Raw genomic sequence first — 57,121 nt, 5'->3', positions numbered from 1 at the left:
GATATCTGCTTGATGGTTTTGATTTTGTGTTGATTGCTCTTGTACTGACTGAGGTACAAAGCGAATTTGGGCTGACGACGGTACAGGCGGCAAGCCTGATTTCGGCGGCTTTTATCTCTCGCTGGTTCGGCGGGTTATTGCTGGGCGCGATGGGCGATCGCTATGGGCGTCGTTTGGCGATGGTCAGCAGCATCATTCTGTTTTCGGTGGGAACCCTGGCCTGCGGGTTTGCGCCTGGTTACACTACCATGTTTATCGCCCGATTGGTGATTGGTATGGGCATGGCGGGCGAATATGGTTCCAGCGCGACCTATGTGATTGAAAGCTGGCCAAAACATTTACGCAATAAAGCCAGCGGATTTCTGATTTCCGGCTTCTCCGTTGGCGCGGTCGTCGCCGCGCAAGTGTACAGCCTGGTGGTGCCTGTCTGGGGCTGGCGTGCGCTGTTTTTCATTGGCATCTTGCCAATTATCTTCGCCCTCTGGCTGCGGAAAAACATTCCGGAAGCAGAGGACTGGAAAGAGAAACACGCGGGTAAAGCGCCGGTACGCACGATGGTCGACATTCTTTATCGGGGCGAACATCGCATCATCAATATCTTAATGACCTTCGCCGCCGCCGCTGCGCTGTGGTTCTGTTTTGCCGGTAATCTACAAAATGCTGCGATTGTGGCGGGGCTGGGACTATTGTGTGCGGCTATCTTTATCAGTTTTATGGTGCAGAGCAGCGGTAAACGCTGGCCCACTGGCGTAACGCTGATGCTGGTGGTGCTGTTTGCTTTCCTCTATTCCTGGCCGATTCAGGCGCTATTACCCACTTATCTGAAAACCGAGCTGGCCTACGATCCACATACGGTGGCGAATGTCCTTTTCTTTAGTGGATTCGGCGCGGCGGTTGGTTGCTGCGTAGGCGGTTTTCTTGGCGACTGGCTGGGAACGCGTAAAGCGTATGTCTGTAGCCTGCTGGCCTCGCAAATACTCATTATTCCAGTTTTTGCGATTGGCGGCGCAAACGTCTGGGTTCTGGGTCTGCTACTGTTTTTCCAACAGATGTTGGGGCAGGGGATTGCCGGGATTCTGCCGAAACTGATCGGCGGGTACTTCGATACCGATCAGCGTGCGGCGGGGCTGGGCTTTACTTATAACGTCGGCGCGCTCGGCGGCGCGCTGGCACCGATCCTGGGAGCGCTGATCGCTCAACGTCTGGATCTGGGCACTGCGCTGGCATCGCTCTCTTTCAGCCTAACGTTTGTCGTGATCCTGCTTATTGGTCTCGATATGCCGTCTCGCGTACAGCGTTGGCTACGTCCGGAAGCGTTACGCACTCACGATGCTATCGACGACAAGCCGTTCAGCGGAGCCGTACCGTTTGGCAGTAGTAAAGATGCCTTTGTAAAAACGAAAAGTTAATCCGCTTGCCCGGTTTTCAAACCGGGCAATATTTGTAAGGGAGTAGTATGTCGTTACTTGAACAACTGGATAAAAATATTGCCGCTTCTGGCGGTTTGATTGTCTCCTGCCAGCCCGTTCCTGGCAGTCCGCTGGATAAGCCGGAGATTGTAGCGGCAATGGCGTTGGCGGCGGAACAGGCGGGCGCGGTTGCGGTGCGTATTGAAGGCATAGACAACCTGCGTGTGACCCGCTCGCTCGTTTCGGTACCGATTATCGGCATTATCAAACGCGATCTGGACGAGTCTCCAGTACGCATTACCCCTTTTCTCGACGATGTAGATGCGCTGGCGCAGGCCGGCGCAAATATTATCGCCGTTGATGGAACCGCTCGACAACGGCCGGTAGCTGTTGAGGCGTTGTTGGCGCGCATTCATCACCACCATCTACTGGCGATGGCCGACTGCTCATCCGTGGACGATGGTCTCGCCTGCCAACGGTTGGGCGCGGACATTATCGGCACGACAATGTCCGGCTACACTACCCCCGATACGCCGGAGGAACCCGATCTGCCCTTAGTCAAAGCGTTGCATGACGCCGGATGCCGGGTGATAGCCGAAGGGCGCTATAACTCGCCAGCACTGGCGGCGAAGGCGATCCGTTATGGCGCATGGGCGGTGACGGTGGGGTCCGCCATTACCCGTCTGGAACATATCTGTGGATGGTATAACGACGCATTAAAAAAGGCGGCGTCATGACTACGTTAGCAATCGATATTGGCGGTACTAAACTTGCCGCCGCGCTCATCGACAAAAACTTGCGCATTAGCCAGCGTCGCGAGCTGCCGACCCCCGCGAGCAAAACGCCGGACGCGTTACGTGAAGCATTAAAGGCGCTGGTTGAACCGCTACGGGCAGAGGCGCGTCAGGTAGCGATAGCCTCTACCGGGATCATTCAGGAAGGGATGCTGCTGGCGCTAAACCCCCATAATCTGGGTGGCTTGCTACACTTTCCGTTAGTTCGGACACTGGAAACGATCGCTGGCCTGCCGACGCTGGCGGTGAACGATGCGCAGGCGGCGGCCTGGGCGGAGTATCACGCGCTCCCTGATGATATCCGCGATATGGTGTTTATCACCGTTTCAACAGGGGTTGGCGGCGGCGTTGTTTGCGACGGCAAGCTTCTTACCGGAAAAGGCGGTCTGGCCGGGCATCTGGGACACACTCTGGCGGACCCACACGGGCCCGTGTGCGGCTGTGGACGCGTTGGCTGCGTAGAGGCCATCGCCTCTGGACGAGGGATGGCCGCGGCGGCGCGGGATGATCTGGCGGGATGCGACGCCAAAACCCTATTTATTCGCGCTGGCGAAGGCCATCAGCAGGCGCGGCATCTGGTAAGCCAATCCGCGCAGGTAATGGCGCGACTGGTCGCCGATGTGAAAGCGACCACCGACTGCCAATGTGTGATCATTGGCGGCAGTGTAGGGTTAGCTGAGGGATACCTGGAGCAGGTTCGTGCGTTTTTGATGCAAGAACCTGCGCCTTATCACGTGGCGCTGAGCGCCGCTCGCTATCGGCATGACGCAGGATTATTGGGCGCTGCTCTGTTAGCTCAAGGAGACACATTATGATGATGGGTGAAGTACGGTCGTTGCCTTCTTGCGGGTTGCATCCGCGACTGCTGGATGCATTGACCCTCGCGCTGGCGGCAAGGCCGCAGGAGAAAGCGCCGGGGCACTATGAATTGCAGGGCGACAATATCTTTATGAATGTGATGCAGTTAACGACGCAAATGCCTGCAGAGAAGAAAGCGGAATTGCATGAGCAATACATTGATATTCAGCTACTGCTGACCGGCGCCGAGCGTATTGCGTTCGGGATGTCCGGCGCCGCTCGCCAGTGCGAGGAGATGCACGTTGAAGAGGATTACCAGCTTTGTAGTAAAATCGCCGACGAGCAGGCTATTACGCTGCAAGCGGGGATGTTTGCTGTGTTTATGCCGGGAGAACCGCATAAACCGGGATGTGCAGTTGGTGAGCCGGATGACATCAAGAAAGTGGTAGTGAAGGTACGCGCCAGTCTGCTGGCGGCCTAAATCTCTTGCCGGAAGTATCCTTCCGGCAAGGTAAACGCATCGATTCGGAACCCTCATGCATTCGCCGTTAGTGATTGCGCCCGGGGGCAGCGCGGCGATGAAGGTTAAAGCGGACAACGTGATAAGCGCTCCAGTGCTGACTTACGTCAACGAGTATGGCGCGCCTCTGCCGTTAGTTTCAGCGCCTGCACGTTAACTCTGTAAGGGACTGGCGTTGCCGCGGTGGATTTGGCGCAGATCGACAGCGCCGATTTTATCCCAGTGGCAGTTCTCATCCACTTGTAGTTTTCCGTGCATTGTGGATGAAATATAAACGCAGGCCCCTTTGCGGGGCTGCGTTGTGAAGGTGTCGGTTAGCGCTTAAACGTCACGGCTTCCGGCTGGGTCAGGTGCAGCGTTGTCTGGCTCGGCACCGTCTCGGCAATAACCCGCCCGTGGCGAATCGAGTAACGGGCAGGCGTCTGGCGGCGCACCGCGTCGAATCCATTCTCAGCCGGTAAGATAACCAGATTCGCGGAATTGCCGACGTTCAGGCCGTAGTCCGGTAAATGCAGAGTTTTCGCGCTGTGGGTGGTGATCAAATTCAGCCCATCATTGATTTGTCCGTATCCCATCAACTGGCAAACGTGTAACCCCATGTGTAGCACCTGCAGCATATTGGCGGTACCCAGCGGATACCACGGATCGAATACGTCATCATGACCAAAGCAGACATTAATGCCCGTCTCCAGCATCTCTTTCACGCGGGTTACGCCGCGGCGCTTGGGATAGGTATCAAACCGCCCTTGCAAGTGGATATTCACCAGCGGGTTAGCAATGAAGTTAATCCCCGACATTTTCAATAGGCGGAACAGGCGTGAAGCGTAGGCGCCGTTATAGGAGTGCATTGCGGTGGTATGACTGGCAGTGACGCGCGCGCCCATGCCATCGCGATGCGCCAGCGCCGCGACCGTTTCGACAAAGCGAGACTGCTCATCATCAATTTCGTCGCAGTGCACATCGATCAGTCTGTCGTATTTCTGCGCCAGGGCGAAGGTTTTGTGCAGCGATTCAACGCCATATTCCCGCGTGAACTCAAAGTGCGGGATTGCGCCAATAACGTCAGCGCCCAAACGTACGGCTTCCTCTAACAGCGCTTCACCGTTGGGATAAGAAAGAATACCTTCTTGCGGGAAGGCGACGATTTGCAGGTCTACCCATGGCGCAACCTCCTGCTTCACTTCCAGCATCGCTTTCAGTGCCGTCAGCGCCGGGTCAGAAACGTCAACGTGAGTACGGACATACTGGATGCCGTTGGCCATCTGCCACTTGAGGGTTTGCATCGCACGTGACTTCACGTCTTCGTGGGTGAGCATCGCTTTACGTTCGGCCCAGCGCTCAATCCCTTCAAACAGCGTCCCCGACTGATTCCAGTTCGGTTCGCCTGCGGTTTGCGTGGTGTCCAGGTGAATATGTGGCTCAACAAACGGCGGGATGACCAGCCCACCTTCGGCATCCAGCGCTTCGCCTTGCGCCAACGAGGCCGCTTCCTGCGGTTCAATACGGCTAAAGCGACCGTTTTCAATCGTGAGCTGCCACAATCCTTCGCGCCCCTGCAGACGCGCCTGACGGATGGTAAGGGAATTATTCTGCATGGCCGATCTCCGGGGATTTCGCAAAGCTGCGATTGCAAAGTGGATTCAACAAGATATAGCTGAAGACGCCGCCGAGTACGGCGTTGACGGGCACAATACCTGGAACATAATGTCCGGCGGCGATGCCCAGCGCGACGGAAAGAATAGCAATCCAGTTAACAGGAATAAAGCGCGCGGTGTTGAAGTCGGCATAGCGGCGGCGGTTTAACAGGTAGTCGGCAATAATCACCCCGCCAATCGGTGGGATGGCAGATGAGAGGAACGTCAGCCAGCCGACAAAATTATTGTAAAGCCACAGCGCGCACACGGTACCGATAATACCGTTAGCCACCGACAGCGTGCGGCTGGAAAGGCCGGTAATATTGGCGAAGCCCAGGCCCGATGCGTACAGCGCGTTGTCGTTGGTGGTCCAGATATTCAGGCCGAGCACCACAATCGCGGGCAGCAACAGCCCCTGCGCGATCATCACGTCAGAGATATCCGCCTGACCGACGGCGGCAGCGCCTGCCGCGCCAAAGATAAACATCAGCGAGTTACCGAGGAAAAAAGCGACCATCGCAATCAGTACGGCGCTTTTGGCACGACGCCCGAAGCGGACGAAGTCGGCGGTCAATGTACCGGCGCTGACAAATGATCCCACCACCAGCGCCAGCGCGCTGGAAAAATCCAGCGGTGTCTGCGGCATTATCGTTTTTAAATGCTCCAGCCCACCCACGCCGCTGACCGCCAGCCAGACGGAGTAGCTACCCAGAATAACGATCGCGGGTACGGCAATGATAGACAAAATGGTCAACGCCGAGATGCCGAAAAAGATGGTCAGGGTCATCAGCAGACCCGAAACGGCAATCAGGATATTGGCATCAATGCCCGTCGCTTTACTGACCGGAATAGCGAACATCGCTACGCCAACGCCAAACCAGCCTACCTGTGTGCCGCCAAGCAGCAAGGAGGGAAGCCATGAGCCTTTAACGCCAAAGGAGTAACGTGCAAGGAGGTGGGTGGAGAGTCCGGTTTTTGCGCCGATGTAGCCAAGAAATGCAGTGTAGATACCGAGGAGGAGATTACCGAAGAGAACTGCGAGGAAGAAATCATGATAGGAAAGGCCGGTGCCGAGCGTCCCTCCGGTCCACATACTGGCGGAAAAAAACGTTAAACCCAACATGACAAACGTCAGTGGAATCACGCCTTTCCGCGCCGCCTGGGGAACTGGCCCCTGGCTATAATTGTTGTCCTGCGACACAACGCCTCCTTGAAATTTGGCCAAAAAATCCGCCGCATAATATACATTTTTTTGATGAATGCAAACGTTTACGTACGGATTTACATATAGCATCGTGAAGAGGCGATATTTGAGTTATCGGGGATAATATCTGGCGGTCTCTGGCATTATGATTTGCGCGTCTCCAACAGGTTTTGTGAGCGCACAAGTTCATCAGCCAGCAGCGTTACGTAAAGTCTCTTTTTCATAAAAGCGGCGGGCATCGTTATCTTTCACCGACAGCAGACGCACATAAGCTGACCAGGGAAGAGGGAATGTTTTGGCGAGCAGTATGCTATTAGATTCCGCAGACAGTGTCTGCGGAATTTCAATATGTTGAAAGCAAAGATAAAATGTACGAATTTGCCATAGGTTTCTGGTGGAAAAACCGCGCTTATAGCGCTGGCTTAAATCCACCGCCAATCGTTCGATAAGCTGAGTACCATAGGCCGCTCGCGCTTCTCCTCCCTGTTCAAATTCGACAATGCGTCGGCCAATTTCCTAATAGGTGGCGGTCATGATGGTATTGATACTGCGTACGGTCTCAGTACGGGCCGTATCGACCAGACGAATAATGCCGTCATGAATTTGCTGATATTCATCAGACTGTGGCGATAAAGTTGGATTCGTCATGTCATCCCTTACGTGATAGTTTTAATGTGAAATTAGAACGCTATCAATACGCCTCAGGCGTAAACGGATCAATCCGTGAACGGATTTTACATGGTATTACATCTCGATTTACGAGCGGGTTTCCAGAACCGGCAGGAGAGATATTGAGGAGAAGAATATCTCTCCTGCCACCAGCACAAGGCATCAACCGGGGAGCCGGAAGGGTTACACTTCAAGGTAGTTCATAATCCCGTCAGCCGCTTTACGGCCTTCGGCAATTGCCGTCACCACCAGATCGGAACCGCGCACGATGTCGCCACCGGCGAAGATTTTCGGGTTGCTGGTCTGGAAAGCATTATCGCTGCGTTCCGGCGCGATAATTCGTCCTTGCGAGTCCAGTTCCACGCTGTGTTTCGCCAGCCATTCCATGCTGTGTGGACGAAAACCAAACGCCATCACCACCGCATCAGCCGGAACCACATGCTCGGAGCCGGCGACGATCTCCGCCCGTCGACGGCCTTTGGCGTCCGGTTCGCCCATTTCAGTACGCACCATTTTTACGCCGCTTACTTTGCCGTTGGCATTGACTTCAATGCCCAGCGGCTGCACGTTAAACTGGAACTCGACACCTTCCTCGCGCGCGTTTTTCACTTCGCGTCTGGAACCAGGCATGTTCTCCTCATCACGACGATAAGCACAGGTCACGTGCGTGGCGCCCTGACGAATGGAGGTACGCACGCAGTCCATTGCGGTATCGCCGCCGCCCAGCACCACCACGCGTTTGCCTTCCATGCTGACATATGGCTCGTTACTGGTTTCGCCAAACCCCATGATCTGCTTCGTATTGGCGATAAGGAACGGCAGAGCGTCGAAAACCCCGTCCGCATTTTCATTTTCCAGCCCGCCGCGCATCGACTGATAGGTACCGACGCCAAGGAACACTGCGTCGTACTCTTTCAACAGCTCGTCAAGTTCGACGTCGCGGCCCACTTCAACATTGAGTTTGAACTCAATGCCCATGCCGGTGAAGATTTCACGGCGGCGGGTCATCACCTCTTTTTCCAGTTTGAAAGCTGGAATACCGAAGGTCAGCAGGCCGCCGATTTCCGGATGGCGGTCAAAGACCACCGCCTTCACGCCGTTGCGGGTCAGCACGTCGGCGCACGCCAGCCCTGCCGGGCCTGCGCCGATAATCGCTACCCGTTTGTCAGTCTGGCGCACGCCGGTCATATCCGGGCGCCAGCCCATCTCAAACGCTTTATCATTGATATAACGTTCGATGTTGCCGATGGTCACCGCGCCAAACTCATCGTGCAGCGTACAAGAACCTTCGCACAGACGGTCCTGCGGGCAGACACGGCCGCACACTTCCGGCAGAGTGTTAGTCTGGTGCGATAGCTCAGCCGCCTCAAAAATACGCCCTTCGTTAGCCAGTTTCAGCCAGTTTGGGATGTAGTTATGTACCGGGCATTTCCACTCGCAGTATGGGTTACCACAGGATAAACAGCGATCCGCCTGGGCTTTCGCCTGGCCTTCAGAAAACGGTTCGTAGATTTCAACAAACTCGATCTTACGGATCTTCAGCGGTTTCTTCGGCGGATCAACGCGCTGCAGGTCGATAAATTGATAAACATTCTGGCTCATTTCAATTCCTTACTGCGCCTGCACGCGCAATTCTGCCGCACTACGACTACGGTGGCCCAACAGGGCTTTGACATCGCTGGACTTGGGTTTAACTAACGCGAATTGGGTTGAGAAGCTTGACCACCTGGACAGGATCTCTTCGCCGCGTTGCGAACCAGTATGTTGCACGTGCTCGGTGATCAGGCCGCGCAGATGCTCTTCGTGGATAGCCAGCGAATCGACGTCCAGTACTTCCACCAGTTCCGGGTTCACGCGTTTACGGAATTCGCCGTCTTCGTCCAGCACGTAGGCGAAGCCGCCGGTCATTCCCGCGCCGAAGTTAACGCCGGTTTTACCCAGCACGCAGACGATGCCGCCGGTCATGTATTCACAGCCGTTGTCGCCGATGCCCTCTACCACGGTAATCGCCCCGGAGTTACGCACGCCGAAACGTTCGCCCGCGCGGCCCGCCGCGTACAGACGGCCACCGGTCGCCCCATACAGGCAGGTGTTGCCGATAATGCTGGCTTTATGACTGAGGAAGGCGGAGCCTACCGGTGGTCTGATGGCGATCAAACCGCCCGCCATACCTTTACCGACATAGTCATTGGCATCGCCGGTCAGATATAGCTCCACGCCGCCCGCGTTCCACACGCCGAAGCTCTGGCCTGCAGTACCGCTGAAGTGCGCTTTAATCGGATCGGAAGCCAGCCCCTGATCGCCGTGGGTCTGCGCGATATAGCCGGAAAGCGACGCCCCAACGGAACGATCGGTGTTGCGAATATCGAACCAGAAGGTTTTGCTCTGGCGTGCATCAACAAACGGTTTTGCCTGCTGCAACAGTTGCGCATTCAGCACGCCGTTATCAAACGGCGGGTTATTCTCGGTGCAGTACAGCGCTTTGCCAGGATGCGGCTGCGCGGTTTCCAGCAGGCGAGACAGCGCCAGCTTCTGCTGTTTAGCGGTGAAGCCCTCCAACTCTTTAAGCAGGTCGGTGCGGCCAATCAAATCCACCAGGCGGGTCACGCCCAGTTCGGCCATCAGCTCGCGCACTTCGCGGGCGATAAATTCAAAGTAGTTGGTCACTTTGAACGGCAGACCGTGATAGTGGTTCTTACGCAGTTTTTCATCCTGCGTCGCCACGCCGGTTGCGCAGTTGTTCAGATGACAAATACGCAGGTATTTACAGCCCAGCGCCACCATCGGGCCGGTGCCGAAGCCGAAACTTTCCGCACCGAGAATCGCCGCTTTAATGATGTCTACGCCAGTTTTCAGGCCGCCATCGACCTGCAGACGAATCTTGTGACGCAAGCCATTGGCGACCAGCGCCTGCTGGGTTTCAACAAGTCCGAGTTCCCACGGACAGCCCGCATATTTCACGGAAGAGAGCGGGCTGGCACCGGTGCCGCCGTCGTAGCCGGCGATGGTGATCAGATCCGCATAGGCTTTCGCCACGCCGGTAGCGATAGTGCCGACGCCCGGCTCGGACACCAGCTTCACCGAGATCATCGCTTTCGGGTTGACCTGTTTGAGGTCGAAAATGAGCTGCGCTAAATCCTCGATAGAGTAGATATCGTGATGCGGCGGCGGGGAGATCAGCGTCACGCCCGGTACTGAATAGCGCAGTTTGGCGATATATGGCGTCACTTTATCCCCCGGCAACTGACCGCCTTCGCCTGGCTTCGCGCCCTGCGCGACTTTAATCTGAATCACATCGGCATTCACGAGGTAGGCCGGCGTCACGCCAAAGCGACCGGAGGCCACCTGTTTGATACGCGACACTTTATTGGTGCCGTAGCGCGCCGGATCTTCACCGCCTTCACCGGAGTTGGAGTTGCCACCGAGGCTGTTCATCGCTTCCGCCAGCGCTTCGTGCGCTTCCGGACTTAATGCGCCGATAGACATGGCTGCGGTATCAAAGCGTTTAAACAGCTCACTGGCGGGCTCAACCTCGTCGATAGCGATCGCCTCGCCGTCTGGATGTATCGCCAGCAGATCGCGCAGCGTTGCCGCCGGGCGGTTGTTGACCAGCTCGGCATATTCTTTGTAATCGCTGTATTCGCCGCTCTGTACCGCCTGTTGCAGGGTGCGCACCACGTCCGGGTTATAGGCGTGATATTCGCCGCCGTGGACGTACTTCAGCAGGCCGCCAGGGCTAATGGGTTTGCGCGCCAGCCAGGCGCGTTTAGAGAGATTCAGCAGATCCTGTTGGAAGTCATCGAAGCTCGCGCCGCCGATACGGCTGACCACGCCCTGGAAACACAGGTTTACCACATCATCGTGCAGCCCGACCGCTTCAAACAGTTTGGAGCAGCGGTAAGAGGCAATGGTCGAAATGCCCATTTTGGACATGATCTTGTACAGCCCTTTGTTGATGCCGTTACGGTAGTTCTGCATCACGGTACGGTAGTTTTTGGCGATGGCCTGGGTATCAATCAGACGCCCCAGCGTTTCGTAGGCCAGATACGGATAGATGGCCGTCGCGCCAAAGCCCAGCAGCACCGCAAAGTGGTGCGGATCGCGGGCGCTTCCGGTTTCTACGATGATGTTGGCGTCGCAGCGCAGGCTTTGTTCTACCAGACGCGTCTGCACCGCGCCCACCGCCATCGGCGCGGGTACCGGCAGGCGATTCTTACCGATATTGCGATCCGAGAGGACCAGCAGCACGGTGCCATTACGCACCATCTGTTCCGCTTTATCGCACAGTGCTTTGACCGTCGCATCCAGCGAGGTTTCGGTGACATCAAAGGTAATGTCAAGCCAGTCGGCGCGGTAGTGATGCTCGGTCATGGTGGTGAGCTGTTTGAAATCGGAGTACAGCAGGATCGGCGATTTAAAACTCAGGCGATGGGCCTGACCTTCCGCTTCGCAGAAGACGTTCATTTCGCGACCGATGCTGGTGGCGAGCGACATGACGTGCGCTTCACGCAGCGGGTCGATAGGCGGGTTAGTGACCTGCGCGAACTGTTGGCGGAAGTAGTCGTAAATAATACGCGGCTGGCTGGAGAGCACGGCAAAGGGGGTATCGTCGCCCATTGAGCCAACTGCTTCCTGGCCGTTTTCACCTAACACGCGGATAACCGAATCCAGCTCTTCGGCGCTGTAGTTAAACTGTTTCTGATAGCTGGCAAGCAGGTCGTCGTCCAGTTCGCGGCTACCGACTTCTTCATCCGGCAGATCTTCAAATGGCACCAGACGGCGGACATTCTTTTCCATCCACGCTTTATACGGATGGCGACTTTTTAGATCGTCATCAGTTTCCGCGGAATGCAGGATACGTCCCCCGCGGGTGTCGATCACCATCAGCTCGCCGGGACCGACGCGACCTTTCTCGACCACTTCATCCGGCTGATAGTCCCAGATACCAACTTCCGAGGCGCAGGTGATCAGCTTGTCTTTGGTGATGACATAGCGTGCCGGGCGTAGGCCGTTACGGTCGAGGTTACAAGCGGCGAAGCGCCCGTCGGACATCACGATGCCTGCCGGGCCGTCCCACGGCTCCATGTGCATGGAGTTAAAGTCGAAGAAGGCGCGCAGATCCGGGTCCATATCCGGGTTGTTCTGCCAGGCGGGCGGCACCAACAGGCGCATGGCGCGGATGATGTCCATCCCGCCTGCCAGCAGCAGTTCCAGCATATTGTCCAGCGAGCTGGAATCCGAACCGGTTTCGTTAACAAACGGCGCGGCGGACTGTAAATCTGGGATCAGCGGCGTCTGGAATTTATAGGTACGGGCGCGCGCCCACTGGCGGTTGCCGGTAATGGTGTTAATCTCGCCGTTGTGCGCCAGGTAGCGGAACGGCTGCGCCAGCGGCCAGCGCGGCACGGTGTTAGTGGAAAAGCGCTGGTGGAACAGGCAGATAGCCGATTCCAGACGCAGATCCGCGAGATCCAGGTAGAAGCGCGGCAGATCCGCCGGCATACACAGACCTTTATAAATGTTGACCAGGTTCGACAGGCTGCACACGTAGAAATCTTTGTCGTCCTGCAAGCGCTTTTCAATGCGGCGGCGGGCGATAAACAGACGGCGTTCCATATCGCGCGGACGCCAGCCCGCCGGAGCGTTGACAAAAATCTGCTCAATACGCGGCAGGGAGGAGAGGGCGATTTCACCGAGCACGCCTTCATTGGTTGGTACATCGCGCCAGCCGACAATCGACAGGGTTTCCTGTTGTAATTCTTCTTCGACAATATGGCGTGACGCGGCGGCCAGTTCAGGATCTTTATTCAAAAAGATCATCCCGACGGCGTAGTTTTTGGCTAAGCGCCAGCCGCGCTCTTCGGCCACGATGCGAAAGAAACGGTCAGGTTTTTGTAATAGCAAGCCGCAACCGTCGCCGGTTTTACCGTCGGCAAGGATCGCGCCACGGTGCTGCATGCGGGCCAGCGCGTGTATGGCGGTACGCACTACCTTGTGGCTAGGTTCGCCTTCTATGTGGGCGATCAGGCCGAAACCACAGTTATCCTTCTCAAGGGATTTATCGTACAACATATCAGTGAACCTCCCCAGGCTCTACGGGACGCTCTCCCAACCGATGGCGCGCGGGCACAGCAAGAGCATGGCGACGGGGCTGGCGCATCATACGCTTACCTCGCATTCGCCCTCTTTATGTCCTTTTCGCATTGGTAAATACGGTTAAGAGGGAATCTCAATTACTGCATAAATATGATGAGCAGACGGCTCATCCAGAAAGCTTCCAGCGGATTCCCAACTTATCGGGAATCCACACCCAGGTCAAATGGCAAACTGATTTATGCAAAAGTGTGCTGTTGTACAGATAACTTTTTGAATGCATTGAAATTAAAAGGTTTTTATAGAAAGGCGGCCAAAGCGAAGCGGCAGAAATCCTGTGATCTGTCTCACTATAAGAGCCGCTTGTCAGGTCCTGTCTGACCTTGTTTTTCCAAAAATCTTAGCATTTTATGCTGATTTAAGTATAAGCGGCATTTAATGCTACTGTTTTTATCGACGAACCTTCAGACGTTGAAAAAAGAGGGGAATATCAGAAAAAATCATCAGCAGTTTTATGAATGAAATATCGTTTATTTTGCTTGATTATGCAATAAGTAAACGCCTTCCGGGGCGATTGATCCAGGTCATCGCCAAAGGAGGCTAAAAATGGCAGGCTTTGGCCTCTTTTTAAGAGGCGGTCTATCAGATTATGCAGTTACAGAAATTAGTCAATATGTTTGGTGGGGATCTTTTACGTCGGTATGGGCAAAAGGTTCATAAGCTGACGCTTCATGGCGGTTTTAGCTGCCCTAATCGCGACGGCACCATCGGGCGCGGCGGCTGCACCTTCTGTAATGTCGCCTCTTTTGCCGATGAGGCGCAGCAGCATCATTCGATTGCCGAGCAGCTTGCGCATCAGGCGCATCTGGTGAACCGCGCTAAACGCTATCTGGCCTATTTCCAGGCCTACACCAGCACCTTTGCAGAAGTGCAGGTGCTACGTTCCATGTATCAACAGGCCGTCAGTCAGGCCAGCATCGTCGGATTATGCGTCGGTACGCGTCCGGATTGCGTACCGCAGGCGGTAGTAGATTTATTGTGTGAATATAAAGATCAAGGCTATGAGGTGTGGCTGGAACTGGGACTGCAAACCGCGCACGATAAAACGCTGCGCCGTATTAATCGCGGGCATGACTTCGCCTGCTATCAGCGTACCACCCGGATTGCCCGTGAGAGCGGGTTGAAAGTGTGCGCGCATCTGATTGTGGGGCTGCCGGGCGAGGGGCAAAGTGAATGCCTGCAAACGCTGACTCGCGTTGTGGAAACGGGCGTGGACGGCATTAAACTGCACCCGCTGCATATCGTCAAAGGCAGTATTATGGCGAAAGCCTGGGAGTCGGGGAGGCTGAACGGCATTGCGCTGGACGATTACACGCTAACGGCAGGGGAGATGATTCGTCATACGCCGCCGGAGGTGATTTATCACCGGATTTCCGCCAGCGCGCGCCGTCCGACGCTGCTCGCCCCTCTGTGGTGCGAGAATCGCTGGACGGGGATGGTTGAGTTGGACAAATACCTGAATGAGCATGGCGTACAGGGATCTGCGCTGGCCCGTCCCTGGATACCTCCCATAGCGTAGCGTGATGAGGGGCGCTACGCATATTTCGCACAATATTCAACGCGGTTCTCATAATTGGGTATTATGTGCGAAGTTGTGGTGAAGGAATCCTCTATGAAGCAAATTCGTATGCTGGCGCAATACTATGTCGACCTGATGATGAAACTGGGTCTGGTGCGCTTTTCCATGCTCCTGGCGTTGGCGTTGGTGGTGCTGGCGATTGTCGTGCAGATGGCAGTGACCATGGTGCTGCATGGTCAGGTCGAAAGTATCGACGTCATTCGTTCTATCTTTTTTGGCCTGTTAATTACGCCCTGGGCGGTCTATTTCTTATCGGTTGTTGTTGAACAACTGGAAGAGTCAAGGCAGCGACTGTCGCGTCTGGTGCAAAAGCTGGAGGAGATGCGCGAGCGCGATCTCAAGCTTAACGTACAGTTGAAGGACAATATTGCCCAGCTTAATCAGGAAATTGCCGATCGCGAAAAAGCGGAAGCGGAGCTACATGAGACATTTGAACAGCTAAAAGTAGAAATTAAAGAGCGTGAAGAGGCGCAAATCCAGCTAGAACAGCAATCCTCTTTTTTGCGCTCATTTCTGGACGCCTCGCCGGATTTGGTTTTTTATCGTAATGAGGATAAAGAATTTTCCGGCTGTAACCGCGCAATGGAATTGCTAACCGGCAAGAGTGAAAAACAGTTGGTGCATTTGAAGCCGGAAGATGTGTACTCTCCCGAAGCGGCGGAGAAAGTCATTGAAACCGATGAAAAAGTATTCCGCCATAACGTCTCTCTGACCTACGAACAGTGGCTGGATTACCCGGACGGCCGGAAAGCCTGCTTTGAAATTCGTAAAGTGCCTTATTATGACCGTGTCGGTAAACGTCATGGCCTGATGGGATTTGGCCGTGATATTACCGAGCGTAAGCGTTATCAGGACGCGCTTGAACGCGCCAGCCGCGACAAGACCACGTTTATCTCTACGATCAGCCATGAACTGCGTACCCCGCTTAACGGCATCGTCGGTTTAAGCCGCATCCTGCTGGATACCGATCTCACCGCCGAACAGGAAAAATACCTTAAGACGATCCATGTCTCCGCCGTGACGTTAGGCAATATTTTCAATGATATCATTGACATGGATAAGATGGAACGGCGTAAGGTTCAGCTTGATAACCAACCGGTTGATTTCACCAGCTTTATGGCCGATCTGGAAAACCTTTCCGGTTTGCAGGCGCAGCAAAAAGGTCTACGTTTTGTGCTTGAGCCGACGTTGCCGCTGCCGCACAAAGTCATTACCGACGGAACGCGTCTGCGCCAGATTCTGTGGAATTTGATCAGCAATGCGGTGAAGTTTACTCAGCAGGGCCAGGTTACGGTGCGGGCGCGCTATGATGAAGGCGACATGCTGCACTTTGAAGTAGAAGATTCCGGGATCGGCATTCCGCAGGATGAGCAGGATAAAATTTTCGCCATGTATTATCAGGTGAAAGACAGTCATGGCGGTAAACCGGCGACGGGTACTGGTATCGGGCTGGCGGTCTCCCGTCGGCTGGCGAAAAATATGGGGGGCGATATTACCGTTTCCAGTTTGCCGGGCAAAGGATCGACCTTTACGCTAACGGTTCATGCGCCAGCGGTGGCGGAAGAGGTGGAGGACGCCTTTGATGAAGACGACATGCCGCTGCCCGCGCTGCATGTTCTGCTGGTCGAAGATATTGAACTGAACGTGATCGTGGCGCGTTCGGTACTGGAAAAACTGGGTAACAGCGTGGATGTCGCGATGACCGGCAAGGCGGCGCTGGAGATGTTCGTGCCGGGCGAATACGACCTGGTCTTACTGGATATTCAGCTACCGGATATGACGGGTCTGGATATCGCCAGAGAACTAACCCGTCGCCACACGCGGGAAGATTTACCGCCGCTGGTGGCGCTCACGGCTAACGTTCTGAAAGATAAAAAAGAGTATCTGGACGCCGGTATGGACGATGTGCTGAGTAAGCCGCTGTCGGTGCCGGCCTTAACTGCGATGATTAAAAAATTCTGGGATGCCACCGATAAAGAGGAGAGTACCGTGACGCCTGAAGAGAGCGATAAAGCGCAAGCGCTGCTGGATATCCCGATGCTGGAACAGTACATCGAGCTGGTCGGGCCTAAATTGATCACCGACGGTCTCGCAGTGTTTGAAAAAATGATGCCTGGCTATTTAAGCGTGCTGGAGTCCAATCTGACGGCGCGTGACAAAAAAGGCGTCGTTGAGGAAGGGCATAAGATTAAAGGCGCCGCCGGTTCGGTAGGGCTGCGTCATCTGCAGCAGCTTGGCCAGCAAATCCAGTCGCCGGATCTTCCCGCCTGGGAAGATAACGTCGCAGAATGGATTGAAGAGATGAAGCAGGAGTGGCAGCACGACGTCGCGGTGCTGAAAGCCTGGGTGGCAAACGCGGAAAAAAAATGACCCCGGTTTGACCGGGGTGCGCGAATACTGCGCCAACACCAGGGAAATCGTGGCTGCGCCGTGCTTATTATGATGATGTAAAAGGCGCAGTCCTATTTTCAGGCCGCACGCAGTTAAGATAGCAAATCCTAAATGATTTGTTACATGAATCATTTAAATGTGTGAAGCGTAGCATTTTAATCAAAATTATTAATGGGCTTGAGTCGGTTGCAGGAGGATGTTCACCATGAAAAAAATTGGCGTAGTGCTCAGCGGATGCGGCGTCTATGACGGCGCCGAAATTCATGAGGCCGTTCTGACGTTGTTGGCCATTGCCCGCAGCGGCGCGCAGGCTGTCTGCTTCGCGCCGGATAAACCACAAGCGGATGTCATTAATCACCTGACCGGCGAAGCGATGGCGGAAACGCGTAATGTCCTGATTGAGGCGGCGCGTATTACGCGGGGCGAGATTCGTCCCCTGTCCCAGGCTCAGCCAGAGGAACTGGATGCGCTCATTGTGCCTGGTGGTTTCGGCGCGGCGAAGAACCTGAGTAATTTCGCCAGCCGGGGGAGCGAATGCCGTGTGGATAGCGATTTAGCCGCGCTGGCGAAGGCCATGCACCAGACCGGCAAGCCGCTGGGATTCATCTGTATCGCGCCCGCAATGTTGCCGAAAATCTTTGACTTCCCGTTACGTCTGACGATAGGGACGGATATTGATACCGCTGAAGTACTTGAAGAGATGGGCGCCGAACACGTACCTTGCCCGGTTGATGATATCGTTGTGGACGAGGATAACAAGGTCGTGACCACCCCTGCCTATATGTTGGCACAGGATATCGCCCAGGCGGCAAGCGGCATTGATAAATTAGTGTCGCGCGTGCTGGTTCTGGCGGAATGAGCAAACGACGCATCGCGCCGTTAACGTTTTTGCGCCGTCTACTTTTACGTACTCTTGTTGCGCTCGCCGTCTTTTGGGGCGGCGGTATTGCTCTGTTTAGCGTGGTTCCGGTGCCTTTTTCGGCGGTGATGGCGGAACGGCAGATTAGCGCCTGGCTGAGCGGAGAGTTCGGGTATGTGGTGCGTTCTGACTGGGTCAGCATGGCAGATATCTCGCCGTGGATGGGGCTGGCGGTAATTGCGGCGGAAGACCAGAAGTTCCCTGAGCATTGGGGCTTTGATGTTCCGGCGATTGAAAAAGCGCTGGCGCATAATGAGCGGAATGAGAGTCGTATTCGTGGCGCCTCCACGCTTTCGCAGCAAACGGCGAAAAATCTCTTTTTATGGGATGGACGAAGTTGGGTGCGCAAAGGTCTGGAGGCCGGGCTGACTCTGGGCATTGAAACCGTCTGGAGCAAAAAGCGCATCCTCACGGTTTATCTGAATATCGCGGAGTTTGGCGATGGTATTTTCGGCGTGGAGGCTGCGGCCTGGCGATATTTCAATAAGCCCGCCAGCCGCTTAAGTATGCCCGAAGCCGCGTTGCTGGCGGCCGTATTGCCAAATCCGTTACGCTATAAGGCGAATGCGCCTTCCGGCTATGTGCGTAGTCGACAGGCGTGGATATTGCGCCAGATGCGCCAACTGGGCGGGGAAGCTTTTATGACGCGCAACCAGCTTAATTGATTTTGCCGGATGGCGACGTGAACGTCTTATCCGGCCTGCGATCCGTGTCGTCCAGGCCTGATAAGCACAGGCCATTAAGCTTCGCGCGAAGTGAGCGCCAGCCCTTTCTTGTCTTTTGGCTGCGCGTTCCTCTCCAGGGCAACGACCAGCGCAGGCTGGGCAATAAACCGCTGCCACACTCTCTCCAGTTTGCGTTCACAGCACCATATTGACCAGGTCGCCAGCGGGATAAAGGTACTTTCACCCAGATTGTCACAGACCACCGGCACTACTTCTGACTCGCTGATTCGCTGGCACAGGACGTTTTGCGGCTTCAGCGACATTGTCACAATATGATTATCAAACAGGTAACGTTTCAGTTTCTTCAGTAGCTGGCGCAGGACGGCGACATCCTCTTCATAACGGCATTGCGCAGCGAACTCGGTCAGGGTGATAGATGGCGCGCCGTTGAAATCGGTAATCATGTCGTAGACATAGCCAGTACCGCAATCGGTTTCCACCGTGCCGTAATAACGGGGGATAGCGCTCCAGTCTGTCAGGTAGCGGGACAGACGCGCATAGTAGCTCAGTTCACGCCGAATCTCTTTATCGCCGCCGTGCTCACGGTTGTAAATAACCTTTATGCAGCGCCGGGCATTATCCGGGTGCATATAGCATTTACGATGTCGACCGGCGCCCAGCGGAGTCTGTTCGGATAAGGGGATCATGGCGAGTCCTGGAAAATTTTATTCACATAAATTTAGTATGGACAAAGAATTTAAATAAAACCTAAACGAAATTTTTTAAGGTTTTCTTAATGTTTTTATGCATAGGTAAAACGCACGAAATGTACAAATCTTACGAAAGGGTGGGACTGCGGGACAATTGGCAGGCGTAACATGCCCGGCTTTGGGTTGGCTGTCATCAAATACCGGGACGGCGTGGGGGAAATATGGAATAGAGGGGGAGGCTTAGTCTTCGTCAAAGCCGGAATTGAACAGAGCGATAACCGCCGCCAACGCTTCAACTTCTTGCGGGCCGGTGGCTTCAATTTCTATCTGGCGTCCTTTGGCTGAATCGAGCATTAACAGCGCGATGACGCTGTTCGCTTCCGCTTCGGTGCCTTCGTCATTGCGTAATAGCACCTCGGCGTCAAAACCCTGCATCAGTTCGAAAAGCTTCATGGCAGGCCGGGCATGCATGCCCAGCTTATTGGTAATTTCAACAGTTTGCTTTACGGTCATGTTTTGCGTTTTTCCAGCGTGCGATGGCGAGACTGGACGTTTTTACCGCGCGAGCGGAAGTAGTCTGCCAGCTGTTCTGCAATATACACCGAACGGTGTTTCCCGCCGGTACAACCGATAGCGACGGTAAGGTAGCTGCGGTTGTTGGTCTCCAGCATCGGTAACCATAGCTCAAGATAGCTGCGAGTTTGATAGATAAAATTGTGAACTTCTGTGTGCCGGTCAAGAAATGCGGCTACCGGCTTATCAAGCCCGGTCATGGGGCGCAGTTTTGGGTCCCAGTGCGGGTTGGGCAGGAAGCGAACATCGAACACATAGTCCGCATCGATCGGGATACCATGTTTAAAGCCGAAGGACTCAAATACCATCGTCAGTTCGCGCTCGCGTTTGCCCAACAGCCGGGTACGCAGCATCTCCGCCAGCTCATGAACGGACATTTCCGAAGTGTCGACGATTAGATCCGCACGAGAACGTAATGGCTCCAGCAGGTCGCTCTCTTTATCGATCGCACTCTCTAAAGAAAGGTTTTTGCTGGAAAGCGGATGCAGACGTCGCGTGTCGCTGTAGCGGCGAATCAAGGTATTGCGGTCGGCGTCAAGAAACAGCAATTGCGGCGAGAAAGCGTCAGGCAGATTATTCATCGCCTGTTCAAAAATCTCAGGTGATTCAGGCATATTGCGCACATCAATGCTGACGGCGGCGGAAATCTGGCGATCGGCCAGTGTTCGCGCCAGATCGGGCAACAGCACGACGGGAAGGTTATCCACGCAGTAAAAACCCATATCTTCCAGCGCGCGTAGAGCGACAGATTTACCTGATCCGGAACGCCCGCTGACGATCATCAGTACCATGTACCGTTTCTCCTCACAACGACAGAAAGAAATGCCATTGAGTTGTTATGCCTCATTCTGCTCACCTTCGGTGTCAGTAATGATTTGATACAGCTCTTCATCATTCAGCGCCGCGCGCAGGCGGCGGCAGATCGTTTTATCCGCCAGACGTTTCGCGACCAGCGACAGTGTATGCAGATGCGTTTTAGTCTGATCGGCGGGCACCAGCAGGGCGAAGAGGAGATCGACCGGCTGGTTATCGATGGCATCGAACGCGATAGGCGTTTCGAGCTGAACGAACACGCCGACGGCGCGTAAGGTATCTTCTTCCAGTTTCCCGTGCGGGATGGCGATACCATTACCAATACCGGTACTGCCCATTTTTTCGCGTGTCAGAATGGCTTCAAACACGACCTGAGGAGGTAAACTGAGCTGTTTTGCCGCCAGTTCGCTGATGATTTCCAGCGCGCGTTTCTTACTCTGACAATGAACGCCGCTACGCGTACACTCCTGGTTAAGTACACTGCTCAGTTGTAGAGTCGTATCGTTATTTATCATAATTTCACCTAAGAACCTGTCCTGTCAGGTTGATGGCCAGGTTCGGAGCGCTAACTGTACAAATGGCCCGTTGTGTCACACAACAGGCCGTCCTGCACTGGCTAACTGCCCGGACAATTAGTGTTGTTTCAGTTTATCTTTATGCCTGGTTAACTGCCTTGCCAGTTTATCAATCAAGCCGTCAATGGCGGCATACATATCCTGGCCTTCCGCGCTGGCGTGAATTTCGCCGCCGTTAACGTGTAGCGTCGCATCCGAGATGTGCGTGACCTTCTCCACTTTCAACACCACGTATACCTGATTAATCCGCTCAAAATACTGTTCAAGTTTGGCGAATTTCGTCGTCACAAATTCACGCAGGGCTTCAGTAATTTCGACGTTATGTCCGGTGATATTGAGCTGCATAGTGTCTTCCTTATCGGTTGGGTCAAACCAGCTGTTTGCGTTGGTTTGACGGCGGAATGGATAAAGACTCTCGGTACTTCGCAACAGTGCGGCGCGCCACCATGATACCCTGTTCTGACAGCAGAGAGGTTAACTTGCTGTCGCTCAGCGGTTTCGCGGGGTTTTCCGCCGCAATTAACTTCTTCACCAGCGCGCGAATCGCGGTGGAAGAGGCTTCGCCTCCGCCTTCGGTATTGACGTGGCTGGAAAAGAAATATTTGAGTTCAAAAATACCGCGCGGGCTGTGCAGATACTTCTGCGTGGTCACGCGGGATATGGTGGATTCGTGCATCTCGACGGCCTGGGCGATATCCGCCAGTACCATCGGTTTCATATATTCTTCGCCCTGTTCAAAAAAGGCTTGCTGTTGCTCGACGATGCAGCGACTGACACGCAGCAGCGTGTCGTTGCGGCTTTCAAGGCTTTTTATCAGCCACTTCGCATCCTGTAAATTACTGCGGATGAACTGGCTGTCGGTATCGTTGCGCGCGCTGTTGCACATGGCGGCATAGTGCTGGTTAATCTGTAAACGGGGAATACTGTCGCTATTAAGCTCCACCGTCCAGCGGCCGTTATGCTTGCGTACCAGCACATCCGGGATAACGTACTCCGGCTCGCCGGTCTGGATCGACTGACCGGGTCTGGGATCGAGCGACTGAATCAGGTTTACCGCCTCTTTCAGTACCTCTTCTTTCAGTCGGGTAACGCGCATCAACGTGCGGAAATCGTGGTTGGCCAGCAGATCAAGGTGATCGCAGATAATGAGCCGCGCCTCTTCCAGCCACGGCGTGGATTTGTCGAATTGTGAAAGCTGGATCAGCAGACAGTCGCGAAGATCTTTCGCCGCAACGCCCACCGGATCAAAACGCTGAATACGCTTCAGGACGGCTTCGACTTCATCAAGATCTACCTCTTCATCGCCCATGCTTTCGCGAATTTCATCCAGGGATACGGTGAGATAACCGGTATCATCTACCGCATCGACAATGGATGTCGCAATGGCGCGATCGGTGTCCGAGAAGGGCGTTAGCTCAACCTGCCACATCAGATAATCCTGCAACGACTGCGTCGTTTCGCCCTGATAGACGGGCAGTTCATCATCGATATAATCGCCGCTGGGGCCGGATGGCGTCCCGGCGGTGTAAATTTCATCCCAACTGGCGTCAAGCGGCAGCTCTTCCGGCATCTCTTTCTGTTCGAGCGCATCTGCGGTATCGAGAGGATCGTCATCCTGAGGTTGCTGAGTGTCGATTTCGTCATGAAGATCGGTTTGCTCAAGCAGCGGGTTATTTTCCAGCGCTTGCTGGAGTTCCTGCTGAAGTTCCAGCGTAGACAACTGCAACAGACGGATGGCCTGTTGTAGCTGAGGCGTCATCGCCAGTTGTTGGCTAAGCCTGAGTTGCAAACCTTGCTTCATATTCAGAGTCGTTTTCTCCCGCTAGAGCAGCATAGCCCTCTACCCTATCAGAGTCTGAAGTCTTCCCCAAGATATACACGCTTAACGTGTTCGTCTTGCAGGATTTCTGTCGGCGTACCGTGGGCGATAAGGTGGCCCTGGCTTACGATATAGGCGCGTTCACAGACTGCCAGCGTCTCACGGACATTATGGTCGGTGATCAGCACCCCGAGCCCGCTATCGCGCAGATGTTCGATAATGCGTTTGATGTCGATAACGGAAATCGGGTCAACGCCGGCAAAGGGTTCATCCAGCAGGATAAATTTGGGATTAGCGGCCAACGCGCGGGCAATTTCTACACGACGGCGTTCACCACCGGACAGCGCCTGTCCCATGCTGTCGCGCAGATGCTCAATATGAAACTCTTCCATCAGCTCGTTGGCGCGGTCTTCTCGCTGTTCTGCGGTCAAATCGTCACGAATTTGCAGTACCGCCATCAGGTTATCAAATACGCTGAGACGGCGGAAAATAGAGGCTTCCTGCGGCAAATAGCCGATACCGCGGCGCGCGCGCGCGTGCAGCGGCAGCAGACTGATATCTTCATCATCAATGATGATATTGCCCGCGTCACGCGGCACGATACCGACGACCATATAAAAGGTGGTGGTTTTACCTGCGCCGTTTGGACCGAGCAGACCGACAATCTCCCCGGAGTTAACGGTCAGACTGACATCTTCCACTACGCGACGGCCTTTATAGGCCTTCGCCAGATTCTTTGCAGTTAATGTTGCCATAACGAATTAGTTACTCTTCTTTTGCGCCGGAGTCTGGCCTTTGTTTTTGTCTTGCAACTGCGACGGCACCAGAACGGTGGTGACGCGTTTGCCTTTCTCGCTGAAGGCCTGCATTTTCTGCTCTTTCACCAAATAGGTGATTTTGTCGCCAGTAATGTTGCTGTCAAGCTGTTCCAGATAAGCGTTGCCGGTCAGCACCACAAAATCTTTTGCCAGTTCGTAATGCATATGTGAAGCGTGGCCTTTCACCGGTTTACCGTTGTCCTGCATCTGGTAGAAGGTGGCCGGATTGCCGTAACCGTCGATCACCTCTTTCCCTTGCTCGCCGCCAGGGCGGGTAACAACGACTTTATCGGCGTTGATCTTAATCGTGCCCTGGGTCATCACCACGTTGCCCGTAAAGGTCACGACGTTGCCTTGCATATCCAGCGACTGTTGATCCGAGTCAATATGAATAGGCTGCTCGGTATCGCCCGTGACGGCGAATGCCGGAATGCTGGCGGCCAGCAGCGAGCCGGCAAGCATAAGATTAAGGCTGAGTTTGTTTGTTTTGAATTTCATAAGAGGTTCTAACCTTTTCAATCAGCTCGGCGTTCTTGCTGCGTAAGTTACCGCGCATTTTCAGTCCGCTGGAGTTAAATGTTGTGCCGTATAACGTCACCAGATCGTTCGAAGTAACGTCCTGCGTCACCAGATTAATTTGCGCGTTATCGGTGGTAATTCTGCGTAGTTGAGCGTCAGGCACCAGGGCGTTGACTTCAACATGGCCATACAGATAGAGCATCCGATCGTTAGTCAATTTGGCTTTATCGGCTTTGATCGACCATGTCGGCACTTTATCCTTATCAAAGGTGGTTAATACCGGTTGCGTAAACCATGAGACCGCCTGATCGGAAAAATATTCAACGTGCTGTGCGATCAGACGATAGCTCAACGCGCCTTCCGGACTGTACACGACGGTATCCGTATGCTCGCTTTTATACGTGGGATCGTTGCTATTGACCACCACGGCGGCAGGATCGTCTTTATCTGCCAGATTGATACCAATCAGTACCAGAATGGCCAACGACAGTAGAATGATAACCCAACGTCTGGTTTTACTCATATCGATTGCCCTTTGGCCTCATTCAGCTTGCCCTGCGCCAGCAGCAGCAAATCGCACACCTCACGTACCGCGCCGCGCCCGCCGGCAATGTGCGTCACATAGTCAGCGCGGGGGATCAGCAGCGGATGCGCATCCGCAACGGCAACGCTTAATCCCACTTTTTCCATTACCGGCCAGTCAATCAGATCATCGCCAACATAGGCGACGTTTTCCGGTGCAATAGCCAGTTTTTCCAGCAGATTGCTAAAGGCGATCAGCTTATTCGACTGCCCCTGATAAAGATGGGCGATCCCCAGCGTGGCGCAGCGATCTTCTACAAGTTTAGCCTTTCGTCCGGTAATAATGGCAACCTCGATATTGGAGGTCAAAACACAGCGAATGCCATAGCCGTCACGAACGTTGAAAGCCTTCAGCTCTTCGCCGTTATTGCCCATATAAATCAGGCCGTCAGACAATACGCCATCCACGTCGAGGATGAGCAGACGGATATTCTCCGCCTTTGTCATGACGTGGGTGCTGACGGGGCCATAACAGGTCGCAAGCGACGCACCTGCTTTACTCATCGTTAATTATCCTTGAGTTTCTACACGACGCCTGCACGCAGGAGATCATGCATATGTAACACACCGAGTAACTGGTCGCCATCAGCAACCAGTACGGAGGTGATATGGCGGGACTGCATTAAATTCAGCGCATCGACGGCGAGAATACCGGGACGCACGCGAATGCCCCCTGGCGTCATCACCTCGGCGATCCCCAACTGGCGCATATCGCCGCCCATGTCGAATACGCGACGTAAATCGCCGTCGGTGAAGATGCCGTCGATCTTCATGGATTCATCGCAAATGACGGTCATACCGAGATTTTTACGCGTAATTTCTAATAGCGCATCACGCAGGCTGGCATGTTTATTAACATGCGGGATTTCATCGCCGGTATGCATAATATCGCTTACGCGCAGCAGCAGCTTACGTCCCAGCGCGCCGCCAGGATGCGACAGAGCGAAATCTTCGGCGGTAAAGCCGCGCGCTTTTAACAATGCCACGGCGAGCGCGTCGCCCATCACCAGCGTTGCGGTGGTACTACTGGTAGGCGCCAGGCCTAACGGACACGCTTCTTTGGGCACTTTAACACACAGATGCACATCTGCCGCACGCGCCATGCTGCTTTCCGGTCGCCCGGTAATGCAAATTAACGGTACATGCAGGCGTTTAAGCACCGGTATTAGCGCCGCGATCTCGCTGGATTCGCCGGAGTTGGAGATAGCGATAACCACATCCTGCGGCGTAACCATCCCCAAATCGCCGTGCGCGGCTTCGCCCGGATGTACAAAAAAGGAAGAGGTGCCGGTACTGGCGAAAGTGGCGGCCATTTTCCGTCCGATATGACCGGATTTTCCCATACCCATCACCACTACTTTTCCGGTGCAGTTGAACATTTTTTCACAGGCCAGCGTGAAATGCTGGTTGATATATTGATCAAGCTCCGCCAGGCCTTCACGTTCAATTTCCAGGACCTCTTTGCCTGCCTGCTGAAAGTCAAACCCCGGTTGTAACGCTAAATGCGACATAATCCGTTTCCAGTTATCCAACAAGAAGTGGCGATAGCCAATAGAGCATCGCCAACCATACGATAAACCCGCCGGTCAGCAGTATACCTGCGCCCCGACCAATCTGGCGCGGATGCCGCCAGCAAAGTAAAGCGAAAACCACGCTAACCAGCAACATCACGCTATAATCACGCCCAAACGCCAGCGGGTTGATCTCCCCCGGGGCGATCAGCGCAGGCAGCCCCAGCACGATGGCGAGATTAAAAATATTGGCGCCAATGATATTGCCGACGGCAATATCATTTTCGCCTTTTCGCACGCCGGCAATCGCCGTGGCCAGTTCTGGCAGACTGGTGCCGACAGCGATGACTGTCAGGCCGAGCGTTAATTCACTCATGGCGAAATAATTCGCCAGTACCGTAGCGTTATCGATTACCATGCGCGTCGCCATCGGCATGATGACCAGCGCAATGCCCAGCCATAAGAACGCGACGGGGAGCCCGCCTTCGCGCGGCAGTTCCGCCAGTTGTTCGCGAGTGAGGCTGTCATTTCCCTGCCGTTCGGCCAGACGCGCGATTTTAACAATGAATAACAGCCATAGCACGGCCAGAAGCAGGAGAAAGATACCATCACTGCGGCTTAACTGTCCGTCATGCAGTACGGAACCGGCTACCACGCTAACAAATAACATTAACGGCAATTCGCGACGTAAAACATCGGAATGCACGGTAAAAGGACGAACCAGCGCCGCCAGCCCTAAGATCAGCAAAATATTGGTGATGTTAGAACCGAGCGCCGCGCCGACAGCTAAATCGAGCTGACCGTGCAGCGATGCGGCAACCGACACAATAATTTCCGGCAGCGAGGTGCCGATACTCACTACCGTCATCCCGATGATCAGCGGGGGAATACCGAATGTACGGCATAAAATAGAGGCTGCAAACACCAGACGATCGGCGCCGTAAGCCACCAGAAGCAAACCAATTATGAGTAGCGCCATCGCTAAAAGCATCTAAAGTCCTTTCTTCAGGTATACTCGCCGGTCCCCTGGAAGGGATATCTGGAAGCCGTAACGAAGTCCTAATTTTGACTTTATGCGGCTAAAAAGTAAAACGAATGCCAGCTTTCGCTAACCCTGTCAGTGAATATTCTGTAATTATGTCGAACCCATGGTTAAATTCAGCGCCATGGTTACCTCAACAAGGCAATACGAAGGATGAATCAATGGGTCAGTCTGTGGCAAATTTAGTCGATATGCGCGACGTCAGCTTTTCCCGTGGCGAACGCTGCATTTTCGATAATATTTCCCTGACGGTGCCGCGCGGGAAGATCACGGCGATCATGGGGCCGTCGGGCATCGGTAAAACCACTCTGTTGCGCCTGATTGGCGGACAGATCCCGCCGGATAAGGGCGAGATCTTATTTGATGGCGAGAATGTGCCGGCCATGTCCCGTTCGCGGCTCTACACCGTCCGCAAACGTATGAGTATGCTGTTTCAGTCGGGAGCGCTGTTTACCGACATGAACGTGTTTGACAATGTGGCCTATCCGCTACGGGAGCACACCACTTTACCCGCGCCGCTGCTAAAAAGCGTTGTGATGATGAAACTGGAGGCTGTCGGGCTGCGCGGCGCGGCAAAACTGATGCCTTCCGAGCTCTCCGGCGGGATGGCGCGCCGCGCCGCGTTGGCGCGCGCCATCGCTCTGGAACCGGATCTCATCATGTTCGATGAGCCGTTTGTCGGCCAGGACCCGATTACCATGGGCGTTCTGGTGAAGCTGATTTCAGAATTGAACAGCGCGCTGGGCGTGACCTGCGTGGTGGTTTCGCATGATGTGCCAGAGGTGCTCAGTATTGCGGATCACGCCTGGATCATGGCGGACAAAAAAATCGTCGCCCACGGTAGCGCTCAGGCGTTGCAGGAGAATACGGACCCGCGCGTGCGTCAGTTCCTTGACGGCATTGCCGACGGGCCGGTTCCGTTCCGCTATCCGGCGGGCGATTATCACCTTGATTTACTCGAAACAGGGAGTTAAGCCACTCATGCTGTTAAATGCGCTGGCAGCACTCGGACACCGCGGGATCAAAACCGTCAGGACGTTCGGGCGTGCCGGGTTAATGTTATTCAATGCGGTTATCGGTAAGCCGGAGTTTCGCAAACATGCGCCGCTGCTGGTGCGCCAGCTTTATAATGTGGGTGTCTTGTCGATGCTTATCATTATTGTCTCCGGCGTATTCATCGGTATGGTGCTGGGGCTGCAAGGCTATCTGGTTCTGACCACTTACAGCGCGGAGACCAGTCTTGGCATGTTAGTGGCGCTTTCGCTGCTGCGCGAGCTGGGGCCGGTGGTCGCGGCGTTGCTGTTTGCTGGGCGGGCCGGGTCGGCGTTGACGGCGGAAATCGGCCTGATGCGGGCGACGGAGCAGCTCTCCAGTATGGAGATGATGGCGGTTGATCCATTGCGCCGGGTGATTTCGCCGCGCTTTTGGGCTGGCGTGATTTCGTTGCCGCTACTGACCATTATCTTTGTGGCGGTCGGTATCTGGGGCGGCTCGTTGGTCGGCGTAAGCTGGAAGGGAATCGACGCCGGGTTCTTCTGGTCCGCGATGCAGAATGCCGTCGACTGGCGTATGGACCTGGTGAACTGTCTGATAAAGAGCGTGGTGTTCGCCATTACGGTAACATGGATTGCGTTATTCAACGGTTATGACGCAATACCGACTTCTGCCGGGATTAGCCGGGCAACGACGCGTACCGTGGTTCACGCATCGTTGGCCGTTCTGGGGCTGGATTTTGTGCTGACCGCACTGATGTTTGGGAATTGAGTTCATGCAAACGAAAAAAAATGAAATTTGGGTAGGCGTTTTTTTGCTGGTGGCGTTGCTGGCGGCGCTGTTTGTTTGCCTGAAGGCGGCAAATGTGACCTCTATGCGCACGGAGCCGACCTATAAGGTTTATGCGACCTTCGATAACATCGGCGGTCTGAAAGTGCGTTCCCCGGTACGCATCGGCGGGGTGGTTGTCGGGCGGGTTGAAGATATCTCGCTTGATCCGAAAACGTACCTGCCGCGCGTAACGCTCGACATCGAAGAGCGTTATAACCATATTCCCGATACCAGCTCGTTGAGTATTCGTACTTCCGGGCTGCTGGGGGAGCAATATCTGGCATTAAACGTCGGTTTTGAAGATCCTGAGCTGGGAACGTCTATCCTCAAAGATGGAAGTACGATCCAGGACACCAAGTCTGCAATGGTGCTGGAAGATATGATTGGTCAGTTCCTTTATAACAGCAAAGGCGACGACAATAAGAATTCTGGCGATGCGCCAGCCGCAACGGAAGGCCATACTGAAGCCACAACGCCCGTGGGCGCAACGAAATAATCTCAGGAGAATTGAGGCATGTTTAAACGACTGATGATGGTGGCCATGCTGGTCATTGCGCCATTAAGCGTAGCAACGGCAGCGGATCAGAGCAATCCTTATAAACTGATGAACGAGGCGGCGCAGAAAACTTTTGATCGCCTGAAAAACGAACAGCCGAAAATTCGCGCCAATCCGGATTACCTGCGCGACGTTGTTGATCAGGAACTCCTGCCGTACGTGCAGGTAAAATATGCCGGCGCGCTGGTGTTAGGCCGCTACTACAAAGATGCGACCCCGGCGCAGCGTGAAGCCTATTTTGCAGCGTTTCGCGAATACCTGAAACAGGCCTACGGCCAGGCGCTGGCGATGTACCACGGTCAGACTTACCAGATAGCGCCTGAGCAACCGCTGGGCGATGCGACCATTGTGCCGATCCGTGTAACGATTATTGATCCCAACGGTCGTCCGCCGGTGCGTCTGGATTTCCAGTGGCGCAAAAATACCCAGACCGGCAACTGGCAGGCGTATGACATGATTGCGGAAGGCGTCAGCATGATCACCACCAAGCAAAATGAGTGGAGTGACCTGCTGCGTACTAAAGGCATCGACGGCCTGACCGCACAATTGAAATCTATCTCTCAACAGAAAATTACTTTAGACGAGAAACAGTAATGACGCCGCAACTCACCTGGACGCGTGAAGCGGGCACACTGATGCTGGCGGGAGAGCTGGATCAGGACGTGTTGACGCCGTTATGGGACGCGCGCGTAGAGGCGATGACAGACGTTACCCGTATCGACCTGAGCCAGATCTCCAGGGTGGATACGGGGGGCCTGGCGCTGCTGGCGCACCTTGTGAACCAGGCAAAAAAACAGGGCAATACCGTGTCATTGTCTGGCGTTAACGATAAGGTCTACGTGTTGGCGCAATTATATAACTTGCCCGAAGACGTACTTCCTCGTATGTAATGAATGCCGGATGGTTTATCCGGCCTACACTTCGCATGATCCTCGTAGGCCTGATAAGACGCGTTAGCGGCGCCATCCGGCACTTTTACAGCTCTGATTTATCAGCGTGATCTTTTGCTTATTTAAGACGGCGCCACTTTGCTCTAAGATGTTGGGCTGTTTTCACTATTTGACGAATAAAGAACCCATGGAAAATCATGAAATTCAGAGTGTGCTGATGAATGCCCTCTCCCTCCAGGAAGTCCACGTCTCCGGCGATGGCAGTCACTTTCAGGTTATTGCCGTGGGCGAGATGTTTGACGGCATGAGCCGGGTCAAGAAACAGCAAACGGTCTATGGCCCGCTAATGGAGTACATTGCGGACAACCGTATCCATGCCGTATCGATCAAAGCGTATACCCCGGCGGAATGGGCGCGCGATCGTAAACTTAACGGATTTTAAGCTACGGGTAAGGGTAACCTGCCGGTAGCGGAGATGAATGCTTAATTGAGAATACAATAATGGATAAATTTCGTGTACAGGGGCCAACGACGCTCCAGGGCGAAGTCACAATTTCCGGCGCCAAAAACGCCGCGCTGCCGATCCTGTTCGCCGCGCTGCTGGCAGAAGAGCCGGTAGAGATCCAAAACGTCCCAAAACTGAAAGACGTGGATACGTCAATGAAGCTCCTGAGCCAATTAGGGGCGAAAGTGGAACGCAATGGATCGGTACACATTGACGCCAGCCAGGTGAACGTGTTCTGCGCGCCTTATGATCTGGTTAAGACCATGCGCGCCTCGATATGGGCGCTGGGGCCGCTGGTTGCCCGTTTTGGTCAGGGACAAGTCTCCCTGCCGGGGGGATGCACTATCGGCGCGCGTCCGGTTGATCTGCATATTACCGGTCTGGAACAACTAGGTGCGACCATCAAGCTGGAAGAAGGCTACGTAAAGGCCTCCGTGGAAGGGCGTCTTAAAGGGGCGCATATCGTGATGGATAAGGTCAGCGTCGGCGCGACTGTCACCATTATGTGCGCCGCTACGCTGGCGGAAGGGACGACCATTATTGAAAATGCCGCGCGCGAGCCGGAAATTGTCGACACCGCTAACTTCCTGATTGCTCTGGGGGCGAAGATCGCCGGGCAGGGCACCGATCGTATTACGATCGAGGGCGTAGAGCGTCTGGGTGGCGGCGTTTATCGTGTGCTGCCGGATCGTATCGAAACGGGGACTTTCCTGGTGGCGGCAGCGATCTCTCGCGGTAAAATCATCTGCCGTAACGCGCAACCAGACACTCTGGACGCGGTACTGGCGAAACTGCGTGATGCTGGTGCGGACATCGAAGTGGGCAAGGACTGGATTAGTCTGGACATGCACGGCAAACGACCAAAGGCGGTCAATGTTCGTACTGCACCGCATCCGGCATTTCCGACCGATATGCAGGCACAGTTCACGTTGCTAAACCTGGTGGCGGAGGGGACAGGCTTTATCACAGAAACCGTTTTTGAAAACCGTTTTATGCATGTGCCTGAACTCAGCCGCATGGGCGCGCGTGCGGAAATTGAAAGCAATACCGTGATATGCCATGGCGTAGAAACACTCTCTGGCGCACAGGTCATGGCGACAGATCTGCGGGCATCTGCGAGCCTGGTGCTGGCGGGCTGTATTGCGGAAGGTACGACGGTTGTGGATCGCATATATCACATCGATCGCGGTTATGAGCGCATCGAAGATAAACTGCGCGCGCTAGGCGCCAATATTGAACGTGTGAAAGGCGAATAACCTTCTGTTCGCTGAATAACCCCCGCGAACGCTGTTGCGGGGGTTGTTTTGCAGGCATTCACTCTACATTCTGCTTGCCTTTATTACGCGCTCTCATGAGCCGCGTTCTGTCGATAAACTCATGCGTGTGCGGATCGTGATAACGCGATGGCCAAATAACCCAGGGTTCCGTTCCCAATGCTTTCGCGATAATCAACTCTCCTTTCGGCCACGGGCGCGTTAACGCATTGGCCAGCGTGGATGAACTCAATCCATTCCGGCGTGACTCAGCGGCCATTGAAGTCCCTTTTTTACGCAGCCCGGCAATGATATCGGCCGGATGCCAGTCAATAAGCTTGCTTTCCATACATCCATCACTCCTGAGGTTAATCATTTACGGTTTTAACAACCCGACGACGTCCGATACTATAACGCTTCGTGAAAGAATGTTCTAAAAAGTTCATGTAAGTGGCGGCAATATTCAGAATATGCCAAGGAAAGCCGCATAGAAAAAGATGGGCAAGAGAATATCTGGAGTTTATTGGAGCTTAATGGAATATCCCGCGCAGGGCGCGGGATAAGAGAATGGCATTAACGATCGCGTTGCACCGCGATGTGTGCGAGACCGATTAGCGCCTCACGCCATGGGGTATCCGGTAATATCTGCAACGCGGATATCGCTTTGTCGGCTTCTTCTTCCGCTCGCTGACGCGTCCATTCCAGCGAGCCGCAGGTGGTCATCGCTTCCAGAACCGGTTCCAGAAGATGACGACCATTACCTTGTTCAATAGCGGTACGGATCATCGCTGATTGTTCTGGCGTACCGTGACGCATGGCGTGAAGCAACGGTAAGGTGGGTTTGCCCTCATTGAGGTCATCGCCCACATTTTTACCGAGATGCTCGCCGTCGGCGCTGTAATCCAGCAGATCGTCAATGAGCTGAAAAGCCGTACCCAGGTAGCGGCCATAGTCCTGCAACCCTTTCTCTTGCTCAGGCGTACAACCGGCGAGAATACCGGAACATTGGGCGGCGGCTTCGAACAGACGCGCAGTTTTACTGTAAATCACCCGCATGTAATTTTCTTCGGTAATGTCCGGGTCATTCACGTTCATCAATTGCAGCACTTCGCCTTCTGCAATCACGTTGACCGCTTCCGACATCACTTCCAGCACTTTTAGCGAGCCGAGGCTGGTCATCATCTGGAAGGCGCGGGTATAGATAAAGTCGCCGACCAGCACGCTGGCGGCATTACCAAAGGCGGCATTTGCCGTTGCCTTGCCGCGACGCATATCGGATTCATCCACCACATCATCATGCAGCAACGTCGCCGTGTGGATAAACTCGATCAGAGCGGCGATAGTCACGTGCGCGTTGCCCTGATAACCCACCGCGCGCGCGGCAAGAACGGCAATCATCGGACGAATGCGTTTTCCGCCGCCGCTAATGATGTAATATCCTAGCTGATTAATCAGTTGAACGTCGGAATTAAGCTGTTCAAGGATTGTCGCATTGACACCCGCCATATCTTGCGCGGTTAACTCGTTGATTTTTTCTAAATTCATCGCAAAAGCCGGGCTTATCGCCCCGATTATCCCATGTCTGAATGAGGTAACGTAGGGTTTATGGTTAGAAATATACTCTGATTGTACTGAAAAAACGCCGCAGATAAACGTTACCGTATGCGTTGTGTTTTTTTTCTTCATGTATTGATGGTAGCACTTGTCAAAGCCGTGCAATTTGCGTAATATTCGCGCCCTATTGTGAATATTTATAGCGCGCTCTGAATCATTGAAAAGGTGTGCGCGGAAGCGGAGTTTTTTATGTACGCGGTTTTCCAAAGTGGTGGTAAACAACACCGAGTAAGCGAAGGTCAGACCGTTCGCCTGGAAAAGCTGGACATCGCAACTGGCGAAACTATTGAGTTCGCTGAAGTTCTGATGATCGCAAACGGTGAAGAAGTCAAAATCGGCGTTCCTTTCGTTGATGGCGGCGTAATCAAAGCTGAAGTTGTTGCCCACGGTCGTGGCGAGAAAGTTAAAATCGTTAAGTTTCGTCGTCGTAAACACTACCGTAAGCAGCAGGGCCATCGTCAGTGGTTCACTGATGTGAAAATCACCGGCATCAGCGCTTAAGAATAGGGGAGCAGATTAAATGGCACATAAAAAGGCTGGCGGCTCGACTCGTAACGGTCGCGATTCTGAAGCTAAACGTCTGGGCGTAAAACGCTTTGGCGGTGAAGCAGTTCTGGCAGGCAGCATCATCGTTCGTCAACGTGGTACTAAATTCCACGCTGGCACCAACGTTGGTTGCGGTCGTGACCACACTCTGTTTGCTAAAGCAGACGGTAAAGTGAAATTCGAAGTTAAAGGCCCGAAAAACCGTAAATACATCAGCATCGTTGCTGAGTAAGTTCTTCGTGGTCCGGTAACGGATGAGAGCCCCGCACCTGTTGCGGGGCTTTTTACATTCGATGGCCGACTAAAATATACCCGTGTGGCTGTGCGAATGCCGTTAACGGGTCTTTGCAGGGAATACGGCATGAAGCAGCAGGCAGGCATTGGTATTCTTTTAGCGCTCACTACTGCGATGTGCTGGGGAGCGCTGCCAATAGCAATGAAGCAAGTGCTGGAGGTGATGGAGCCTCCAACCATTGTCTTCTACCGCTTCTTAATGGCCAGTATTGGCCTCGGGGCGATACTGGCAGTAAAAAGAAAGCTGCCGCCGCTGCGTATTTTTCGTAAGCCGCGCTGGCTGGTATTACTGGCGATAGCGACCTGCGGACTGTTCGGTAATTTCATTTTGTTCAGTTCTTCCTTGCAATATTTAAGCCCAACGGCGTCGCAGGTTATCGGCCAGCTTTCGCCAGTCGGCATGATGGTCGCCAGCGTCTTTATTCTGAAAGAAAAGATGCGTGGTACGCAGGTGATTGGCGCGCTGATGTTATTGAGCGGGCTGGTGATGTTTTTTAACACCAGTCTGATCGAGATTTTTACCCGACTGACCGACTACACCTGGGGCGTTATTTTTGGCGTAGGCGCGGCGATGGTATGGGTGAGTTATGGCGTGGCGCAAAAAATATTATTGCGACGTCTGGCCTCGCAGCAAATCCTGTTTTTACTGTACACTTTATGTACGATAGCGCTCTTACCGCTGGCAAAACCGATGGTGATAGCGCAACTGAGTGACTGGCAGCTCGCCTGTTTGATTTTCTGCGGGCTGAATACGCTGGTAGGATATGGCGCCCTGGCGGAAGCGATGGCGCGTTGGCAGGCGGCGCAGGTGAGCGCGATAATCACGCTTACACCGCTATTTACCCTGCTGTTTTCAGATCTTTTATCTATGGCCTGGCCCGATTTCTTCGCCAGACCGATGTTAAACCTTTTAGGTTATCTCGGTGCGTTTGTCGTGGTTGCGGGCGCGATGTATTCCGCCATTGGTCATCGTATTTGGGGCGGTTTACGCAAGCATGAAACGGTGGTTTCGCAACCCCGCTCAGGCGAATGATTTACGGAGAGTAAAATGAAGTTTGTTGATGAAGCATCGATTCTGGTCGTTGCAGGCGATGGCGGTAATGGCTGTGTGAGCTTCCGCCGCGAAAAATATATCCCGAAAGGCGGCCCGGACGGCGGTGATGGCGGCGACGGCGGCGACGTCTGGATGGAAGCCGATGAAAACCTGAATACGCTGATCGATTACCGCTTTGAAAAATCGTTCCGCGCTGAACGTGGTCAGAATGGCGCGAGCCGCGACTGTACCGGTAAACGCGGTAAAGACGTGACCATCAAAGTGCCGGTCGGTACGCGCATTATCGACCAGGGAACCGGTGAAACGATGGGCGACATGACCAAACACGGTCAGCGTCTGTTGGTCGCGAAGGGCGGCTGGCATGGGTTAGGCAATACCCGTTTCAAATCCTCGGTTAACCGTACGCCGCGCCAGAAAACCAACGGTACGCCGGGCGATAAGCGCGACCTGCTGCTGGAACTGATGCTGCTGGCGGATGTCGGGATGCTGGGGATGCCAAACGCCGGTAAATCAACGTTCATTCGCGCGGTATCGGCAGCAAAACCAAAAGTCGCGGACTATCCATTTACCACGCTGGTGCCGAGCCTGGGTGTGGTACGAATGGACAACGAAAAGAGTTTTGTGGTGGCTGACATTCCGGGGTTGATCGAAGGCGCGGCGGAAGGCGCGGGCCTGGGAATTCGCTTCCTGAAGCACCTCGAACGTTGCCGCGTACTGCTGCACCTCATTGATATCGATCCGATCGACGGTTCCGATCCGGTGGAAAACGCCCGTATCATTATTGGCGAACTGGAAAAATACAGCCAGGATCTGGCGGCTAAACCGCGCTGGTTAGTGTTCAACAAAATCGATCTGATGGATAAAGCCGAAGAGAAAGCGAAAGCGATCGCCGAAGCGTTGGGCTGGGAAGGGAAATACTATCTGATTTCCGCTGCCAGTCAGCTAGGAGTGAAAGATCTCTGCTGGGATGTGATGACCTTTATCATCGAGAACCCGATCGCGCAGGCTGAAGAAGCGAAACAGCCGGAAAAAGTCGAGTTCATGTGGGATGATTATCATCGTCAGCAGTTGGCTGAAGTGGAAGAAGACGCAGACGATGATTGGGATGACGACTGGGACGAAGACGACGAAGAAGGCGTCGAGTTCATCTATAAGCGTTAATCGGCTTTAAATGCCCGGTGGCGCTTGCGCTTACCGGGCCTACATAACTTGTAGGCCGGATAAGGCGCAAAGCGCCGCCATCCGGCAATCAAACGCTCCACCTAGTTGTTCTGATAAATATCCTTGTACAGCCGGCTTTCAAAGCGCACTAACGGGATGCGGCGATTACGCTGATCGGCAGGTGGAACCGCGTAGCCGGACAAATACTGTACAAATGCCATCCGTTGCCCGCTTGCGGTGGTAATAAAGCCCGCCAGGTTATATACCCCCTGCAGTGACCCGGTTTTCGCCGAAACCTTACCGTCTACGCCCGCCTGATGCAGCCCGGCGCGATATTGTAATGAACCATCATAGCCCGCCAGCGGCAGCATAGAGATAAAGTTCAGCTCGTTATCGTGTTGGGCGATATATTGCAGCACCTGCATCATCGTGGCGGGAGCGATCAGGTTATGACGAGAAAGACCGGAACCGTCGGCGATAATGGTATTGCCTATGTCGATTCCCGCCTGTTGGCGCAGGATCTGGCGAACGGCATCCGATCCCGCCCGCCAGGTGCCAGGCACGTTAAACCTGACATGACCAATCATCCGAAAAACAGTATCGGCGATCATATTGTCTGACTTTTTCAGCATAATCTTAAGCAGATCGTGCAGTGGCGCCGACTGTTTACTGGCGACGATTGTTCCGGGCTCGTTAACCAGCGTCTGGCGCAGCAACGTGCCGCGGTAAGTTATTCCGGCCTCTTTCAGCTCCTGCTTGAGGACGGCGCCCGCGTAGCTGGCACCGTCCTGAATAGCAAAGGCCAGCGGCAGCGGGTCGGTGCGCTGTGGTAAACAGCCGGTAAGCGTATAACGGTTCAAATCCCCAGGCACAACATCCAGCTCGCAATACTGCGCTTCTGCCGAACCGCGCGGCAGGGTCCGCACCTGGCTGAACATCGTTACCGGATAATAAGAGGCCACGCGAATAAAGGCTAAATCGTTTGGTTTTTGCGCGCTATAAAGCGACACAGAAAAGCAGTTACGGTCAACGATGGCGGCGGCGGGAGGCGCGCTGAAACACTGCGTCAGGTCGTTCCACGGCCAGCCTGGCGCTTTATCGTGGCTGGCGAAAATCGACGTGTCGATAAGCACATTGCCGTCGATTTGCGTGACGCCGGACTTTTTCAGCGTCGCGACCATATTGCGAATATCCTGACGTCTTAGCGTTGGATCGCCGCCGAAGCGCGCAATTAAGTCACCTTTTAAGATGCCGTTATCGACGCTGCCTTTGGTCTCCAGCGTGGTCGTAAAACGGAAATCCGGGCCGAGTTGAATCAGCGCCGCCAGCGCGGTAATCACTTTTTGGGTGCTGGCGGGAAGCGCCATCTGCTGACTATGGTAATCAATAGCCGGCGCGGGCGCGCCAACCTTTTGCACCATCAGCGCGAGGTTGGCGCCAGCCGGAAGCTGTTTGATGTATTCGTCAATATTCGCGGCCTGAACGCTGAACGCTATACTGGTAGTCAATCCGATGATAAATCTGGAAAATCGCATAATCTCGCGCTAACACCCTGGAAACAAGCCGTCATACTACGGCGCAACGCCCTAAAAAGTAAACGATGACCCATAGGGAACTCCAGGGTAAAATGGTTATCAAAGAGGAAATTGTAGCTGACCTGGGACTGCGCGCCCGGGTTGGTGTTTTTTTGCTTCTGACCCTGGTATGGCATATGCCGGGGCTGGCTTAGCAGCCGGGGTAGAGTTCATTGCCCCCTACAGGAATGTTCAAGAGGTATAACAAATGCAAGCTATTCCGATGACCTTACGCGGTGCCGAAAAACTGCGCGAAGAGCTGGATTTTCTGAAATCTGTGCGCCGTCCTGAAATCATCGCCGCTATCGCCGAAGCGCGTGAACATGGCGATTTAAAAGAAAACGCGGAGTATCATGCTGCACGCGAACAGCAGGGTTTCTGCGAAGGACGTATTAAAGATATTGAAGCAAAACTGTCGAATGCGCAGGTGATTGATGTCACCAAAATGCCGAACAATGGTCGCGTGATTTTTGGCGCTACCGTCACGGTGCTGAACCTGGACACCGACGAAGAGCAGACCTACCGTATTGTTGGCGATGATGAGGCGGATTTTAAGCAAAATCTCATTTCGGTAAACTCGCCAATCGCTCGCGGCCTGATCGGCAAAGAGCAGGATGACGTCGTGGTGATCAAAACGCCTGGCGGCGATGTGGAATACGAAGTGCTTAAAGTGGAATACCTTTAAGTAGTACTCAATACGCAAATTGTTGGTGTATTGTAAAGAAAGGAAAAAGGCCGCATAGCGGCCTTTTATCAACGGAGAGAGCGTGGCATTTTGCTCTCCTGCTCGTGGAAAACCCCTCGTTTTACACAGATTTTGTGTTCGACTTTAGGATATCCTTAACGCGGCAGCGAGATTTTACGCTCTTTAGTTGGGCGATACAGCACCAGCGTTTTACCGATGACCTGTACGTTACAGGCGCCGGTTTCGCGCACGATAGCGTCCACGATCAAGGTTTTTGTTTCGCGATCTTCCGAGGCGATTTTCACCTTGATAAGTTCATGGTGCTCTAACGCTTGTTCAATCTCGGCCAGTACCCCTTCGGTCAAACCATTATTGCCAAGCATAACAACAGGCTTGAGCGGATGTGCCAGACCTTTTAGGTGCTGTTTTTGTTTAGTACTCAGATTCATCGTATATTTTTGCTTACGTTGGGATTGAAAACGGGTCATTCTACCGCCATCTCCCTTATATCGCCAAATAGGCGTGTAGAAATTTACGCCATTGGCTACGATGAACTGCCCCGACGGGAAAGTTAAATGACAGGTAAAAAGCGTTCTGCCAGCTCAAGCCGCTGGCTTCAGGAACACTTTAGCGATAAATATGTTCAACAGGCGCAGAAAAAGGGGCTACGCTCCCGTGCCTGGTTTAAACTTGATGAAATACAGCAAAGTGACAAACTTTTTAAGCCGGGAATGACGGTAGTCGATCTCGGCGCTGCGCCAGGAGGCTGGTCACAATATGTGGTCACGCAGATTGGCGGTAAAGGCCGTATCATCGCTTGTGATCTTTTACCTATGGATCCTATCGTTGGTGTGGACTTTCTTCAGGGCGATTTTCGTGATGAACTTGTCATGAAAGCGTTACTGGAACGCGTGGGTGACAGTAAAGTACAAGTTGTCATGTCGGATATGGCACCAAACATGAGCGGAACACCAGCGGTGGATATCCCCCGCGCCATGTATCTGGTGGAGCTGGCGTTAGAGATGTGCCGCGATGTGCTGGCGCCAGGCGGAAGTTTTGTAGTGAAGGTGTTCCAGGGCGAAGGTTTCGATGAGTATCTAAGGGAAATTCGCTCCCTGTTTACGAAGGTCAAAGTTCGTAAGCCGGACTCTTCGCGTGCGCGTTCGCGTGAAGTGTACATTGTAGCGACCGGGCGAAAGTGATAACCGGCAGATTTCAGACGTAAGGTTTGAAAGAAACTGGATATAGAGTATCCTGACGCTGTTTTTAACACAGTTGTAATAAGAGGTTAATCCCTTGAGTGACATGGCGAAAAACCTAATACTCTGGCTGGTCATTGCCGTTGTGCTGATGTCAGTATTCCAGAGCTTTGGGCCCAGCGAGTCTAATGGCCGTAAGGTGGATTACTCTACCTTCCTGCAAGAGGTCAATCAGGACCAGGTTCGCGAAGCGCGTATCAACGGACGTGAGATCAACGTTACCAAGAAAGATAGTAACCGTTACACGACTTACATTCCGATTAATGATCCGAAGCTGCTTGATAACCTGCTGACTAAAAACGTCAAGGTTGTTGGCGAACCTCCCGAAGAGCCAAGCCTGCTGGCTTCTATCTTCATTTCCTGGTTCCCGATGCTGTTGCTGATCGGCGTCTGGATCTTCTTCATGCGTCAGATGCAGGGCGGCGGTGGCAAAGGCGCCATGTCGTTCGGTAAGAGCAAGGCGCGTATGCTGACGGAAGATCAGATCAAAACCACGTTTGCTGACGTCGCGGGCTGTGACGAAGCGAAAGAAGAAGTGGCGGAACTGGTTGAATACCTGCGTGAACCGAGCCGCTTCCAGAAGCTGGGCGGTAAAATTCCGAAAGGCGTTCTGATGGTCGGACCGCCGGGTACCGGTAAAACCCTGCTGGCAAAAGCCATTGCAGGTGAAGCGAAGGTGCCATTCTTTACGATTTCCGGTTCTGACTTTGTGGAAATGTTCGTTGGTGTTGGTGCATCCCGTGTGCGCGACATGTTCGAACAGGCCAAGAAAGCGGCGCCGTGCATTATCTTCATCGATGAAATTGACGCCGTAGGTCGCCAGCGTGGCGCAGGTCTTGGCGGCGGTCATGATGAACGTGAGCAGACGTTGAACCAGATGCTGGTTGAGATGGACGGCTTCGAGGGTAACGAAGGTATCATCGTTATCGCGGCGACCAACCGTCCTGACGTCCTTGACCCTGCGCTGCTGCGTCCAGGTCGTTTTGACCGTCAGGTGGTGGTTGGCCTGCCGGATGTTCGCGGTCGTGAGCAGATTCTGAAGGTGCATATGCGTCGCGTACCGTTAGCGACGGACATTGATGCGGCGATCATAGCGCGCGGTACGCCGGGCTTCTCCGGTGCGGACCTGGCGAACCTGGTCAACGAAGCGGCGCTGTTTGCCGCACGCGGCAACAAACGCGTAGTGTCGATGGTCGAGTTCGAGAAAGCGAAAGACAAAATCATGATGGGCGCCGAACGTCGCTCCATGGTGATGACGGAAGCGCAGAAAGAGTCGACCGCTTACCACGAAGCGGGCCACGCGATTATCGGTCGCCTGGTGCCGGAACACGATCCGGTGCACAAAGTGACGATTATCCCACGTGGTCGTGCGTTGGGTGTGACCTTCTTTCTGCCTGAAGGCGACGCGATCAGCGCCAGCCGTCAGAAGCTGGAAAGTCAGATCTCTACCCTGTACGGCGGCCGTCTGGCGGAAGAGATTATCTACGGCGTTGAGCATGTTTCCACTGGCGCGTCGAACGACATTAAAGTCGCGACGAACCTGGCGCGTAACATGGTGACCCAGTGGGGCTTCTCGGAGAAACTCGGTCCGTTGCTGTACGCAGAAGAAGAGGGTGAAGTGTTCCTCGGCCGTAGCGTCGCGAAAGCGAAGCATATGTCCGATGAAACTGCGCGTATCATCGACCAGGAAGTGAAAGCGCTGATTGAACGTAACTACAATCGCGCCCGTCAGATCCTGACTGATAATATGGATATTCTGCACGCCATGAAAGATGCGCTGATGAAATATGAAACCATCGATGCGCCGCAGATTGATGACTTGATGGCGCGTCGTGAAGTGCGTCCGCCTGCGGGCTGGGAAGATCCAAACGGCACCAATAACTCTGACAGCAATGGTACGCCTCGTGTGCCGCGTCCGGTTGATGAACCACGCACGCCGAACCCGGGCAACACGATGTCAGAGCAGTTGGGCGACAAATAAGCGTTTGTTGTACAACACTATGTTTAGCGCTCACCGAAACCCTGGGGCTTGCCCCGGGGTTTTTCTTTTTTAACTCACCATAAATAAAACAGGGATTTTGACCATGAAACTCTTCGCTCAGGGCGCCACGCTCGATCTCACTCATCCGCATGTTATGGGTATCCTGAACGTAACACCGGATTCTTTCTCCGACGGCGGCGCGCATAACACGCTGATTGAGGCGGTGAAACATGCGAATTTAATGGTGAATGCCGGGGCGACAATTATTGATGTGGGTGGTGAATCAACGCGGCCAGGCGCGGCGGAAGTGAGCGTGGAAGAAGAGCTGGATCGCGTCATTCCGGTGCTGGAAGCAATAGCGCAACGTTTTGAAGTGTGGATTTCTGTGGATACCTCTAAACCCGAGGTGATCCGTGAAGCGGCGAGGGCGGGCGTGCATATTATCAATGATGTCCGTTCGCTTTCCGAGCCTGGCGCGTTGGAAGCCGCGGCGGAAACTGGCTTGCCGGTCAGTCTTATGCATATGCAGGGCAACCCCAAAACCATGCAGAATGCGCCGAAATATGACGATGTCTTTGCCGAGGTGAATCGCTACTTTATTGAGCAAATAGCACGTTGTGAAAAGGCCGGCATCGCAAAAGAGAAATTGTTGCTCGACCCCGGATTCGGTTTCGGTAAAAATCTCTCTCACAACTATACCTTACTGGCGCGACTGGGTGAGTTTCATCATTTTAACCTGCCGCTGCTGGTGGGCATGTCGCGTAAAACGATGGTTGGTCAGCTACTTAACGTGGGGCCATCAGACCGTCTGAACGGCAGCCTTGCGTGCGCAGTAATTGCCGCGATGCAGGGCGCGCAGATCATTCGCGTCCATGACGTCAAAGAAACCGTAGAGGCGATGCGGGTGGTAGAAGCCACTCTGTCTGCAAAGGGAAACAAACGCTATGAGTAATCGTAAATATTTCGGCACCGATGGGATTCGCGGGCGTGTAGGCGATGCCCCCATTACACCTGATTTTGTGCTTAAACTGGGTTGGGCTGCCGGAAAAGTGCTGGCGCGTCATGGTTCGCGTAAAATTATTATCGGTAAAGATACGCGTATTTCTGGCTATATGCTGGAATCCGCGCTGGAGGCGGGCCTTGCCGCTGCGGGGCTGTCGGCCTCGTTTACCGGACCTATGCCAACGCCGGCCGTCGCCTATCTGACGCGGACTTTCCGCGCGGAGGCGGGTATCGTTATCTCGGCTTCGCATAACCCGTTCTATGATAACGGGATTAAATTCTTCTCTATCGATGGCACGAAACTGCCTGACGATGTGGAAGAGGCCATCGAAGCCGAAATGGAAAAAGAGATCACCTGCGTAGACTCCGCTGAGCTGGGGAAAGCGAGTCGCATCGTCGACGCCGCCGGACGTTATATTGAGTTCTGTAAAGGCACCTTCCCGAACGAGCTGAGCCTTAATGGCCTGAAAGTGGTCGTGGATTGCGCCAACGGCGCCACCTACCACATCGCGCCGAATGTGCTGCGCGAGCTGGGTGCGACCGTTATCGCCATCGGCTGTGAGCCAAACGGCGTCAACATTAACGAAGAAGTGGGCGCAACCGACGTGCGCGCGTTGCAGGCGCGCGTGTTGGCGGAGAAAGCGGACCTCGGTATCGCGCTGGACGGCGACGGCGACCGCGTCATCATGGTTGACCACGAAGGCGCAAAAGTCGATGGCGATCAGATCATGTATATCATCGCGCGCGAAGGGCTGCGCCAGGGCCAACTGCGCGGTGGCGCGGTGGGGACGCTGATGAGCAATATGGGTCTGGAGCTGGCGCTTAAACAGCTCGGCATTCCGTTTGCCAGGGCGAAAGTGGGTGACCGCTACGTGCTGGAAAAATTGCAGGAAAAAGGCTGGCGCATCGGCGCGGAAAACTCTGGTCACGTTATTCTGCTGGATAAAACGACCACTGGCGACGGTATCGTTGCGGGGCTACAAGTTTTGGCGGCGATGGTGCGTAATCACATGAGTCTGCACGATCTGTGCAGCGGTATGAAAATGTTCCCGCAGATTCTGGTTAACGTGCGTTACACCGCCGGTAGTGGCGATCCGCTGGAAAATGAAGCGGTGAAAGCGGTAACGGCGGACGTAGAAGCCACGCTCGGCAATCGTGGGCGGGTACTGCTACGTAAATCCGGTACCGAACCGCTGATTCGCGTGATGGTTGAAGGCGAGGATGAAGCGCAGGTTACGGCATTCGCCCATCGTATCGCGGACGCGGTAAAAGCCGTTTAATCGTTTAAGTGACTAAAAAGGCGGCGGTTGCCGCCTTACTGTCCGTAAAAAACAACGCTTTTGCTGTTTTTTTCCGCAGTTGATACAATGCGCTTAAATTGCCCTTGCGAAGGTCATTCGCTTTGGTTAGTATTCACACCCGCTTCAGTGGGAAACAGTAAAAATCCCGCTTTATTGGTAGAAGCATTGGTACGCGGCAACTCCGCAAGGAACAGGTTGATTATGTACGAAGCTCTTTTAGTTGTTTTCCTTATTGTGGCAATTGGCCTTGTGGGTCTGATCATGCTGCAGCAAGGTAAAGGCGCTGATATGGGAGCCTCCTTCGGAGCAGGCGCTTCCGCTACGCTATTTGGTTCAAGTGGTTCTGGTAACTTCATGACCCGAATGACGGCGGTACTGGCGACGCTGTTCTTCATCATCAGTCTGGTGTTGGGTAATATCAATAGCAACAAAACCAATAAAGGAAGCGAGTGGGAAAACCTGAGCGCACCGGCGAAGACCGAGCAGACTCAACCTGCTGTGCCGGCCCAGCCGACCAGCGATATCCCGCGTTAATAGTAGTATCCGTGCCGAGGTGGTGGAATTGGTAGACACGCTACCTTGAGGTGGTAGTGCCCAATAGGGCTTACGGGTTCAAGTCCCGTCCTCGGTACCAATATTCCAGAAAAGAGACGCTGAAAAGCGTCTTTTTTTTCGTCTGAGCCCCGTCAAATGATGTGGCATGTAGGCCTGATAAGCGTAGCGTCACCAGGCAATCAATGCCGGATGGCGGCGTGTACGCCTTATTCGGCCTACAGTTATCATCCCCCATAAAAAAGGCCGCTTGCGCGGCCTGTGAGAAATATCATTCGGTTACTTTGCATTGTTTTCCAGACTGCCGACCTGCGGTAAACCGGTGGCGGACGATGTCGCCAGCAGGCCAGACTGCGCATAGCCATACAGTTTTTCACGCGTATCGGTGATGTCCAGGTTACGCATCGTCAACTGACCGATACGATCGTCTGGCGAGAATACGGAATCGCCTTTTTCCATGGTTAAACGTTCTGGCTTATAGGTCAGATTGTCGGATACGGTGTTCAGAATTGAGTAGTCGTTGCCGCGACGCAGCTCCAGCGTGACCTCGCCCGTCACCTGGCTGGCTACCCAGCGTTGCAGGGAATCGCGCAGCATCAGCGCCTGAGAGTCGAACCAGCGGCCCTGATACAGCAGACGACCCAGTTGGCGGCCATGGGCGTGATACTGCTCGATGGTATCTTCATTGTGGATACCGGTCAGCAGACGCTCATAGGCGATGTGTAGCAGCGCCATTCCGGGGGCTTCATAAATACCGCGGCTTTTCGCTTCAATGATGCGGTTTTCAATTTGGTCGCTCATGCCCAGGCCGTGGCGGCCACCGATGCGATTCGCTTCCAGCATCATCTCAACATCATTGCTGAAGGTTTTGCCATTCAGCGCTACCGGATGTCCCTGCTCAAAACGGACGGTCACTTCTTCCGCCGGAATCTTCACCTCTTCGTCCCAGAACTTCACGCCCATAATCGGGTTGACGATCTTGACGCTGGAATTAAGAAACTCCAGATCTTTCGCTTCATGCGTGGCGCCGAGCATATTGGAGTCGGTGGAATAGGCTTTTTCGACTGACATCTTATAGTCGAAACCGCAGGCAATCATAAATTCAGACATCTCATGGCGACCGCCCAGCTCATCGATAAAGTCAGTATCCAGCCACGGTTTGTAAATCTGTAATTCAGCATTCGTCAGCAGGCCGTAACGATAGAAACGTTCAATATCGTTGCCTTTATAGGTGCTGCCGTCACCCCAGATATTCACGCCGTCTTCTTTCATCGCTGCGACCAGCATCGTGCCGGTCACGGCACGGCCCAGCGGCGTGGTATTGAAATAGGTCAGCCCGCCAGTCGTATTATGGAAAGCGCCGCACTGAATCGCCGCGATCCCTTCTGCAACCAACTGCTTGCGGCAATCAATCAGGCGAGCATTCTCTGCGCCATACTCCATTGCGCGACGAGGAATGGCGTCATAGTCATCCTCATCCGGTTGTCCCAGATTCGCAGTATATGCATATGGGACAGCTCCTTTTTGTCGCATCCACAGCAGTGCGGCGCTGGTGTCCAGACCGCCGGAAAAAGCGATACCAATACGTTGACCTGCTGGAAGATGCTTAAGAATCGTCGTCATAGAATAGAACCCTGCTTGATTGACTGATAATGAGATCGGTTTTCTGCTTCAGTGCATTTTTATGCAAAATAAATGAGTTTTCATTTAATCATCTTTTATCAGAGACAGGAAGCGTTTAGTGAGGGTTTACTAAAATAACGTTGTGAAATGCGTGTATAAGCCGGAGAGGTGGGATGAGTATAACGAAGAGTAATATTCATTCATCTGCATATTGGGAATAAGGTTGACATTACTCATGCCTGGTCACTATACTGTGCGCAGATTTTACGTCCCGTCCTCGGTACCAAATCCCAGCAGTATTTGCATTTTTTACCCAAAACGAGTAGAATTTGCCACGTTTCAGGCGCGGGGTGGAGCAGCCTGGTAGCTCGTCGGGCTCATAACCCGAAGGTCGTCGGTTCAAATCCGGCCCCCGCAACCACTTTCCCTTAGAGTTCTTTTTCAAATATACTGTGAAGATTATGTCCTTCGTAGCTGGATTTGAAAAAAATTCTTTCGGAAGGTACACCAGACCGCAGTTGCGGTTATAGGGTTCAGTTATCTAAAGCCCCGATTTATCGGGGTTTTTTGTTATCTGACTACAGAATAACTGGGCTTTAGGCCCTTTTTTTATGTCTTGGGGGTGGGCTTGTCCACATTAGAGCAAAAATTAACAGAGATGATTACAGCGCCAGTTGAAGCCTTAGGCTATGAGCTGGTCGGCATCGAATTTATTCGCGGTCGCACATCCACACTGCGCATCTATATTGATAGTGAAGATGGCATCAATGTTGATGATTGTGCTGATGTGAGCCACCAGGTAAGCGCGGTGCTGGACGTTGAAGATCCTATCTCCGTGGCTTACAACCTTGAAGTCTCGTCACCGGGTCTCGACCGTCCTATGTTCACTGCCGATCATTATGCGCGTTTCCAGGGTGAAGAAGTCGCGCTGGTTCTTCGCATGGCGGTACAGAACCGTCGCAAGTGGCAGGGCATTATCAAAGCGGTGGACGGTGAAATGATTACCGTCACAGTCGAAGGCAAAGATGAAGTGTTCGCGCTGAGTAATATCCAGAAGGCGAACCTGGTTCCCCACTTTTAACAGTCTGGATGAGGTGAAAAGCCCGCGATGAACAAAGAAATTTTGGCTGTTGTTGAAGCCGTCTCCAACGAAAAAGCGCTGCCACGCGAAAAAATTTTTGAAGCGCTGGAAAGTGCGCTGGCGACAGCAACAAAGAAAAAATATGAGCAGGAGATCGATGTTCGTGTAGAAATCGATCGTAAAAGCGGTGATTTTGATACTTTCCGCCGTTGGTTGATCGTTGAAGAAGTGACCATGCCGACGAAGGAAATTACACTGGAAGCGGCGCGCTTTGAAGACGAAAGCCTGAATGTCGGCGACTATGTTGAAGATCAGATTGAATCTGTCACCTTTGACCGTATCACCACGCAGACTGCGAAACAGGTTATCGTGCAGAAAGTCCGTGAAGCCGAACGGGCGATGGTTGTCGATCAGTTCCGCGACCAGGAAGGCGAAATCGTCACTGGCGTGGTGAAGAAAGTGAACCGCGACAATATCTCTCTGGAAATTAAATCCGAAGGGATGGCCGGTAACGCTGAAGCGGTGATTCTGCGTGAAGATATGCTACCGCGTGAAAACTTCCGTCCTGGCGACCGTATTCGCGGCGTGCTGTATGCTGTTCGCCCGGAAGCGCGTGGCGCGCAGCTATTCGTCACCCGCTCCAGGCCGGAAATGCTAATTGAACTGTTCCGCATTGAAGTGCCGGAAATCGGCGAAGAAGTGATTGAAATTAAAGCGGCGGCTCGCGATCCGGGTTCTCGTGCGAAAATCGCGGTGAAAACCAACGATAAGCGTATCGATCCGGTCGGCGCTTGCGTGGGTATGCGCGGCGCGCGCGTTCAGGCGGTCTCTACCGAGCTGGGCGGCGAGCGTATTGATATCGTGCTGTGGGATGATAACCCGGCGCAGTTCGTCATTAATGCGATGGCGCCGGCAGACGTCGCGTCTATCGTGGTGGACGAAGATAAACATACCATGGATATCGCCGTTGAAGCCGGTAATCTGGCGCAGGCGATCGGACGTAATGGTCAGAACGTCCGCCTGGCTTCGCAATTGAGCGGCTGGGAACTCAACGTAATGACCGTTGATGACCTGCAGGCTAAACATCAGGCTGAAACACATGCCGCTATCGAGATCTTTACTAAATATCTTGATATTGATGAAGAGTTCGCGACCGTTCTGGTAGAAGAAGGTTTCTCCACGCTCGAAGAACTGGCTTATGTGCCAATGAAAGAACTGCTGGAAATTGACGGCCTTGATGAGCCGACCGTTGAAGCACTGCGCGAGCGTGCTAAAAACGCACTGGCCACTCTGGCGCAGGACCAGGAAGCAAGCCTCGGTGATAATAAACCGGCTGACGATCTGCTGAATCTGGAAGGATTAGATCGCGATATGGCTTTCAAACTGGCGGCTCGTGGTGTTTGTACGCTGGAAGATCTCGCCGACCAGGGCATTGATGATCTGGCTGATATCGAAGGGTTGACCGACGAAAAAGCCGGTGAGCTGATTATGGCTGCCCGTAATATTTGCTGGTTCGGCGACGAAGCGTAATAAACTGTAGCAGGAAGGAACAGCATGACAGATGTAACCGTAAAAGCGCTGGCCGCAGAGAGACAGGTTTCCGTGGATCGCCTGGTACAGCAGTTTGCTGATGCAGGTATCCGGAAATCTGCTGACGACTCTGTGTCCGCACAAGAAAAACAGACTTTACTGGCGCACCTGAACCGCGAAGCGGTTTCTGGTCCCGATAAACTGACGCTGCAGCGTAAAACGCGCAGCACCCTGAATATTCCAGGTACCGGTGGAAAAAGTAAATCGGTACAAATCGAAGTCCGCAAGAAGCGCACCTTTGTAAAACGCGACCCGCAAGAGGCTGAACGCCTTGCCGCGGAAGAACAGGCGCAGCGTGAAGCGGAAGAGCAAGCCCGTCGTGAGGCAGAAGAACAGGCCAAACGCGAGGCGCAACAAAAAGCTGAACGCGAGGCCGCAGAACAAGCTAAGCGTGAAGCCGCTGAAAAAGCGAAACGTGAAGCTGCGGAAAAAGACAAAGTGAGCAATCAACAGACTGACGATATGACCAAAACCGCCCAGGCCGAAAAAGCCCGCCGTGAGAATGAAGCTGCAGAACTGAAGCGTAAAGCGGAAGAAGAAGCACGTCGCAAACTCGAAGAAGAAGCGCGTCGTGTAGCAGAAGAAGCTCGCCGCATGGCGGAAGAAAACAAATGGACCGCAACGCCTGAGCCTGTAGAAGACACCAGTGACTATCATGTCACCACTTCTCAGCACGCTCGCCAGGCCGAAGACGAAAGCGATCGTGAAGTAGAAGGCGGTCGCGGTCGTGGCCGTAATGCGAAAGCGGCTCGTCCGGCGAAAAAAGGCAAACATGCCGAATCCAAAGCCGATCGTGAAGAAGCGCGTGCTGCGGTTCGCGGCGGTAAAGGTGGTAAGCGTAAAGGGTCTTCTTTACAGCAAGGCTTCCAGAAGCCCGCTCAGGCCGTTAACCGCGACGTGGTGATCGGTGAAACCATCACCGTTGGCGAACTGGCGAACAAGATGGCGGTTAAAGGCTCTCAGGTCATCAAAGCGATGATGAAACTGGGCGCCATGGCTACCATCAACCAGGTCATAGACCAGGAAACCGCACAGTTGGTCGCCGAAGAGATGGGCCATAAGGTTATCCTGCGTCGTGAAAACGAACTGGAAGAAGCGGTAATGAGCGACCGTGACACCGGCGCTGCGGCTGAACCGCGCGCACCGGTTGTGACCATCATGGGTCACGTTGACCACGGTAAAACCTCTCTGCTGGACTACATTCGTTCAACGAAGGTGGCCTCTGGCGAAGCGGGCGGCATTACCCAGCACATCGGCGCATACCACGTTGAAACTGACAACGGTATGATCACCTTCCTGGACACCCCGGGCCACGCCGCGTTTACCTCCATGCGTGCTCGCGGCGCCCAGGCAACGGATATCGTGGTTCTGGTGGTGGCGGCAGACGACGGCGTGATGCCGCAGACTATCGAAGCTATCCAGCACGCGAAAGCGGCAGGTGTGCCGGTGGTTGTGGCGGTGAACAAAATTGATAAGCCGGAAGCCGATCCGGATCGTGTGAAGAACGAGCTGTCCCAGTACGGCATTCTGCCGGAAGAGTGGGGCGGTGAAAGCCAGTTCGTCCACGTGTCTGCGAAAGCGGGCACCGGTATCGACGAACTGCTGGACGCGATCCTGCTGCAAGCCGAAGTCCTGGAGCTGAAAGCCGTACGTAAAGGTATGGCGAGCGGCGCGGTCATTGAATCCTTCCTTGATAAAGGTCGTGGTCCGGTGGCTACCGTTCTGGTACGCGAAGGTACGCTGCACAAAGGCGATATCGTGCTGTGCGGCTTCGAATATGGCCGTGTGCGCGCGATGCGTAACGAGCTGGGTCTGGAAGTGCTGGAAGCGGGTCCGTCCATTCCGGTGGAAATTCTCGGCCTGTCTGGCGTTCCGGCTGCCGGTGACGAAGTCACCGTGGTCCGTGACGAGAAGAAAGCGCGTGAAGTGGCGCTGTACCGTCAGGGCAAATTCCGTGAAGTGAAACTGGCGCGTCAGCAAAAATCGAAACTTGAGAACATGTTCGCCAACATGACCGAAGGCGAAGTTCACGAAGTGAACATCGTGCTGAAGGCTGACGTACAGGGTTCCGTGGAAGCGATCTCCGACTCCTTGCTGAAACTGTCTACTGACGAAGTTAAAGTGAAGATCATCGGTTCCGGCGTAGGGGGCATCACCGAAACTGACGCCACCCTGGCTGCGGCGTCCAACGCGATTCTGGTCGGCTTCAACGTGCGTGCCGATGCATCTGCGCGTAAAGTGATCGAGTCTGAAAGCCTGGATCTGCGTTACTACTCCGTCATCTATAACCTGATCGACGAAGTGAAAGCTGCGATGAGCGGTATGCTGTCTCCGGAACTGAAACAGCAGATCATCGGTCTGGCTGAAGTGCGCGATGTGTTCAAATCGCCGAAATTCGGCGCGATCGCGGGCTGTATGGTTACCGAAGGTACGATTAAACGCCATAACCCAATCCGCGTACTGCGCGACAACGTGGTTATCTATGAAGGCGAGCTGGAATCCCTGCGCCGCTTCAAAGATGACGTTAACGAAGTCCGTAACGGCATGGAATGTGGTATCGGCGTGAAGAACTACAACGACGTTCGCGTTGGCGATATGATTGAAGTGTTCGAGATCATCGAGATCCAACGTACCATCGCTTAATCTTCGTCGTCTTTCGGGCCGCAACTGCGTTGGCTACGAGTGTTCACCCCGGTCACATAGTTATCTATGCTCCCGGGGATTCACACTCTTGCCGCCTTGTTGCAACCCAAAATACTTAGAAGATAATTTTGCGTAGGCCGGGTAAGCGAAGCGCCACCCGGCATGAATTTAAAAGGGGCTGAATGCCCCTTTTTTGTCTTTATTCTGGAGAATTTATTATGGCGAAAGAATTCGGTCGCCCGCAGCGTGTGGCCCAGGAGATGCAAAAAGAGATTGCCATCATCCTGCAGCGCGAAATTAAAGACCCGCGCCTGGGCATGATGACCACCGTCTCCGGTGTCGAAATGTCCCGTGACCTGGCCTATGCCAAAGTGTTTGTGACCTTCCTGAACGACAAGGATGAAGACGCGGTGAAAGCGGGTATCAAAGCGTTGCAGGAAGCGTCCGGATTTATCCGTAGCCTGCTGGGTAAAGCGATGCGCCTGCGTATCGTGCCGGAACTCACCTTCTTCTACGATAACTCGCTGGTGGAAGGGATGCGTATGTCCAACCTGGTGACTAACGTGGTGAAACATGACGAAGAACGTCGTGTGAACCCGGACGACAGCAAGGAGGATTGATGAGTCGTCCTCGTCGTCGTGGCCGCGATATTCACGGCGTTCTGCTGCTGGATAAGCCGCAGGGCATGTCCAGCAATGACGTGCTGCAGAAAGTTAAGCGCATCTACAATGCCAACCGCGCCGGGCATACCGGCGCGCTGGACCCGCTGGCGACCGGCATGTTGCCGATTTGCCTCGGTGAAGCGACAAAATTTTCGCAGTACCTGCTGGATTCTGACAAACGCTATCGTGTTATTGCCCGTCTGGGGCAGCGTACGGATACCTCTGACGCCGATGGTCAAATCGTGCTGGAGCGTCCGGTGACTTTCAGCGCCGGGCAGCTTGCGAGCGCGCTGGAGACCTTTCGTGGGGATATCGAACAGATTCCGTCGATGTATTCAGCGCTGAAGTATCAGGGCAAGAAGCTGTACGAATATGCCCGTCAGGGTATCGAAGTGCCGCGCGAAGCCCGCCCGATTACCGTCTACGAACTGCTGTTTATTCGCCACGAAGGTAACGAACTTGAACTGGAAGTTCACTGCTCGAAAGGCACCTATATTCGTACCATTATTGACGATTTAGGTGAGAAGCTGGGCTGCGGCGCACACGTCATTTACCTGCGCCGTCTGACGGTAAGTAAGTATCCGGTAGAGCGAATGGTCACGCTGGAGCATTTGCAGACGCTGGTGGCGCAGGCGGAACAGCAAGGCGTTCCGGCAGCGCAGTTGCTCGATCCATTATTGATGCCAATGGATAGTCCTGCTTCGGACTATCCTGTTGTTAATCTGCCGTTAACGTCTTCGGTATACTTCAAAAATGGCAACCCGGTTCGTACCACGGGCGCGCCGTTGAATGGACTGGTTCGTGTGACGGAAGGTGAAGACGGTAAATTTATCGGTATGGGCGAAATTGACGACGAAGGTCGTGTTGCGCCCCGTCGACTGGTAGTAGAGTATCCGGCATAACGTCGCTTCGTCTTGCGATAAGAGAGCGCTACGAGTAGAATACCGCCGCTTAACGTCGCGTAAATTATTTAACAGTTTGCGGGCGTGTACACAAAATCATTCGAGCTGCATCAAGGCGGCAAGGAAGAGACAAATTCGTCTGGAACGAATTTGAACAGCCTAAGGCTGCCTCTGGTGAGGGACAAGGATATCTCTCATTACATCCTCAGGGGCTTACTCAAGTAAGTGACTGAGGTGAGCGGACGCAGCCAACACAGAGGCAGTTTGAAGGATGAAGTGTATACACTGGGACCGCTGAATTAGAGATCGGCGTCCTTTCATTCTTAAATACTTTGGAGTTTTAAAATGTCTCTAAGTACTGAAGCTACAGCTAAAATCGTTTCTGAGTTCGGTCGTGACGCAAACGACACCGGTTCTACCGATGTTCAGGTTGCTCTGTTGACTGCACAGATTAACCACCTGCAGGGTCACTTTGCAGAGCACAAAAAAGATCACCACAGCCGTCGTGGTCTGCTGCGTATGGTTTCTCAGCGTCGTAAACTGCTCGACTACCTGAAACGTAAAGATGTTGCACGCTACACCGCGCTGATTGAGCGTCTGGGCCTGCGTCGCTAATTCTTGCGAGTTTCAGAAAGAAGGGGCCTAATGGCCCCTTTTTTCAAGTGGACGGCAGCAATTCACTGGAAACTAATGTATTGTTGCTATGAATGATCTTCCGTTGCAGAGGTTCGCGCGGCTAATGAGAGGCTTCACCCGAATCAGGGTTAGGGTTGTCATTAGTCGCGAGGATGCGCAGAAGATCGGGTATTAACGACGGTGCGTATTGTGCCGTCAAAAATTGGAAAGGATATTATTTTGCTTAATCCGATCGTTCGTAAATTCCAGTACGGTCAGCATACCGTAACGCTGGAAACTGGCATGATGGCGCGTCAGGCCACAGCCGCTGTTATGGTAAGCATGGATGACACCGCCGTATTCGTTACTGTTGTCGGCCAGAAAAAAGCCAAGCCAGGCCAGGACTTCTTCCCACTGACCGTTAACTATCAGGAGCGTACCTACGCTGCTGGCCGTATCCCGGGCAGCTTCTTCCGTCGTGAAGGCCGTCCAAGCGAAGGCGAAACCCTGATCGCGCGTCTGATTGACCGCCCGGTTCGTCCGCTATTCCCGGAAGGTTTCGTTAACGAAGTGCAGGTTATCGCCACCGTCGTTTCCGTTAACCCGCAGGTTAACCCGGATATCGTGGCGATGATCGGCGCATCCGCTGCGCTGTCGCTGTCCGGCATTCCGTTCAACGGCCCAATCGGCGCGGCGCGTGTTGGCTATATCAACGAGCAGTACGTACTGAACCCGACCCAGGACGAGCTGAAAGAGAGCAAACTGGACCTGGTGGTTGCCGGTACTGAAGCGGCTGTGCTGATGGTGGAATCCGAAGCTGAACTGCTGAGCGAAGACACTATGCTGGGCGCGGTGGTATTCGGTCACGAGCAGCAACAGGTCGTTATCCAGGCGATCAACGACCTGGTGAAAGAAGCTGGTAAACCGCGTTGGGACTGGCAGCCGGAAGCCGTCAACGACGCACTGAACGCGCGCGTTGCTGCGCTGGCTGAATCTCGTCTGAGCGACGCGTACCGCATCACCGATAAACAAGAGCGCTATGCTCAGGTTGACGTGATCAAATCCGAAACCATCGATCAGCTTATCGCAGAAGATGAAACTCTGGACGCTAATGAACTGGGCGAAATCCTGCACGCGATTGAGAAAAACGTGGTTCGTAGCCGCGTACTGGCAGGCGAGCCGCGTATCGATGGCCGTGAAAAAGACATGATCCGCGGTCTGGACGTGCGCACTGGCGTGCTGCCGCGTACTCATGGTTCCGCTCTGTTCACCCGTGGTGAAACGCAGGCGCTGGTTACCGCAACACTGGGCACTGCCCGTGACGCGCAGGTGCTTGATGAACTGATGGGCGAGCGTACTGACAGCTTCCTGTTCCACTACAACTTCCCTCCGTACTCCGTAGGCGAAACCGGCATGGTCGGTTCTCCTAAGCGTCGTGAAATTGGTCACGGTCGTCTGGCGAAGCGCGGCGTGCTGGCAGTGATGCCGGACATGGATAAATTCCCGTACACCGTTCGCGTGGTGTCTGAGATTACTGAATCCAACGGTTCTTCCTCTATGGCTTCCGTGTGCGGTGCTTCTCTGGCGCTGATGGACGCTGGCGTGCCAATTAAAGCCGCCGTAGCGGGTATCGCGATGGGTCTGGTGAAAGAAGGCGACAACTACGTTGTACTGTCTGACATTCTGGGCGACGAAGATCACCTGGGCGATATGGACTTCAAAGTGGCGGGTTCCCGCGACGGTATCTCTGCGCTGCAGATGGATATCAAAATTGAAGGTATCACCAAAGAGATCATGCAGGTGGCGCTGAATCAGGCGAAAGGCGCGCGTCTGCACATCCTGGGCGTGATGGAACAGGCGATCAACGCGCCGCGCGGCGATATCTCTGAATTCGCGCCGCGTATCCATACCATCAAGATCAGCACGGACAAGATCAAAGACGTGATCGGTAAAGGCGGTTCTGTGATCCGCGCGCTGACTGAAGAGACCGGTACTACCATCGAAATCGAAGATGACGGTACTGTGAAGATCGCGGCGACCGACGGTGAAAAAGCGAAATACGCTATCCGTCGTATCGAAGAGATCACCGCGGAGATCGAAGTCGGTCGTATCTACAATGGTAAAGTGACCCGCATCGTTGACTTTGGCGCGTTTGTTGCCATCGGCGGCGGTAAAGAAGGTCTGGTTCACATCTCTCAAATCGCGGATAAGCGTGTAGAGAAAGTGACCGACTATCTGCAGATGGGTCAGGAAGTGC

54 protein-coding genes, 2 tRNA genes and 1 pseudogene (2 of these 57 running past the window's edge) are annotated in these 57,121 nt (G+C 53.9%); 35 read left to right on the top strand and 22 right to left on the bottom strand.

The window, feature by feature from the left end:
- The 5 genes in view from nanT to F4V72_RS24050 are tightly spaced (at most 55 nt apart) and all read left to right on the top strand, a layout consistent with a single transcriptional unit that may run on beyond the window.
- On the top strand, positions 1-1,409 hold the 3' portion of the coding sequence (nanT, locus tag F4V72_RS03625) for a sialic acid transporter NanT (RefSeq protein ID WP_023246367.1). The gene continues 82 nt to the left of window position 1, outside the view; only the last 1,409 of its 1,491 coding nucleotides appear in the window; the start codon falls outside the window, past its left edge; its stop codon occupies positions 1,407-1,409.
- A gap of 47 nt (positions 1,410-1,456) precedes the next feature.
- Entirely contained in the window at positions 1,457-2,146 is a 690-nt protein-coding gene (locus F4V72_RS03620) for an N-acetylmannosamine-6-phosphate 2-epimerase (protein WP_023246368.1), read from the top strand.
- Complete coding sequence (nanK, locus tag F4V72_RS03615; protein ID WP_023246369.1) at positions 2,143-3,018, top strand: N-acetylmannosamine kinase; 876 nt, start codon at positions 2,143-2,145, stop codon at positions 3,016-3,018. Before F4V72_RS03620 ends, nanK begins: the two co-directional genes overlap by 4 nt.
- Complete coding sequence (gene nanQ, locus F4V72_RS03610; RefSeq protein ID WP_136057978.1) at positions 3,015-3,482, top strand: N-acetylneuraminate anomerase; 468 nt, start codon at positions 3,015-3,017, stop codon at positions 3,480-3,482. Before nanK ends, nanQ begins: the two co-directional genes overlap by 4 nt.
- Before the next feature lie 55 nt (positions 3,483-3,537).
- Entirely contained in the window at positions 3,538-3,678 is a 141-nt protein-coding gene (locus F4V72_RS24050) for a hypothetical protein (protein ID WP_023246371.1), read from the top strand.
- Between the two features lie 157 nt (positions 3,679-3,835).
- Here the strand turns inward: F4V72_RS24050 and F4V72_RS03605 are convergent, their stop codons facing one another.
- The 5 genes and pseudogenes from F4V72_RS03605 to gltB all read right to left on the bottom strand — a co-directional run bounded on the left by F4V72_RS03605 (position 3,836) and on the right by gltB (position 13,100).
- Entirely contained in the window at positions 3,836-5,116 is a 1,281-nt protein-coding gene (locus F4V72_RS03605; RefSeq protein ID WP_136057979.1) for a cytosine deaminase, read from the bottom strand.
- Complete coding sequence (gene codB / locus F4V72_RS03600) at positions 5,106-6,356, bottom strand: cytosine permease (RefSeq protein WP_023246373.1); 1,251 nt, start codon at positions 6,354-6,356, stop codon at positions 5,106-5,108. The genes F4V72_RS03605 and codB overlap by 11 nt, the downstream gene beginning before the upstream one ends.
- A 204-nt stretch (positions 6,357-6,560) precedes the next feature.
- Positions 6,561-7,007, bottom strand: a pseudogene (locus tag F4V72_RS03595) (DUF1016 N-terminal domain-containing protein); the annotation flags it as partial.
- 204 nt (positions 7,008-7,211) lie between these two features.
- Positions 7,212-8,630 (bottom strand): glutamate synthase subunit GltD, encoded by a 1,419-nt coding sequence (gltD, locus tag F4V72_RS03590; RefSeq protein WP_023246374.1) that lies wholly within the window; start codon positions 8,628-8,630, stop codon positions 7,212-7,214.
- Between the two features lie 9 nt (positions 8,631-8,639).
- Positions 8,640-13,100: a glutamate synthase large subunit gene (gene gltB / locus F4V72_RS03585; protein ID WP_023246375.1), complete on the bottom strand. Its 4,461-nt coding sequence runs from the start codon at positions 13,098-13,100 to the stop codon at positions 8,640-8,642.
- A 670-nt stretch (positions 13,101-13,770) separates the two neighbouring features.
- On the opposite strand from gltB, the gene F4V72_RS03580 reads away from it, so the two are divergent.
- The 4 genes from F4V72_RS03580 to mtgA all read left to right on the top strand — a co-directional run bounded on the left by F4V72_RS03580 (position 13,771) and on the right by mtgA (position 18,735).
- On the top strand, positions 13,771-14,700 hold the full coding sequence (locus F4V72_RS03580) for a TIGR01212 family radical SAM protein (RefSeq protein WP_053508291.1): 930 nt from the start codon (positions 13,771-13,773) through the stop codon (positions 14,698-14,700).
- Positions 14,701-14,793: 93 nt separating this feature from the next.
- Entirely contained in the window at positions 14,794-17,130 is a 2,337-nt protein-coding gene (gene arcB / locus F4V72_RS03575; protein ID WP_070801698.1) for an aerobic respiration two-component sensor histidine kinase ArcB, read from the top strand.
- Between the two features lie 226 nt (positions 17,131-17,356).
- Positions 17,357-18,010: an isoprenoid biosynthesis glyoxalase ElbB gene (elbB, locus tag F4V72_RS03570; protein WP_023246378.1), complete on the top strand. Its 654-nt coding sequence runs from the start codon at positions 17,357-17,359 to the stop codon at positions 18,008-18,010.
- On the top strand, positions 18,007-18,735 hold the full coding sequence (mtgA, locus tag F4V72_RS03565) for a monofunctional biosynthetic peptidoglycan transglycosylase (protein WP_053529430.1): 729 nt from the start codon (positions 18,007-18,009) through the stop codon (positions 18,733-18,735). Before elbB ends, mtgA begins: the two co-directional genes overlap by 4 nt.
- Before the next feature lie 74 nt (positions 18,736-18,809).
- On the opposite strand, the gene yrbL is transcribed toward mtgA, so the two are convergent.
- The 12 genes from yrbL to F4V72_RS03505 all read right to left on the bottom strand — a co-directional run bounded on the left by yrbL (position 18,810) and on the right by F4V72_RS03505 (position 27,646).
- Positions 18,810-19,442, bottom strand: coding sequence for a PhoP regulatory network protein YrbL (gene yrbL / locus F4V72_RS03560; RefSeq protein ID WP_136057980.1), 633 nt, complete (start codon positions 19,440-19,442; stop codon positions 18,810-18,812).
- Positions 19,443-19,685: 243 nt separating this feature from the next.
- On the bottom strand, positions 19,686-19,958 hold the full coding sequence (gene npr, locus F4V72_RS03555; protein ID WP_000216790.1) for a PTS phosphocarrier protein NPr: 273 nt from the start codon (positions 19,956-19,958) through the stop codon (positions 19,686-19,688).
- Positions 19,955-20,809: an RNase adapter RapZ gene (gene rapZ / locus F4V72_RS03550; protein ID WP_000243747.1), complete on the bottom strand. Its 855-nt coding sequence runs from the start codon at positions 20,807-20,809 to the stop codon at positions 19,955-19,957. Before rapZ ends, npr begins: the two co-directional genes overlap by 4 nt.
- A 45-nt stretch (positions 20,810-20,854) precedes the next feature.
- Positions 20,855-21,346 carry a PTS IIA-like nitrogen regulatory protein PtsN gene (gene ptsN / locus F4V72_RS03545; protein ID WP_000609332.1) on the bottom strand — a complete coding sequence of 164 codons (492 nt, stop codon included), beginning with the start codon at positions 21,344-21,346 and terminating at the stop codon, positions 20,855-20,857.
- 117 nt (positions 21,347-21,463) lie between these two features.
- Entirely contained in the window at positions 21,464-21,751 is a 288-nt protein-coding gene (hpf, locus tag F4V72_RS03540; RefSeq protein ID WP_001176589.1) for a ribosome hibernation promoting factor, read from the bottom strand.
- A 22-nt stretch (positions 21,752-21,773) separates the two neighbouring features.
- Positions 21,774-23,207: an RNA polymerase factor sigma-54 gene (gene rpoN / locus F4V72_RS03535; protein ID WP_023246381.1), complete on the bottom strand. Its 1,434-nt coding sequence runs from the start codon at positions 23,205-23,207 to the stop codon at positions 21,774-21,776.
- A 47-nt stretch (positions 23,208-23,254) separates the two neighbouring features.
- Positions 23,255-23,980, bottom strand: coding sequence for an LPS export ABC transporter ATP-binding protein (gene lptB / locus F4V72_RS03530; RefSeq protein WP_000224104.1), 726 nt, complete (start codon positions 23,978-23,980; stop codon positions 23,255-23,257).
- 6 nt (positions 23,981-23,986) lie between these two features.
- Positions 23,987-24,541 (bottom strand): lipopolysaccharide ABC transporter substrate-binding protein LptA, encoded by a 555-nt coding sequence (gene lptA / locus F4V72_RS03525; protein WP_000669770.1) that lies wholly within the window; start codon positions 24,539-24,541, stop codon positions 23,987-23,989.
- Positions 24,510-25,085, bottom strand: coding sequence for an LPS export ABC transporter periplasmic protein LptC (gene lptC, locus F4V72_RS03520; protein ID WP_000047848.1), 576 nt, complete (start codon positions 25,083-25,085; stop codon positions 24,510-24,512). The genes lptA and lptC overlap by 32 nt, the downstream gene beginning before the upstream one ends.
- Positions 25,082-25,648 (bottom strand): 3-deoxy-manno-octulosonate-8-phosphatase KdsC, encoded by a 567-nt coding sequence (gene kdsC / locus F4V72_RS03515; protein WP_053529428.1) that lies wholly within the window; start codon positions 25,646-25,648, stop codon positions 25,082-25,084. The genes lptC and kdsC overlap by 4 nt, the downstream gene beginning before the upstream one ends.
- Positions 25,649-25,668: 20 nt before the next feature.
- Positions 25,669-26,655, bottom strand: coding sequence for an arabinose-5-phosphate isomerase KdsD (kdsD, locus tag F4V72_RS03510; protein WP_023183204.1), 987 nt, complete (start codon positions 26,653-26,655; stop codon positions 25,669-25,671).
- Between the two features lie 13 nt (positions 26,656-26,668).
- Entirely contained in the window at positions 26,669-27,646 is a 978-nt protein-coding gene (locus tag F4V72_RS03505; RefSeq protein WP_023246383.1) for a calcium/sodium antiporter, read from the bottom strand.
- Positions 27,647-27,858: 212 nt separating this feature from the next.
- On the opposite strand from F4V72_RS03505, the gene mlaF reads away from it, so the two are divergent.
- The 7 genes from mlaF (at position 27,859) to murA (ending at position 32,728) form a co-directional block, all read left to right on the top strand.
- Complete coding sequence (gene mlaF, locus F4V72_RS03500) at positions 27,859-28,671, top strand: phospholipid ABC transporter ATP-binding protein MlaF (protein WP_053508286.1); 813 nt, start codon at positions 27,859-27,861, stop codon at positions 28,669-28,671.
- Positions 28,672-28,678: 7 nt separating this feature from the next.
- The gene (gene mlaE, locus F4V72_RS03495) at positions 28,679-29,461 is read left to right on the top strand and encodes a lipid asymmetry maintenance ABC transporter permease subunit MlaE (protein ID WP_023246385.1); all 783 of its coding nucleotides are present in this window, start codon (positions 28,679-28,681) and stop codon (positions 29,459-29,461) included.
- Between the two features lie 4 nt (positions 29,462-29,465).
- A complete protein-coding gene (gene mlaD / locus F4V72_RS03490) occupies positions 29,466-30,017 on the top strand; it encodes an outer membrane lipid asymmetry maintenance protein MlaD (RefSeq protein WP_023246386.1) in 552 nt (183 codons plus the stop codon).
- An 18-nt stretch (positions 30,018-30,035) separates the two neighbouring features.
- Entirely contained in the window at positions 30,036-30,671 is a 636-nt protein-coding gene (gene mlaC, locus F4V72_RS03485) for a phospholipid-binding protein MlaC (protein ID WP_023246387.1), read from the top strand.
- Complete coding sequence (gene mlaB, locus F4V72_RS03480; protein ID WP_023246388.1) at positions 30,671-30,967, top strand: lipid asymmetry maintenance protein MlaB; 297 nt, start codon at positions 30,671-30,673, stop codon at positions 30,965-30,967. The genes mlaC and mlaB overlap by 1 nt, the downstream gene beginning before the upstream one ends.
- A 187-nt stretch (positions 30,968-31,154) precedes the next feature.
- Positions 31,155-31,409, top strand: coding sequence for a BolA family iron metabolism protein IbaG (gene ibaG, locus F4V72_RS03475; protein ID WP_001518349.1), 255 nt, complete (start codon positions 31,155-31,157; stop codon positions 31,407-31,409).
- A gap of 59 nt (positions 31,410-31,468) precedes the next feature.
- Positions 31,469-32,728, top strand: a complete 1,260-nt coding sequence (murA, locus tag F4V72_RS03470; protein ID WP_079796082.1) for a UDP-N-acetylglucosamine 1-carboxyvinyltransferase — start codon at positions 31,469-31,471, stop codon at positions 32,726-32,728.
- A gap of 58 nt (positions 32,729-32,786) precedes the next feature.
- On the opposite strand, the gene sfsB is transcribed toward murA, so the two are convergent.
- Entirely contained in the window at positions 32,787-33,074 is a 288-nt protein-coding gene (gene sfsB / locus F4V72_RS03465; RefSeq protein ID WP_023246390.1) for a DNA-binding transcriptional regulator SfsB, read from the bottom strand.
- 224 nt (positions 33,075-33,298) lie between these two features.
- On the bottom strand, positions 33,299-34,270 hold the full coding sequence (gene ispB, locus F4V72_RS03460; RefSeq protein ID WP_001047354.1) for an octaprenyl diphosphate synthase: 972 nt from the start codon (positions 34,268-34,270) through the stop codon (positions 33,299-33,301).
- A 258-nt stretch (positions 34,271-34,528) separates the two neighbouring features.
- Here ispB and rplU point away from each other — a divergent pair, with 258 nt between their 5' ends.
- From rplU to cgtA, 4 genes are all read left to right on the top strand, one after another.
- The gene (gene rplU, locus F4V72_RS03455; protein WP_000271396.1) at positions 34,529-34,840 is read left to right on the top strand and encodes a 50S ribosomal protein L21; all 312 of its coding nucleotides are present in this window, start codon (positions 34,529-34,531) and stop codon (positions 34,838-34,840) included.
- 19 nt (positions 34,841-34,859) lie between these two features.
- Complete coding sequence (gene rpmA, locus F4V72_RS03450) at positions 34,860-35,117, top strand: 50S ribosomal protein L27 (RefSeq protein ID WP_000940593.1); 258 nt, start codon at positions 34,860-34,862, stop codon at positions 35,115-35,117.
- A 129-nt stretch (positions 35,118-35,246) separates the two neighbouring features.
- The gene (locus tag F4V72_RS03445; protein WP_023246391.1) at positions 35,247-36,212 is read left to right on the top strand and encodes a DMT family transporter; all 966 of its coding nucleotides are present in this window, start codon (positions 35,247-35,249) and stop codon (positions 36,210-36,212) included.
- A gap of 15 nt (positions 36,213-36,227) precedes the next feature.
- Positions 36,228-37,394 carry an Obg family GTPase CgtA gene (gene cgtA, locus F4V72_RS03440; protein WP_136057981.1) on the top strand — a complete coding sequence of 389 codons (1,167 nt, stop codon included), beginning with the start codon at positions 36,228-36,230 and terminating at the stop codon, positions 37,392-37,394.
- A 101-nt stretch (positions 37,395-37,495) separates the two neighbouring features.
- Here the strand turns inward: cgtA and dacB are convergent, their stop codons facing one another.
- Positions 37,496-38,929 (bottom strand): serine-type D-Ala-D-Ala carboxypeptidase, encoded by a 1,434-nt coding sequence (gene dacB, locus F4V72_RS03435; RefSeq protein WP_136057982.1) that lies wholly within the window; start codon positions 38,927-38,929, stop codon positions 37,496-37,498.
- A 247-nt stretch (positions 38,930-39,176) separates the two neighbouring features.
- Between dacB and greA the strand changes: the two genes are divergently transcribed.
- Entirely contained in the window at positions 39,177-39,653 is a 477-nt protein-coding gene (greA, locus tag F4V72_RS03430; RefSeq protein WP_001148008.1) for a transcription elongation factor GreA, read from the top strand.
- A gap of 155 nt (positions 39,654-39,808) precedes the next feature.
- Here greA and yhbY read toward each other — a convergent pair whose 3' ends face one another.
- On the bottom strand, positions 39,809-40,102 hold the full coding sequence (gene yhbY / locus F4V72_RS03425; RefSeq protein ID WP_001592995.1) for a ribosome assembly RNA-binding protein YhbY: 294 nt from the start codon (positions 40,100-40,102) through the stop codon (positions 39,809-39,811).
- 126 nt (positions 40,103-40,228) lie between these two features.
- On the opposite strand from yhbY, the gene rlmE reads away from it, so the two are divergent.
- The 6 genes from rlmE to F4V72_RS03395 all read left to right on the top strand — a co-directional run bounded on the left by rlmE (position 40,229) and on the right by F4V72_RS03395 (position 45,830).
- On the top strand, positions 40,229-40,855 hold the full coding sequence (gene rlmE, locus F4V72_RS03420; protein WP_000145974.1) for a 23S rRNA (uridine(2552)-2'-O)-methyltransferase RlmE: 627 nt from the start codon (positions 40,229-40,231) through the stop codon (positions 40,853-40,855).
- 103 nt (positions 40,856-40,958) lie between these two features.
- Positions 40,959-42,893 carry an ATP-dependent zinc metalloprotease FtsH gene (gene ftsH / locus F4V72_RS03415; protein WP_136057983.1) on the top strand — a complete coding sequence of 645 codons (1,935 nt, stop codon included), beginning with the start codon at positions 40,959-40,961 and terminating at the stop codon, positions 42,891-42,893.
- 103 nt (positions 42,894-42,996) lie between these two features.
- Positions 42,997-43,845 carry a dihydropteroate synthase gene (gene folP, locus F4V72_RS03410; protein WP_023246395.1) on the top strand — a complete coding sequence of 283 codons (849 nt, stop codon included), beginning with the start codon at positions 42,997-42,999 and terminating at the stop codon, positions 43,843-43,845.
- Positions 43,838-45,175: a phosphoglucosamine mutase gene (gene glmM / locus F4V72_RS03405; protein WP_000071159.1), complete on the top strand. Its 1,338-nt coding sequence runs from the start codon at positions 43,838-43,840 to the stop codon at positions 45,173-45,175. Before folP ends, glmM begins: the two co-directional genes overlap by 8 nt.
- Before the next feature lie 222 nt (positions 45,176-45,397).
- The gene (gene secG / locus F4V72_RS03400; RefSeq protein WP_136057984.1) at positions 45,398-45,730 is read left to right on the top strand and encodes a preprotein translocase subunit SecG; all 333 of its coding nucleotides are present in this window, start codon (positions 45,398-45,400) and stop codon (positions 45,728-45,730) included.
- 13 nt (positions 45,731-45,743) lie between these two features.
- Positions 45,744-45,830 (top strand) — tRNA-Leu (locus F4V72_RS03395).
- 197 nt (positions 45,831-46,027) lie between these two features.
- Here F4V72_RS03395 and argG read toward each other — a convergent pair.
- Positions 46,028-47,371, bottom strand: coding sequence for an argininosuccinate synthase (gene argG, locus F4V72_RS03390; protein ID WP_046093092.1), 1,344 nt, complete (start codon positions 47,369-47,371; stop codon positions 46,028-46,030).
- Positions 47,372-47,715: 344 nt separating this feature from the next.
- On the opposite strand from argG, the gene F4V72_RS03385 reads away from it, so the two are divergent.
- The 8 genes from F4V72_RS03385 to pnp all read left to right on the top strand — a co-directional run.
- Positions 47,716-47,792, top strand: a tRNA-Met gene (locus F4V72_RS03385).
- A gap of 207 nt (positions 47,793-47,999) precedes the next feature.
- The gene (gene rimP / locus F4V72_RS03380) at positions 48,000-48,452 is read left to right on the top strand and encodes a ribosome maturation factor RimP (protein WP_000105461.1); all 453 of its coding nucleotides are present in this window, start codon (positions 48,000-48,002) and stop codon (positions 48,450-48,452) included.
- A gap of 27 nt (positions 48,453-48,479) precedes the next feature.
- On the top strand, positions 48,480-49,982 hold the full coding sequence (nusA, locus tag F4V72_RS03375) for a transcription termination factor NusA (protein ID WP_053508279.1): 1,503 nt from the start codon (positions 48,480-48,482) through the stop codon (positions 49,980-49,982).
- A gap of 24 nt (positions 49,983-50,006) precedes the next feature.
- Complete coding sequence (gene infB / locus F4V72_RS03370) at positions 50,007-52,685, top strand: translation initiation factor IF-2 (protein ID WP_023246643.1); 2,679 nt, start codon at positions 50,007-50,009, stop codon at positions 52,683-52,685.
- Positions 52,686-52,903: 218 nt separating this feature from the next.
- Positions 52,904-53,305, top strand: coding sequence for a 30S ribosome-binding factor RbfA (gene rbfA, locus F4V72_RS03365; RefSeq protein ID WP_001040199.1), 402 nt, complete (start codon positions 52,904-52,906; stop codon positions 53,303-53,305).
- Positions 53,305-54,249 carry a tRNA pseudouridine(55) synthase TruB gene (gene truB / locus F4V72_RS03360; protein ID WP_023246642.1) on the top strand — a complete coding sequence of 315 codons (945 nt, stop codon included), beginning with the start codon at positions 53,305-53,307 and terminating at the stop codon, positions 54,247-54,249. The genes rbfA and truB overlap by 1 nt, the downstream gene beginning before the upstream one ends.
- A 345-nt stretch (positions 54,250-54,594) precedes the next feature.
- The gene (gene rpsO / locus F4V72_RS03355) at positions 54,595-54,864 is read left to right on the top strand and encodes a 30S ribosomal protein S15 (RefSeq protein ID WP_000059465.1); all 270 of its coding nucleotides are present in this window, start codon (positions 54,595-54,597) and stop codon (positions 54,862-54,864) included.
- A gap of 240 nt (positions 54,865-55,104) precedes the next feature.
- Positions 55,105-57,121, top strand: partial view of a polyribonucleotide nucleotidyltransferase gene (gene pnp / locus F4V72_RS03350; protein WP_023246641.1) — the 5' portion only. The gene runs 119 nt beyond the window's last position; only the first 2,017 of its 2,136 coding nucleotides appear in the window; it begins with the start codon at positions 55,105-55,107; its stop codon lies off the right edge, out of view.

It is taken from the genome of Salmonella enterica subsp. diarizonae (assembly GCF_008692785.1).
GTDB classification, from domain to species: domain Bacteria; phylum Pseudomonadota; class Gammaproteobacteria; order Enterobacterales; family Enterobacteriaceae; genus Salmonella; species Salmonella diarizonae.
This window is presented reverse-complemented; position numbering and strand designations above follow the sequence as displayed.

Bases quoted from the DNA above. Each gene is read 5' to 3' on its own strand.
- F4V72_RS03620 (WP_023246368.1), top strand. From the start codon at position 1,457: ATGTCGTTACTTGAACAACTGGATAAAAATATTGCCGCTTCTGGCGGT.
- nanK (WP_023246369.1), top strand. From the start codon at position 2,143: ATGACTACGTTAGCAATCGATATTGGCGGTACTAAACTTGCCGCCGCG.
- nanQ (WP_136057978.1), top strand. From the start codon at position 3,015: ATGATGATGGGTGAAGTACGGTCGTTGCCTTCTTGCGGGTTGCATCCG.
- F4V72_RS24050 (WP_023246371.1), top strand. From the start codon at position 3,538: ATGCATTCGCCGTTAGTGATTGCGCCCGGGGGCAGCGCGGCGATGAAG.
- F4V72_RS03605 (WP_136057979.1), bottom strand. From the start codon at position 5,116: ATGCAGAATAATTCCCTTACCATCCGTCAGGCGCGTCTGCAGGGGCGC.
- gltD (WP_023246374.1), bottom strand. From the start codon at position 8,630: ATGAGCCAGAATGTTTATCAATTTATCGACCTGCAGCGCGTTGATCCG.
- gltB (WP_023246375.1), bottom strand. From the start codon at position 13,100: ATGTTGTACGATAAATCCCTTGAGAAGGATAACTGTGGTTTCGGCCTG.
- F4V72_RS03580 (WP_053508291.1), top strand. From the start codon at position 13,771: ATGCAGTTACAGAAATTAGTCAATATGTTTGGTGGGGATCTTTTACGT.
- arcB (WP_070801698.1), top strand. From the start codon at position 14,794: ATGAAGCAAATTCGTATGCTGGCGCAATACTATGTCGACCTGATGATG.
- elbB (WP_023246378.1), top strand. From the start codon at position 17,357: ATGAAAAAAATTGGCGTAGTGCTCAGCGGATGCGGCGTCTATGACGGC.
- mtgA (WP_053529430.1), top strand. From the start codon at position 18,007: ATGAGCAAACGACGCATCGCGCCGTTAACGTTTTTGCGCCGTCTACTT.
- yrbL (WP_136057980.1), bottom strand. From the start codon at position 19,442: ATGATCCCCTTATCCGAACAGACTCCGCTGGGCGCCGGTCGACATCGT.
- npr (WP_000216790.1), bottom strand. From the start codon at position 19,958: ATGACCGTAAAGCAAACTGTTGAAATTACCAATAAGCTGGGCATGCAT.
- rapZ (WP_000243747.1), bottom strand. From the start codon at position 20,809: ATGGTACTGATGATCGTCAGCGGGCGTTCCGGATCAGGTAAATCTGTC.
- ptsN (WP_000609332.1), bottom strand. From the start codon at position 21,346: ATGATAAATAACGATACGACTCTACAACTGAGCAGTGTACTTAACCAG.
- hpf (WP_001176589.1), bottom strand. From the start codon at position 21,751: ATGCAGCTCAATATCACCGGACATAACGTCGAAATTACTGAAGCCCTG.
- rpoN (WP_023246381.1), bottom strand. From the start codon at position 23,207: ATGAAGCAAGGTTTGCAACTCAGGCTTAGCCAACAACTGGCGATGACG.
- lptB (WP_000224104.1), bottom strand. From the start codon at position 23,980: ATGGCAACATTAACTGCAAAGAATCTGGCGAAGGCCTATAAAGGCCGT.
- lptA (WP_000669770.1), bottom strand. From the start codon at position 24,541: ATGAAATTCAAAACAAACAAACTCAGCCTTAATCTTATGCTTGCCGGC.
- lptC (WP_000047848.1), bottom strand. From the start codon at position 25,085: ATGAGTAAAACCAGACGTTGGGTTATCATTCTACTGTCGTTGGCCATT.
- kdsC (WP_053529428.1), bottom strand. From the start codon at position 25,648: ATGAGTAAAGCAGGTGCGTCGCTTGCGACCTGTTATGGCCCCGTCAGC.
- kdsD (WP_023183204.1), bottom strand. From the start codon at position 26,655: ATGTCGCATTTAGCGTTACAACCGGGGTTTGACTTTCAGCAGGCAGGC.
- F4V72_RS03505 (WP_023246383.1), bottom strand. From the start codon at position 27,646: ATGCTTTTAGCGATGGCGCTACTCATAATTGGTTTGCTTCTGGTGGCT.
- mlaF (WP_053508286.1), top strand. From the start codon at position 27,859: ATGGGTCAGTCTGTGGCAAATTTAGTCGATATGCGCGACGTCAGCTTT.
- mlaE (WP_023246385.1), top strand. From the start codon at position 28,679: ATGCTGTTAAATGCGCTGGCAGCACTCGGACACCGCGGGATCAAAACC.
- mlaD (WP_023246386.1), top strand. From the start codon at position 29,466: ATGCAAACGAAAAAAAATGAAATTTGGGTAGGCGTTTTTTTGCTGGTG.
- mlaC (WP_023246387.1), top strand. From the start codon at position 30,036: ATGTTTAAACGACTGATGATGGTGGCCATGCTGGTCATTGCGCCATTA.
- mlaB (WP_023246388.1), top strand. From the start codon at position 30,671: ATGACGCCGCAACTCACCTGGACGCGTGAAGCGGGCACACTGATGCTG.
- ibaG (WP_001518349.1), top strand. From the start codon at position 31,155: ATGGAAAATCATGAAATTCAGAGTGTGCTGATGAATGCCCTCTCCCTC.
- murA (WP_079796082.1), top strand. From the start codon at position 31,469: ATGGATAAATTTCGTGTACAGGGGCCAACGACGCTCCAGGGCGAAGTC.
- sfsB (WP_023246390.1), bottom strand. From the start codon at position 33,074: ATGGAAAGCAAGCTTATTGACTGGCATCCGGCCGATATCATTGCCGGG.
- ispB (WP_001047354.1), bottom strand. From the start codon at position 34,270: ATGAATTTAGAAAAAATCAACGAGTTAACCGCGCAAGATATGGCGGGT.
- rplU (WP_000271396.1), top strand. From the start codon at position 34,529: ATGTACGCGGTTTTCCAAAGTGGTGGTAAACAACACCGAGTAAGCGAA.
- rpmA (WP_000940593.1), top strand. From the start codon at position 34,860: ATGGCACATAAAAAGGCTGGCGGCTCGACTCGTAACGGTCGCGATTCT.
- F4V72_RS03445 (WP_023246391.1), top strand. From the start codon at position 35,247: ATGAAGCAGCAGGCAGGCATTGGTATTCTTTTAGCGCTCACTACTGCG.
- cgtA (WP_136057981.1), top strand. From the start codon at position 36,228: ATGAAGTTTGTTGATGAAGCATCGATTCTGGTCGTTGCAGGCGATGGC.
- dacB (WP_136057982.1), bottom strand. From the start codon at position 38,929: ATGCGATTTTCCAGATTTATCATCGGATTGACTACCAGTATAGCGTTC.
- greA (WP_001148008.1), top strand. From the start codon at position 39,177: ATGCAAGCTATTCCGATGACCTTACGCGGTGCCGAAAAACTGCGCGAA.
- yhbY (WP_001592995.1), bottom strand. From the start codon at position 40,102: ATGAATCTGAGTACTAAACAAAAACAGCACCTAAAAGGTCTGGCACAT.
- rlmE (WP_000145974.1), top strand. From the start codon at position 40,229: ATGACAGGTAAAAAGCGTTCTGCCAGCTCAAGCCGCTGGCTTCAGGAA.
- ftsH (WP_136057983.1), top strand. From the start codon at position 40,959: ATGGCGAAAAACCTAATACTCTGGCTGGTCATTGCCGTTGTGCTGATG.
- folP (WP_023246395.1), top strand. From the start codon at position 42,997: ATGAAACTCTTCGCTCAGGGCGCCACGCTCGATCTCACTCATCCGCAT.
- glmM (WP_000071159.1), top strand. From the start codon at position 43,838: ATGAGTAATCGTAAATATTTCGGCACCGATGGGATTCGCGGGCGTGTA.
- secG (WP_136057984.1), top strand. From the start codon at position 45,398: ATGTACGAAGCTCTTTTAGTTGTTTTCCTTATTGTGGCAATTGGCCTT.
- argG (WP_046093092.1), bottom strand. From the start codon at position 47,371: ATGACGACGATTCTTAAGCATCTTCCAGCAGGTCAACGTATTGGTATC.
- nusA (WP_053508279.1), top strand. From the start codon at position 48,480: ATGAACAAAGAAATTTTGGCTGTTGTTGAAGCCGTCTCCAACGAAAAA.
- infB (WP_023246643.1), top strand. From the start codon at position 50,007: ATGACAGATGTAACCGTAAAAGCGCTGGCCGCAGAGAGACAGGTTTCC.
- rbfA (WP_001040199.1), top strand. From the start codon at position 52,904: ATGGCGAAAGAATTCGGTCGCCCGCAGCGTGTGGCCCAGGAGATGCAA.
- truB (WP_023246642.1), top strand. From the start codon at position 53,305: ATGAGTCGTCCTCGTCGTCGTGGCCGCGATATTCACGGCGTTCTGCTG.
- rpsO (WP_000059465.1), top strand. From the start codon at position 54,595: ATGTCTCTAAGTACTGAAGCTACAGCTAAAATCGTTTCTGAGTTCGGT.